Genomic DNA, 57671 nt, shown 5'->3' with positions numbered 1-57671 from the left:
ACTATGGATTTAATTAAGCAAGCAGGTGGTGAGCCAGCTAACTTCTTAGACGTTGGTGGTACTGCTGATGCTGCGCGTGTAGAGGCTGCTTTTAAAATCATCTTAAAAGATCCTAACGTAAAAGCAATTTTAATTAACATCTTTGGAGGTATTGTTCGTTGTGACCGTGTTGCTCAAGGGGTAATCGACGCTTACAAAAACATGGGTAACATCAACGTGCCAATTATTGTGCGTTTACAAGGTACCAATGCAGACATCGCTAAAGAATTAATCGACAACTCTGGTTTAGCAGTATTAAGTGCAACTGAATTCCAGGAAGCTGCAGATAAAGTACAGGAAGTATTAGCATAGGCTTAACATAGCCATAGTATTTGTTAATATTACCGTATAGTTTTAATAAGAGTAGTGTAAATCACTACTCTTTTTTTATGTCTAATTTTGACTCGTAAAACAAAAACAGTCAATATTAAAAGCTGTAAAAACTAAAACTATGAAAACAATTAAAGTATTATTAGTATTAGCAATTTTATTATGTTCAAAAACCATTTTTGCTAATGATAGCAAAATGAATGACCTTCCTAAAACGGAAACCATCACTGTAGAAATACAGAAGATCCTTAAGAACTCTAATTTAGAATTTAATGAAGAGGTTTCTGCTAATGTTTATTTTACTATTAACAATAAAAGCGAAATTGTCGTATTGTCTATTGATTCTGATTCGGATGAATTAGAACAATTTTTGAAGTACAAGCTTAATTATTGCAAAATTCAGGCTGAAGGCATGGCGCCGGGTAGAAAATATTTAATACCGGTTAAGTTGGTTGCCTCTATTTAATTCAATTTTGAAACACATAAAAAAAGCTCTTAATGAAAATTAAGAGCTTTTTTTGTTGTCTTGTTTTTTGGGGGGCATGGGGCCTCGCATATGAATTACCAGACCATTTAAAAAGTTTCTTAATATCTGGTCACCACATTCCATATATTTAGGATGGTCTTCTTTTCTAAAAAAAGCACCAAGTTCACTTTTAGAAATTCTAAAGTCTACCAGACCTAAAATCTTTACAATATCGTCGTCTCTAAGTTTTAAGGCAACTCTCAGTTTTTTTAAAATATCGTTGTTTGTCATATCTGTTATTTGAGTGTCAAAAGTACTATTCCTTTTTGTGAATCAGGCAGTGTTAAGATGTGTTTTCTAGCGTTTTTGTAATTTTTGTAAAGATACTTCAAAAAAAGGTTATAAAATTTTTACCATTATTTGATTTTAATATGTGTCTAAGTTATTGTTAATCAATGGGTTGTTTTTTGGTTTTTATTGTGCTTAGTTGTTTTAATTTATTGAAAATCAACTAGGTAATGATGTTGTTTTTAATGTGTTTGAGATGAAATAATTAAAATTAACGACCAAATGCACGCCTGTTTTCGATAAGCGACAAATTATACAGGATTATAAAATTAAGGTAGTTCGTATCTTTATAGGGTAATTAATTAATCCCTTAACTATATGATTAATAGAGTCGAAAAATTAAGTCTCTTATCTGAAATGATTGCTTTTGCTAAGCATGATAAAGATATTAAAGCCATTGAATATAATTTTTTGCTAGGTGTTGCAAAACAGCTTGAAATTTCTCGAGAGGATTTCGACTATCTCATAGAACACCCTATTAATTATATTCATTTAAAATCGCATAGCGAGCGCATTGTACAATTTCATCGTTTAGTATTATTAATGAATATTGATAATGATCAAAATGATTCTAAGAAAATTGTAAAGCTACATAACTTTGGATTACGCATGGGCTTGAGTCATGAATCCATTTCTAAGGTACTTTATTTAATGGAAAGTTTTCCAAATAAAATTGTACCACCCGATGTACTTATTGATATTTTTAAAACGCAATATAACTAGAAAACAAACTAGATATTTTTGGGATGGAAAAGCTAAAGGTATTATACTTTTAGCTTTTCTAATTTTTCTTGATACCCTTTTATTTCATCACGAAGTTTGGCGGCCACAATAAAGTCCAAAGCCTTAGCAGCTTCTTCCATGAGTTTACGCTTATCTTTAATTTTCTTTTCTAATTCCGGTTTGGTTAGGTACAGACTTTCCGGTTCAGCAGCCTTGGCAGCTTCTAATTCGTAGCTATAGGTGCTCACCGAATTTTTAGCCAGCGCATTATTTAAGTTTTTATTTAATGCTTTAGGCGTGATATTGAATTTAGTATTGTAATTGATTTGTTTCTCTCGTCGGTAGTTCGTTTCATCAATAGTCTGCTGCATGCTATTCGTAATCTTATCAGCATACATGATGGCTTTACCATTAAGATTTCTGGCGGCTCTACCAACCGTTTGAGTTAGTGAACGTGCCGAACGTAAAAAACCTTCCTTATCTGCATCTAAAATGGCTACTAGCGATACTTCAGGTAAATCTAATCCTTCACGAAGTAAATTTACCCCAACAAGTACATCAAATAAACCTTTACGTAAATCCTGCATGATTTCCACGCGTTCTAACGTGTCTACATCACTATGAATATAACGACAACGAATTTGAATACGATCAAGGTATTTAGTTAACTCTTCGGCCATACGTTTGGTTAAAGTCGTTACCAAAGTACGTTCATCTTTTTCAACACGCTGCTGAATTTCTTCAATTAAATCATCAATCTGATTTAAACTCGGGCGCACTTCAATAATCGGATCTAATAATCCCGTAGGTCTGATGATTTGCTCCACGTAAATCCCGTCCGATTTTTTTAATTCGTAATCGGCAGGTGTTGCACTGACATAGATTACCTGATTTTGTATCGCCTCGAATTCTTCAAATTTTAAAGGACGGTTATCCATAGCTGCTGGCAAACGGAAACCGTATTCGACTAAGTTTTCTTTCCTACTACGGTCGCCACCATACATGGCATGCACCTGCGAAATGGTCACGTGACTTTCATCAACAACCATTAAATAATCATCCGGGAAATAATCCAGTAAACAGAAAGGTCTCGTGCCCGGTTGTCTGCCATCCAGATAACGTGAGTAATTCTCAATGCCTGAGCAGTAACCTAATTCGCGAATCATTTCTAAATCGAATTCGGTTCGTTCTTTAAGTCGTTTGGCTTCTAAATGTTTTCCGATGTCCTTAAAATAATCATGTTGTTTTACCAAATCGTCCTGAATGTCTTTAATAGCATTTTGAAGGACGTCTGGTGAGGTTACGAACATATTTGCCGGATAAATATTCAGTCGGTCGTATTTTTCAATCACCTGATTGGTTTGAATATCAAACGCCTCAATGTCTTCAATTTCATCACCAAAAAAGTGAATTCTAAAGGCATAATCAGCATAACTAGGAAACACATCTACCGTATCGCCTTTTATTCTGAAGTTTCCATGGTTAAATTCGGCTTCGGTTCTGGAATATAAACTCTGTACTAATCTATGAAGCAATTTAGTTCTGGAAATTTCCTGATCACGTTCTAATGAAATCACATTCTTTTGAAATTCCACAGGGTTTCCAATACCATACAAACAGGAAACAGAAGCCACAACAAGCACATCTCGTCGTCCTGAAAGGAGGGAAGAAGTCGCACTTAAACGCATCTTCTCGATTTCATCGTTAATCGATAAATCCTTTTCTATATAAACCCCGGAAACTGGAATATAAGCCTCAGGCTGATAGTAGTCGTAATACGAAACAAAATACTCTACGGCATTATTGGGGAAAAACTGCTTAAACTCAGAATAGAGCTGAGCGGCTAAAGTTTTGTTGTGAGCCAAAACCAGTGTAGGGCGCTGTACTTCCTGAATAACGTTGGCAACAGTAAAGGTTTTACCCGAGCCTGTAACACCAAGTAGTGTTTGATATTTTTCATCAGCATTAATTCCGGCTACTAATTGTTTAATAGCTTGTGGCTGATCGCCTGTAGGTCCGAATTCAGATTCAATTTTAAAACGCATGCTACAAAATTACGTAAAATATAACTCTTATCGCTTTAAAGTAAAGTGCCCTGTAAAAGATCTTCCGTCGGTAAGTTCTACTGTAAACCAATAATCATCAGTAGCAAGTAATTCCCCATTAAATGTGCCATCCCAACCATTACCTAACGGATTAAGTTGCTTAATTAATTTTCCATAACGGTTATATATGTAGACCAAACTTGAAGCTTGCGAACTGTTTAATCCTTGAATTTTCCATAAATCATTTTGACCATCCCCATTTGGGGTGAAAAATTTTCTATAGCCAATAACGAAGACATCTATTTCGGCTGTTCCGCAAATATCATCTTTTACATAAAGTTTATAATCTCCGGCGCGAACATTGTTAAACACCGGACTGTCCTGATAAGGAAAAATAACAGAGCTATCTTTTGATTCCAATGCAAATTGATAGGTGCCAGAACCTAAACTTTCAGGATTATTTATGGTAACACTATTGTTTTCTGAGATATCTATTACTGTAATATTGTCTTGAGTAATGGTTGCCAGTTCTGAGGCTTTTACAGAGACGGTTTTGGTTGTTGAACAAAGTGTTGTTGGATTCGTTAAAGCCACCGAGTAATTTCCTGGATTAGAAACATCTAAGGTGGTATTGTTAGATATTTCAGAACCTTCAAATGTCCAGGAATAGTCGAAAACTTCGGAAGGGTTACTTTGAACCGGAGTTAAAGTTACTATAAATGTAGGGTCTGATGTGCAAACAATTTCTTCTTCATTTATGGTAAAATCAGGAATCGGGTTTACAATTAAGTCGATAGTTGTTGAGGCTATACAATTTGAGTTTTCAGGATTTATAACATTTGCAGTTATGGTTTGGGTTCCAGAAACTAAAGGGTTTGGTAATTCTGTTGCATCGGTTATGGTTACTCCATTTTCGTTTATATATGAAAAATAGATGTCCATATTTGTTTGATTGCCAAGTACGGTATCTGAAAAAGAGGAAGTATTAAAACTATGTAGACCATCATTTATATCTGTGCTATCTAAACCATCATCGCAAAATATTTGAGACGAAACTGAATTTGCTATGGGTTGCTCGTCAATAATAAATTCAAGAGTGGTTTCATCAAAGCAAGCCCCGTCAGGATCTTGAGTAATGTTATTGGTAACTCTTATGGTTATCGTCTGGTTTTCGGTTAAAAACGGATTAGGTAACGGACTAGGTAAAGTATTTCCTTGTTCGTCAAAATATGTGATAGTTACTTCGGCAGGATTTTGATTTCCTAAAACAGTGGTTTCAATTTGTGAGGTGTCAAAAGGAAAACTTAAAATAGTGTCAGTCGAATCGTAGTCACATTCTGCATTCAGACTAGCAGGATTTGCTATCGGTAGGCTTTCAACAATCAGTAGGTTTTGAAATTCTTTTAATCCTAAACAATCATTACCTAAGTTGCTTTTTATACGCACCCAGATATTTTGACTGTTTGGCGAATTGGTATTTTGATGTGTATCAATATTTAAAACTTCATTGATCTCTAATTCGGCATTGATCTGGCTTTCGTAAAAATGTGCAGTCACAGAGATGGAAGAAAATAAAGTGTTTTCTATATGGGTTTTTATGCTCGACATATCGAAAGTTGAAATGCCATCCCTATCATCTAAACCGTCATCGCATTGATGTAAAGGTAGAGGGTTATATGTGTCTAAAGCACTACCGGAAGGGTTTACTTGTAATTCTATCGAAACTATTCTGTGGCATCCACTAGGGTTTTCAACGCGGATATAAACAATTTCGTTCGTGAAAGGGACTTTGTTTTGAAAATTCTCCGGTGTAGTGATATTAATGCCTCTGTTTTCAGCTTCATTTTGATCGTTGTAATAGAGGAATATTAAACCTTCAGCTAGATAATCAGGGTTTATTTCTTCTTTAATATGGTTTAAAGTTAAATTAAATGGAGCTATACCGTCGTTAGAAGCATCGTCACATTGTGAGTATTTATCCGGCATATTAACTTCGGGCAATGCATTAATTTCTATTTGAAAACTGGTGTCTGAAAAACAGTCAATAAAATTATTGTTGGTCATTCTAACATATATAGTTTGTCCGCTAGAAATTGTATTTATAAACGTTGTTGGATTCAAAATTTTATTCACATATAAAGCATCGGTAAAATAAGTAAGAGTAAACTCCAAAGCAGACTGACCATTGAGAATTTCGGTATCTCTTTGCGTTATATCTATAATTTTAAAACCATCAATATCTGTCCCAACAGAGGAGTCATCACATTCCTGAATAGGGGTAATGCTTAAGGCATCTAAAGGGAAAGCAGAATTATAGACTTCTAAATTAAAGTTTGAAATGGCAAAGCAATCGGGGTTGTAGTTGTTTTCTACTCTGGCATAAACTGTTCTGTAGCCACTTCCGTAGTTTTCAGGTGTTGTAATTAAAGGGGTACCTGTTTGAGCATCGGTTAAACTTTCATGATAAGTAATGGTAAACTCAGGTGAGTCGTTGATAAGGTTGTTTTGTTGAGTCAAATCGAAAGTTGCGGTTCCATTATTATCGTCATCACATAATTTTAAATTTGGAGCGGTTTGAGCATCAGTAAAGTAATAATATACAGGGTCGGTAAAGAAATTACAACTACTGTTTAATAGATTATCAGCATTATGTGCAAATTTTAACCTGAAATGGTGAAAGCTATTTGAATTTGCTGGAATGGTATAATTTAAATCAGTGGCTGTTTCGTAAGTCAGATCAGTCCAAACATCAGGTGAGGTCGATTCCTGCCATATCATAACAAAGTTACTAGGTATATTAGCAGATAAATTTATGGTCGTATCTGTTGTTCCGCTAAGACAATATGCATCATTATTTATAACATTATTTGTGGCATCGCTAATTTCAATTTGAGGTCCACAAGGGCGCACTTCAATATCATCTATAACTAAATCGTTTCCTTGTTGTCCAGATACATTATTTTTAAGCATAAAATAGATGTTCTCTGTGCCAGAAGGAACGGTAAAAACTAATGTTTTTTGGTGCCATCGGTTGGCACCTATTCCTGTAATTGAACCAGTGTCAGTGTCAACTATATTACCTAACGGGATATCATTAGCATCAGTAAAACCAACAATTAACTTAATGTTAGGATCTATAAAGTAACCAGGTTCGTTAGATTTTGCGAACCAGGCCGATAGTTCGTATTCAATATCATTACAAAGACCATCTATTTTTTGGGCATAAAATACGTTTAAATCTGTTCCCGCATCGCAATAATAAAGATAACCGTTTGTGTTACCAGTGTGGTCTGTAAAACTATTATTCCACCATGCACCACCGGGAGCTGCATCAACAGGATTCTTCATTAAGCCATATTGGTCGTACCCAACGGTGCCATTTCCTCCCACATAGGTGTATAATTGAGCAGGTCTGAAATCAGGATGTACATCTGTATTTGGGTCTTGATTTAAAGATGGTCCTAGTCGAGCTGTTCCAGACCCGAAATCTTCGATAAACACCGGATTACCTAATGAGCAGGTTTGAGATATACCTTTTATAAAAAAACTTAAAAAGCAGAATAGAAAAAGGGTGAATAATTTAGTTTGGTTAGTTGGAGTTTTTGTCATAACTAACAAATATATAAATATTTAGAATTGATTTTTAACGCTTTAAAGAAAAGTGTCCGGTATATTTTGAGCCGTCTTTTAAAACTACACGATACCAGTAATCATCGGTTGGTAAAGGTTGTCCTTGAAGTGTACCGTTCCATCCAGATTGAGACGGGTTAATTTGTTTAATGAGTTTGCCGTAACGGTCAAAGATTTTAATATCTATATCGTTATAAAATTCAGAGGTTACACCAAAAGGTTTCCAATAATCATTAACTCCATCATTGTTGGGAGTAAAGTATTTAGGAAAACCTAAAACAGAAACACGTTTTTGTATCATTCCACAACCATTAATGTCATTTACATACACAGTGTGAATACCTGCTTTAACATTTGTAAAAGTATTACTGTTTTGAAAAGAATTGTTATCTAAAGCAAATTCGTAAATACCTTCACCAGAAACGGTAATGGTTACAGTATTGTTTTCTGAGGCTTGTTTAATATCAATATTTTCAATAGTCGCTATGTTTGAAGGTACTACGTCAATAGTATTGCTTTCTGAACAAGTATTGTTGAAAGTTACAGTAACAGTATAAGTTCCGGTTTCATTAATATTAATAGAAGAGGTGTTTTCAGGAATAAGAGTATTATTTAGATACCAAGTATAAGTTGGTGAATGGTTTACTAGATTGACAATTCCGGAATCTATAGTTATAGTTTCAGGGTAATTGTTCAGGCAATACCCGATATTTTCTGAAGGCAGAAATTGTGGAGATTCTAAAACCAGCAGATCTACAGTAGAGGCGGCGTAACAATCACTGCCGTTTTCTATTTTCACCCAAATGGTTTCCGAATAGGCGTTGGTGTTTTTATATGAATCGGGTAGTGAGTTGGTTTCGGAAAATAAATCGTCTGTCGTTTTATAAAAACTGATTAAGGAGTTCACAGGAACATTAGGTTTAATGTTAGTTCTTAAATCATCAAGATTAAAGGTTGTGAATCCGTCAGGGGTGTCATCGTCACAGGTCTCAAAAGGAGTAATAATAATGTTGTTAGTTGAAATGTCTAAAGTTATTTCTGCTATTGAAAAACATTGATTTTGATTTTCTACGCGAGCATAAATAGTTTGTTGAGGTATCGTACTTTTAAATGTAGTAGGATTTTGTATTTTGTTTTGTTGATTTTCGGCATCGGAAGAGGTTGTGAAGAAATTAGATATTTGTAATGTATTGTCGTTGTTGGTTATCATCTGTTCAGCATCAAACAGATTATAGGTTGTTAATTGATCTAAATCTTCGTCACAGGCAATTAATGTCGTATTTGCAACTATAGGGTTGTCTATGTATTCAATAATGATTTCTCCGTAGGATGTGCAATTATTACCTAAATCTATTTCAATATTGTAAGTTCCTGCTTCAGTTACGGTATAAGAGCTGTTGGTTTCATTATTTAGTTCGATGTTATCTTTAAACCATTTATAGGCAATGCCATTTGATGAACTGGCATCTAAAACTATTGTCTCATTTTCGCAAAGTGGATTACTAGTTGCAATCAACTGGTCTTCTCCTAAATCGGTATTGAGTATAAAACTACCAGCTTCAAGAAATACAGCTGAATCGTAGCGGTAATTTTGTTCGTCTGCAATAACGAGCTTAACATGATAGGTTTCATTAGGTATTGTATTTGCAGTAGCTGTTAATACTGTTGTTTGACCGTTAAAATTAATAGGAGCAGAGGCATCATTCCAACTGCCAAAATATGCTTCGTTTTGAGCGGAACATCCGTTAGGTATTTCGGGATGGACTGTAGTCACTTTTACGGGAGTCTGTGTGTTGGGAATAAGTGCAATATTCGTGTATTGTGAGTCGTTCACATTCCGAATTAAAAAGCCAAATAAATCTGAATACTGACATGTGTTTGCATTGTTTTCCTGATATTCTTCGGAGGCAAATAAATAACGGAAACTTATTTGTGAAGCAATAGAGGTGAATTCAAATTCTATGATAGTGGCATTGATAGTGTTGCTTTCATTTAAAATGTTTTCCAAATCGTTATCGCCATTCCAGTTATTGGCATTATCATCACTTAAAGAGGTGTTTGGCCCCGGAACATTGGAAAGTTTTCCTGTACTTAAAACAATACCACTTTGAAAAGGAAAGGAGGTTCCTGAAGCGTTAAAATACCCGTAGCTTTGGTCTGTATTATTAAAGTTGCCTCCGCTAACATTGGTCACCATCACGTTAGAGATACAGTTGCTGCCTATTAAAATATCTTCAATAAGTTGTTGCGCCGTATAGGTCTGGCTGTCTACCTGTACATTTTGACTAAAACAGAGATTGCAAATTATAAGAAAGCTTAGAAAAATCAGGTATTTCATTATAAATGAACTATACCTGTAAATATAAAAACTTCATTATTAATCTATAAGGCTTTTAACGTTTTAGTGCAAAATGTCCTTTCACTTCAAAAGGATTCCCGTTTTGAACAATTTTAGCAACAAACCAATAATCGTTTGAAGGCATATTTTGTCCATTAAAAGTACCATCCCAGCCAATTGAATTATGTGTAAGGGTTTTTAATAGTTTTCCGTAGCGATCATAGATGTAAACTAAAGTTCCCGGAAGTTGATCGATACCTATAACATGCCAGGTGTCGAAAGTACCATCATTATTTGGTGTAAAGAATTTAGGAATATCGAATACAAATACTTCGGTAATGACATCTTCACAGCCGTTTAAATCGCGTATAGTAACTTGATGAAGTCCGAAGGTGACATTGTTAAATACGTTTGAGGTTTGAGGCTCACCGTTATCTAAAATATACACATAATTACCAATACCGCTTACATCAACGGTAATACTGTTTGGGTCGGCGAAATCGACTTTAGTCGTGAAGTTAATTTCTGCTTCTTCAGATTCAATAAGGCTGAAATCTTTTCTAAAAGAACATCCGTTAAGAGTGGTAACTTCTACCCAATGTGCTCCAATGTCGGCAATGTCTAATTCAATTTCAGGAGTAGTTTCCCCAGTATCCCAAAGGTAAGTGTCTCCTGCATTTCCGGTTTCGGCACTTACGGATTGAGGTAAATCATTAAGACAAAGTGGCTCTACATCTTCAACAGGAATTGTAGGTAACGGATTGACAAAAATGTTAAACTGAGTAATATCGTAACAAGCTGTTAAATTATTTTCAATGCGAGCAAATACAATCTCTCCGTTAACGGCAGCGTGTAAATCTCCTAATGGGTTTTCTTTAGCTATAGCATCGTTAATATCGTTATAATAGGTAATGGTAAATTCTGAAGCACTCTGGCTTCCTAAAATGTTTGCATTGTTATCTGTTAAATTGAATTCTAAAAAGCCATCAAAATCGTCGTCACAATCTTCAAAATCCTGTGGCGTATTGGCAACAGGATTCGGGTTAATTTGCAGTTCGAAGGCCTGTGTGACAAAACATCCTGTAATGCTATTGGCTACTCTGGCATATATGTTAGGATTGCTAGAGGTGTAAGAGTAATTGGTGCTGATTGGGGAAGTACCGCTTTCTGCATCAGTTTGGGTGTTGTGGTAGGTAATTGTAATGTTATTGGTGTTATCGACTAACATGGTATTTACTTGTGATAAATCGTAACTGCTTGTGTCGTTATCACAAAATACAATCGGGTCGATAGTGTTTACTGCCGGAGGCAAGTTTACTTGTAATTCCATAGCAATATAATCATAGCATCCAGTGTCTTCAATTTCAGCCTTTATATAAATGGTCTGACTAGTAGTTAGTGGGTAGTTTGTAATAATTGAACTAGGAATTTCGTTGGTTAACGTCATCGATGTTTCATCAAAAGTTTCGTAATACGAAATTGAAACATCACTGAATCTGACATTCTCAATATTATAATTTGTAGTTGTCAAGTCTATGGTTGTACTGCCATCGTAATCAACATCACAAACAGGGGCGATAGTTGCTGAAATAATATGTGGTGTAGGGAAGGTAATGTATCTAACCACTTCGAGTAAAGCACAAGAGTTTCCTGTGTTTTCAATACGTACATAAAACTGACCTTGTCTATTTTGTGCGTTAAAAGCATAGGTGAATTGGTCTGGAAGAGGTGTGCCTGTATTGTTTATGGCATCGTTTTCATCTAAGAAAAACTGAATGTTTAAATTATCGGTACTGCCTTGCGCTATCTCCTGACGTTTTTCTTCAAAATTAAAAGTATAATCGTTAGCAGTACTTTGACATACAGGAGGGAAATCGGTAAAATCTGTATTATAGGTTGGGTAGTGTGACAATTCTAAAGTAAATGATGAGGTGGCATTACAACTCGGATCTGAGATGTTTTCAACACGTATGTAAATGGTTTGAGCACCATTACTTGGATACGGATTGTTCTTATTGATTAGGGTTGTATAGTTACTGTCTTCAAAATAATAGACTTCTTTGCCGGTTTGACCGTTTAATATCTCAGCATCTTTATTTGCGAAGATAAAATCGGCAGAAGTAATACTTTGGTCAACACATATCTGGTACGGAGAAATGGTTGGGATGACCGGAAGAGTGTTGATTATGATATTGAATGATTGAATTGAAGGACAAGTCGTGGTTGCTGAAGCATCGGTAACACGAACATATATTGTTTGAGAATTAGCATCGTAACTCGAAGAATTGGTTATAGGTGCTATGTTTGCTTCAGCATTGGCAAGCGATGTGTGAAAACTAATGTTTAAGCCTGTTGGGTCCGTAACTAATTCGTCTATAGTTTGATCTAAATTCACTATTGAGAATCCATCTTGATCGTTATCACAAATAATGATATTTCCAGGTTGAGAGGTTGCTGGGGCAACAACCACGGCAATATCGAATGAATTTTCGGTATGACAGCCTGTGTTGGTATTGGTAATACGTGCCCACACTGTAGTTTGCTGGTCTACAAAATAAGGGTCTGGAAGTTGAGTTAGATTTTGTATGGCATCATCTTCCGAAGCAAAATAAGAAACTGTAAAATCTGTATTACCGTTTAGAATTTGAGCATCGAAATCATGAAGATATACATCTGCCATACCATCGTTATCATTATCACAATAAGGAACCGGAGCTGGTGGATTGAACAATAGAATAGGATTGACACGCAAAATAATATCTTCCTCTTCAGTGCAACCTGTATCTGTATTTACAATTCTAATTAATAGGGTTGAGGGTTGGGTAGCACTAACATCGTATAAAACATCTTTGTTTATAGCATTATTGTTGTTTAAATCGTTTTGGGTTTCGAAAAATGAAACTTCAATAGGGAAATAAAGAGTTGGAATTTCTCCAATAATATAATTTTCTACCGCATATAAATCAAAACCAATAGTACCGTTACTACCTGCTTCATCACATAAGGCGAACTCATTGGTGTCTGTTCCGGTAAGAAGTAAATTGGTATGAATTTCTAAAAGAATAATGGCATAACACCCTGTTGTACTGTCCTCCAAACGAATGAAAATGGTTTGTTCGTTAGCAATCGTGTTCTGGAAATTGGTTGGATCTGGAATTGGATTCGTTCCCGATTCGGCATCTTCCTGAGAGGTATGGTATGTTGGATTATTGAATCCGTTTGCTCCATTTAAAATTCGGCTTATAACTTCAGTTAAATCAAAATTAGCAAAGCCATCATGATCTGGATCGCAGGCATCAAGATACTGTCGGTTCCTTAAAATTTGTGTATTTCCATTAGTAACATTTAGGGTTAGAGTTGCTGAGGTGTTTGTACATCCAGTTTGCGTATCTTCAACTCGAACATAAAGTGTTTCGTTTGGGTTAGTATTGGTATAAGGTGTAACAACAATATCATAGTCATTAATTGCTCCATCTTGTGAATAGTGATAGCTTACCGATAGGTTTGATGCACCACCCGTTATAATAATATCTTGTTCTCTTAAATCTATTTCGGTACGACTGTCTGGCACGTTATCATTATCACAAATGTCCCAAACATCTGGTTGATTAACATTTGGTAGTGCATTAACAATTAAATCAAATGTTCCGAAGAACAAACAACCATTGTCAGTATCCTCTACGCGTACGTAAATTGATGTCGAATTAGTAGTTATAGGATTTGTAATGTTGCTGGAAGGATTGTTTCTCGCATCATCATCAGAATAATAATACGCAATAGTATAGTTTGTGGGAAGAGTTGATAGGGTATTCTCAACATCTGAATTTTTAGTCGTTAAATCAAAAGTTTCTTGTCCGTCACCATTAGCGTCACATAAAGTGTATGGAGATATGGGGTTCATGGTTAACTCATTGTCAATCGTTACATAAACTTCATCAGTAATAACACAACTTACGCCACTTATGGTAATTTCAACTCTATATAATCCGGTTAAAGATGTGGTTAAAGTAGGATTAGTTTCTCCGGGTATAACGGCGTTATCTCTGTACCAGGCATAGGTAGTTAAGGGATTTTGTATTTCTCCATTAAGGGTAACACTGCTTGAACAGGTATTAATATCATCTCCAAGTTCCAAGTCGCTAAACGTGGTTGATTCGATAAATACAGCAGAATCGTAGCCAGGATCTCCAGCCTGATCGGCGACAATTAACTTTACATGATATTGTACGTTGGGAGTCACATTACTAGCGGCAGTTAAAACCGTTGTGCTTCCGTTAAAGTTTGTGTTCGCTAAATTGTATCCTGCGAAGTATTGTTCGTTAGCGGCATCACAAATCCCTAATATTTCACTATGGATATTGTTTACGGTTACAGGAGTGCTGGTTCCTGGAACAACAGCAATGTTTTCATATGGAGCTGTACTACCACTTTCTCGTATTAAAAAAGCAAAACCATCTGATGAATTACAAGGATAATTGGCATAGTATTCTTCGGAAGCAAAAATGTAATTGAACTGAATCACATCAGAAAGGGCAATAAAGTCAAATTCGATAACCGTAGCATTCACTGTGTTACTTGTTCCTAAAGCAGTTTCAATATCCGGATCGGTGCCCCAGGTTAAATCACCTTCACTTAAATCGTCAGAAATAACCGTGTTTCCCGCAGAAGCCGCATTACCTGTTGATAAAATAATACCCTGGCTTAACGGAAAGTTGGTGTTATTACTCTGGAAACTACCAAAGCTAGGAAAGCCTGTGGCAATGCCATTAAGTGATGTGGTAACATTTGATATTTCAACACAATTACTGGCTAAATTATTTTCTATTAAATCCTGAACTGAAATAGAATTATTCACAGTTATTTGCTGTGAAAAAATAAGATTATATCCGAAAAATATCAGGAATAAGCTAAGGCAGGTATTAAGGCTTTTAGTCACTTGATTTCGTTTGGGTGTGGGTTTAATTAAAACTTGGTTTTAAACCTGTGAAAAGTAGCTAAAATTCAGATGAAACGCAAAGAAAATACGATGAAATGCATTATTATTAGGTTAAATATTAGCGTTTTAAGGTGAAGTGATCTTTGAAAATCCTACCATCCTGAAGCGTTACAAAAAACCAGTAGTCATCGTTAGGAAGTTGTTTGCCATTAAAACTGCCATCCCAGCCACCATTTAAAGGCGTTAATTCTTTTAATAATTTTCCATAGCGATCAAAAATCTGAATTTTTGAATTAGGCTGAAACATGTCTGATGTCCCGTAAACCTGCCAGGTGTCATTAAATCCGTCGTTGTTGGGTGTAAATACTTTAGGGAAACCAATAACAGAAACACTTTGATAAACCATGCCACAATCATTTTTTACATCCTTGATATAAACTTTATAAATACCTGCTCTAATGTTTGTAAATACATTGCTTTCCTGATAGTCGGTTACAAGTATGTTATTGTCATCATATAAAGCAAATTCATAAAGTCCTTCTCCCGAAACAACAGTTGTTATTGTGTTATTCTCTGAAGCGTCTTTAACTAAAATATTGTCTATTGTTGCGATATTAGATGCTTCTACAGTCACAGTTCTTTCCTTGCTACAATCAGCAGCATTGCTAATAACAACCGTATAAATGCCAGGTTGATTAATAGCAATGTCATGAGTGGTTTCCCCTGTTGACCATAAATATGTGTAATTATCGGGATTGTCGTTAACCATACCTGCATCAATTATTATGGTTTGCGGGTAACTATTTAAACAATACAGTCTGTAGTCTTCAGCTTCAACTTCCGGAATTTTATTGACTGAAAGGAAGATTTTATTAATACCGAAGCAACTGTTGTCGTTTTCAATTCTCGAGTAAATAGTTTGATTATATGGTGTTGTATTGTTATAAATTGAATTTAAACGGTTTTGTTCCAATAGGGCATCCTCGTAAGTTTCGTAAAAGGTTATACTCGAGGATAAAATATTATTTGTTGTTTGTAATTCAGTTGTGATATCATTTAGATAAAAAGTATTCAAACCGTCCTCCGAATAGAGTTCATCACATTGAGGTGTTGCCGTAAAGTCTGGAATTTGAGTTAAGCTTACCTCTAGTGTTAGCGTTGAAATATCGAAACAATTTGTGTTTTTATTATAGACTTTGGTATATACAGGTTGTGGGGTTTCAGCATCAAAATTGAAGTCTTCAGGTGTTGTAACTGGGAGAGTAAGAGATGCATCCAAATAGAATTCAACCGCTAGATTTTCATTGTTTCCGGTAAGGTAAGAAGTGGCTTCGTTTAAATTAAATCTGGTAAAACCACCCTGAATACCGTCTTCATCGCACTGGGTTAGTTTATAATCGTAAGCAACGGGATTTTCATTATAAATAACGTTAGCAACACCCTCCAAAGTTTTGTCACATTCGCCTGTATTTGGATCAATAAACACATTATAAACGCCTCCTTCATTTACATCTAAAAAATAATCGGTATTTGAAATTTCTTGACCGTTAAACGACCAGATATAGGTGGCTCCAGGAATTTCGGGCGCTTTTAAAGTATATGTGTCATTTTCACATAGTTCAAGTTCAATAGAGAATGTATCTGAATAGCCAATAATATCAATCTTTTGAGAAAAGAACGAGGTGATGAAAGGTGGTAAGCCTTGGCGCCCATTTCGGCTGATTTGCAGAGCACTATGCGTATAATTGCAGGCTGTGCCTTTATTGTTAGGAGTGTTAATTACAGAAAGATACGGAAGACCGATATTGTAACTTCTATTCATAGTTCTGTAAATTTTACCGTTCGGCCCCAACTGTAAGGCGCCTCTATAGGTTTGGCTGTGGTCTAAAACCACTTCTGAAGCACTAATGTTTGGAGCCGTTAAATCGTATTGCAATAAAGCACCATATTGGTATATAGGGTTGAAGCCTTCTTCTTCGGTAGTTTCGTAATACGAGGTAATATAAAGTAATTCACTACTCGGAGAAAACTCTGCACCGTAAGACACTTGAGGCTTTTGACTGTTTAAAGAAAAATTAATGTTAATTGGAATTTCGTTACTAACGATTCCTGTTGTTTTATCAAAATCATATAAAAAAAGGCCGTATTGTCCATTGGCGCAAACTAGTTTTGTTCCTTCAGGCGATAATTTCAAATACCCTCTTTTATCTTGAATATCTGTTGCGAAAGCGGACTTAACAGGTGTTGTATTTAACCCTGTAGTACTCACTTCATAAGCATAAAAGGTGTCAATAAATTCTGTTCTGTCTGGGGCAAAAGTAATAACCCAAATGGATTGGCTTACACAATCTTTAACCACCGCTGTGACTTTTTCAGAACAGTTAGATAGTAATCTGGAATTTTTAATGGTAACGTTTCCTAGTCCAGAATCTAAAGTCATATCAACAATAGAATAGTTAAATCCGTAGTCGGGATCATTTCTGCCAACCGAGGTGTCTACCGTGAAAATATAATAAATGTCCGGGTTCTCTGGTTGAGGTACTACAATAGCCGATTGTGTACTCGATGAATCTCCATAAAGTCCATAACCATTTGGCATAGCAGTATGGTTTTTATTCCAGACTGTAACACCATCTGTATAGAATAGCAGGTTGCCGTTAGCATCAGAAATAGTCGCGCAACCTTCCGTGGTGCTAAGACGTCCGTTAGTTAGTTCTGAGATTGTTCCGTCACGGTTAAACCGAATACCTGCATTATCACCAAAAAACCAGTTCGAGGCTTCACTTTGACTAAAACTAAAACAGGTATTTAAAAATATTAATAGAGTTGCTATTTTCTTCACCATATCATAACAAATCTATTAAAAGAATGTTATAAGTCTCTCTTTTTTAACAGTCTGTACGATAAAAAGATGAAAAGTGCTGTCCAACCCAAAACTATAGCTATTTCATGCCAATGCACAGCGTAATCATACATAAGTTCACCTTTATCAGGAAACTTAGTTATGGCAATGCGTTGGAACGGTTGGTCTATTAATTTGTACATCGATTTTAAAGGGAAAAAGTTCTGAATACTTTCGGCAATGTCCATATTGAATTGCCAGGTTAATAAACCAAATCCTAACCATTCTAAAATAAAAAGTATAAATAGAAAGGCTAATGCAAATGCCGAACGTTTGGCTAACATGCCGAAGAATAAACATAAACTGAAGAAACCGATAAGTTTTACTAAATACGCTAGCAGAAAACTGGTTTCTCTAATGATGATATTAAATTCGTTATAGCTAGAATAATATAGACCAATACATATTGAAATTAATGCGATTAAAATTGTTGAAACCGCTGAAAAGAAAACAATGGCGTAAAATTTAGAAAGTATAAATTCCTTTTTACTAAGTCCGTCTATCAGGTTTTGCTTTATGGTTTTATTACTGTATTCGTTGCCAATCATACTTACTACTACAATAGCAAAGAAGAATTTAAATTGCGAGGCGAAAAATGTGGTTAAGTGCCAGATTATTGGAAAATTAAAAATTCCTAATTCACCTAGCTCTAAAGTGAAAAAACCGAAAACATTAATTTTTAAAGAGGACAACAGGATAACAAAAAATGGTAGAATGAAGGAAATAAATATTAAAACTTTGCTGGTGCGATTCAGTAATAGTTTTTGTAATTCTAAATTTAATAAACGAAGCATAATACAGGTTTTGGCGGTTAGTTTTTATCGGTTAATTGTAAAAATTGCTCTTCCAGGCTTTCTTTACGTTGTACTAAATGGGTAAGCACAATACCGTTATTAAAAAGGTGTTGGTTAAACGTACCGCTATCCATAGGTTCATTTAAAAATGCTGTAACTAAATTATCTTTAATCTTGATGTTTGAAAAGGATTTATGATTCTCTAAAAGAGAAACTAAAGCCTCCTGATTGTCACATTTCAACTCAAAAAAGCCATGACTAGAAATCATTTCATCTACACGGCCAGAATATAATTTCACGCCTTTTCTAAGCACCACCACGTGTGAACACACTTTTTCTACTTCATCTAATAAATGCGATGCGAGAAGAATGGTTGTGCCTTTTTCGGCAATTTGCTTAATAATTTCGCGTATTTGGTGAATACCTTGAGGATCTAACCCGTTTGTTGGTTCGTCTAGAATTAAAATTTCAGGATCGTTAAGTAGAGCAGAAGCAATGGCCAAACGTTGTTTCATACCTAAAGAATAGGTGCTGAATTTGCTGTGTTTACGCTCTAAAAGCCCTACGATTTCCAGTTTTTCATCAATTTTATCAAAGTTGACTCCTTTAATTTTGCATACCAGACTCAGATTTTGAGTCGCTGTCATATAAGGGTAGAAGTTTGGGCGTTCTATAATAGCGCCAACTTTCTTCAAGGCGTCATGAGTTGAGGTGTTTCCGTCGAACCATTTAAAATCCCCACTGGTTTTGTTAACGACATTTAAAACAATACCAAGGGTTGTAGATTTTCCACTGCCGTTAGGGCCTAAAATGCCGTATACATTGCCTTTATTTATGGTAAATGAGAGGTCTTTTACTGCCGTTAAATGACCAAAATTTTTGGTGAGATTATTAATGGTAAGTATTGGTTCCAAATGTTTTAGTTTTATGCCGCAGCATGGGTTAGTTTAAAAGTATGACGATACAGCCCATATTTTGTTACAGGTTTAAAATAAAATAAGTAAATTAATACCGTGATTTGACAGGAACGAAATGCATATGAACGATTTAATTATTTCAAAAAAGAAACCTTCTTACCCTATTACCGAAAAGCTTGATGCGTATTTAGCAGAATATAACCGAAACATAAAGTTACCTATATTTTATGACGATTTGTTGCGTTTTCAGGGATCTATTGTGGTATATGACAAAGACGATAATGATACCCTTTGGATTCGGGTTTATTACAATGATTATGAACGCGAGGAGATTGAAAATGCTTTGAAAAAAGTTTACACCATTTTGCATTCTGATGGTAATGAAAACACCTTTCCGTTTTTAAGTGTTGATGCGATTGACTACTGTACGTTTGGAAATTCAAAGCCTTTTAGAATTAAGGTTAGAAATATCCTGAATGATAATTTTACGTATTTCTATATTAAAAAGGCTGATGCCTCACGTATTTATGGTTTGGAGTTAGAGCATATGTTATCGCCATATAATTTAAATTTTCTGGTGTATAAAGACACGTTGATTGAAGAACATATAGCCGGAATTCCTGGTGATGAATTCATTAAAAACTTTTTACCCAAATGTGATAAATCTGAAAAGTCGCAGATAGCTAAGGAATTTGTTAAATTTAACGAGCGCTGTATGATTAGACTTTTAGGTGATATGCGTTCGTATAACTATGTTATTGTGCCAACGCACGATTTTGATCATGTTGTGTATAAGATTAGAGCGATAGATTTCGATCAGCAATCTTACGAAGGCAAGTTTAATATTTACCGTCCGCAGTTTTTTAAAGAGAATTTAAAAATGGTTGAGCTGGTTTCTGAGACGTTTCAGAAATTATCAATCGATCAATACAAGATTGAAGAGCGCTCTATATTGGTAAAACGATTAAAAAGTTATCATAATCGCATAGGTTCACTTTTGGAGTGTATGGAAGATGATGTTATTTCTAAAGAAGAAAATATAAAGTTGCTAAAGTCTAAAATATACGATTATACTTTAGATGTGGGCTTTAAAAAGTGTAAATCTATGGGGAATATTCTAAAGAAGTCTCTAGAATATTTAACCCATAATTATGAAAATGTAAATCCGTTAAAATTTAAATAATTTTAACGGATTATTATATTAGTTCCAGTTTTCGTCGAAGTCTAAGCCGTCGTAATCGTCGAAGTCAAATCCGTCTTCGAACTCGTCGTTAAAATCGTCAAAATCATCATCAGCTTCAAAGCTTTTTTCCGGAGCTGTATCTGGAATTTGTCCGTGAACAAACATTAGGTTAGGGTAGTCTACACCTTCAGATTCTTCAACAATTTCGGCTAACTCCACAAAGAATGTCCACATACTTAAAAAGTCGTACACATAAATAAGTTTAGTACGAGATTGATCTACAGTATCATTAATAGAAGTTTCATTCATTAGGCGAGCCGAATTGTCGTCGCTTAAATCGAATAACGAAATTTCTTCACCTTGGTTCCATTCGTCATCACTTAAATAAAATGAAGCCATTTCATTGCCATCAAACCCGAAAGATTGTGTAATGGTATTGTGTAAATCTTCAAGTGTGTCGTCTTCACGAATTTCTAAATCGCGGAATACATCCTCTTCAAGATCGTTATCAAGTATAACTCTAAATCTGTAAATCATTGTAAAAAATTAAAGTGCAAAGGTATGTTTTTTTTCAATTATTTAGTGAACCTATGCAAGGTAAATGTCATCGCGCTTAGCAGGAAAAATGCACCAATTTGATGTGCAATTCCTAACCACAAAGGTACTTGTAAAAGTATAGTAAACACACCTAAAGCAAATTGCACGAAAACTAAAAGAATTAAACTGTTTATACCTTTTTGTTGTAATGCTGTTAAATTGAACTTTTTAGATTTCCACCAAATAAGACCAATTGCAAATACAACCAGGTAAGCGATTGTTCTGTGCACAAATTGAATACCACTCGGGTTTTCAATAAGGTTTTTATAAAACGGCTCTAAAACGTAAGCACTAAAGTGAATAAATTGCCCCTCATTCATTAAAGGCCAGTGATTGTGTAACAATCCCGCTTTTAATCCAGCAACAAAGGCTCCGTAAATTATTTGAAGAACCAATACCAAATACCCAATACCGATTATATTTCGCATAGGTTTATTCGTAGGTTTTCTATCTGGATAAATTAAATCTAAGGCCACCCAAAGCGTTGCCGCAAACGTGATGAAAGCTGTAATTAAATGAGCTGCTAATCTAAAGTGACTCACGTCAGGCATATCCACTAGTCCGCTTTTAACCATATACCAGCCTAAAAAACCTTGAAAACCACCTAGACCAAGAAGGACAATGCACTTTTTAATGGTCGCTTTTGTTAACTGTTTTCTGATTAGAAAATAGATGAATGGAAAAATGAAAACCAAACCTATAATTCGACCAATAAGACGGTGAAACCACTCCCAGAAGTAAATGGATTTAAAATCGTCTATAGTGAAATGGCTATTTAATTTCTGGTACTCTGGGTATTGTTTGTATAATTCAAAAGCTTCATGCCATTCCTGATCTCCAATAGGAGGAATGGTTCCGGTAATTAACTTATAGTTAGAGATTGACAATCCGGAATCGGTTAATCGGGTAATGCCTCCCACAATAACCATAATGAAAATAAGTAAACATCCCGATAGTAACCAGTAAATTACACTTTTATTGTCTTTTGTTTTCATAGCTTTTTGATGCTGAAAGGCCTATTTGTTTATAGCAATAAGACCTAATTTTTCTCCTTTTTGAAGCATCAAATTGTAAGCTGCTTCATATTCGTTAGGAATTTCTCCCTCTAAAATGGCCTCTTTAATAGTCTCTTTTATGATTCCTATTTCTTTTGAAGGTTTTAAGTTGAAAGTTTCCATAATTTCTTCACCTGAAATTGGTGGTTGGAAATTTCGAACATGGTCGCGCTCTTCAACTTCAACAATTTTCTGACGAACAATTTTGAAGTTGTTGTGATACTTCTGAAATTTTTTCGGGTTTTTAGTTGTAATGTCAGCTTCACAAAGCGTCATTAAATCTTCAACAAAATCGCCGGCATCAAAGATTAAACGACGCACAGCAGAATCGGTAACAATATCCTGAGCCAATACAATAGGACGTGAACTCATAAACACCATTTTCTGAACGAATTTCATTTTATCATTCAAAGGCATTTTAAGTCTTTTAAATAAGCGGTAAACCATTTTAGACCCTTCGAATTCATGACCATGGAACGTCCAGCCTACTTTTTTACTGAATTTTTTCGTTGGTGCTTTTCCGATATCGTGTAATAAGGCTGCCCAACGTAACCAAAGATTATCTGTGTTTTCAGCAATATTATCAACCACTTCTAAAGTATGATAGAAATTATCTTTATGACGTTGTCCTTCAACTTCATCAATGCCTTTTAAAGCCATAAGTTCAGGAAGGATGTAAGGTAGTAATCCTGTTTTTTCAAGAAGGAGAAAACCTATTGAAGGTTTATCACTTTCAAGAATTTTATTCAGTTCTACTATTATACGCTCTTTGGTGATTATTTCAATACGATGGCTATTTCTGGTAATCGCGTTTAAAGATTCATCTTCAATTCTAAACCCTAATTGTGTTGCAAACCTGATGGCACGCATCATACGTAATGGATCGTCGCTGTACGTAATATCAGGATCTAAAGGTGTGCGAATGATTTTGTTTTCTAAATCTTGAATGCCACCAAACGGATCTAAAAGATTTCCGAATTCGTCTTCATTTAAATTTAGAGCTAAAGCATTGATTGTGAAATCACGACGATTCTGATCGTCTTCAAGACTGCCGTTTTCTACGGCCGGATTTCTACTGTTTTCGTCGTAAGATTCTTTTCGGGCACCAACAAACTCAATTTCAATATCGTCGTAGCGCAACATGGCGGTGCCGTAGGTTTTAAAAACCTGTACTTTAGGTTTGTTAGGTAAATTTTTTGCAACTTGTTTAGCTAATTTAATACCATCGCCAACAGTAACGACATCAATGTCTTTTGCGCTCCCCCTTTGTAAAATAAAATCACGGACAAAACCACCTATTACGTAGCTGTCGAGATTTAATTCTTTGGCAGATTGAGAAATTACTTTAAATATGTTGTGCTCTAAAGCTTGCTTATGATTCATAATCATCAAATTTCAAAATGCTAATTCTCAAGTATTCCACTTGAAATCTAGAATATGAAAATAGGTGTTTTAAGGTCTAATAATTTTTACGACACCATTGTTACTCAATTTAATAATTGATGAAGGCTTGTCGCATTTTTTTTCGTGGTGCAAATTTACAACATAGTCTACACCTTTTAAAACCTCTTGGCTTATTTCTTTAAATGATTTTGGTGTAGGTTCCCCGCTAATATTTGCCGAGGTAGAAACGATAGCACCGTTTAATCTTCTGGTTAATTGATAACAGAATTCATCATCAGGGATGCGAATGGCAATCGTGCCGTCTTCGGCTATAAGATTCTCAGCTAAATTTTGAGCTTCGTCGTATATAATTGTCGTTGGTTTATCGGTAACTTCAATAATATTTAAGGCAACTAAAGGCACTTGTTTTACGTGTTTTTTTAGCATGCGATCATCGGCAACTAAGCAAATAAGGGCTTTGCTGTCTTCACGTTTTTTAAGTTCGTAAACTTTTTTAACCGCTTCAGGGTTAGTGGCATCGCAGCCAATTCCCCAAACGGTATCGGTAGGGTAAAGAATTAAACCTCCGTTTTTAAGAACTTCAAGGGCTTTATTTATTTCAGCTTGCATCTTATTATTTTTTTAGATTATAAAGGCCAATTTTTATTTTCATTAATTTACTTAATAAAACAAAATTCCCGTGTATTTTGTTTTTAAAACTCAGAAATCTCCACTCTTTAAAAGGGGTAATGTTGTTTTCAATTTTGGTATCCATGGTTTCGCTAAGCACAAAGTCTGATTTAATATCCTTCCATTCTACGTGGTTATATCCGTCAAATTCATTTACTTTATTTTTATCATGTATGATAGATAACCAAAGAGGTTTGTCAGAAATTCGCATCATACGTCGTTCTGTTTTCCAATTGGCATGTGTGCCTTGAAATACCGTTTTGTAATTTTTTTTAGATTCAATCAAACTGATGAAAGGATTGAAAAGATGCATTTTTTCTCCTAGATAAAAGTTAGGAGAAATTTGTAATGAATATCCTTTTATAACATCAATCGCTAAAAAGTCTTGATAATTAAATTTTAACTGAATTTCATTTATGTAATTTTTATGAATACAGTCGTCGTTATCAATTCTCGAAGAAATAATATAATCTACATTTTTGGCATCCTCATCAATGTAATTTATGATTTCAGGAGAAAATTGATCCATGCCGTCAATAAAAAGAGGAATGAAGTGTTTATAAGGCTTAAGTAAATTTAAAATCTGTTCTTTAAATGCAGGTGTGGTAGTAATATCAAAAAAAATAATCCATTTAAAGTTTTTGTTTGTCTGCGCGGCGACACTTGGTAAACAGAAATTTGAAAATAATTCCATTCTGTGCGTCATCCAGGCATCATTCAATAAGGATTCGTTATTTTTGGTTGATTTCCAATTAGGATGTCTTAGATTGAATCTTGTTATAAGGTAATGCTTAAACATTGCGGGTTTATTAAGTTTGGCAAAAATATAGAATTAATTCAAATCCGTTAAATTACTTTGACTAAACCTTTAAAACCTTACATTTGCAAACGATATAAATTTAGTTAAAATGCCAGAGAAATTTATCACTGTAAACGATGTTCAATACCCGAAGAACGAGATTAAAAATCTTATTGAAAGATTTGGAAATGATGGTGAAGTGATAGGGAATCAGGATAGGAATACGATTAAAATATTCCCGTTTCAAGGTGAAGTTTTAAATATTAAGGCATTTAAAATTCCAAATATTTTTAATCAGATAGCATATAAATTTTTCAGAAAAAGTAAAGCGCAACGTTCTTTTGAGTACGCAAATAAGCTAATTAATTTAGAGGTTGGTACACCAAAACCGATTGCTTATTTAGAACAAACTTCGTCACTTTTATTCAAACGAAGCTATTATGTTAGCGAGCATTTAGATTGCGATTTAACATATAGGGAACTAACCACGCAGTTTGATTATCCTGATTACGATACAATTTTAAGAGCATTTACGAGATTTACTTTTGGTTTACATGAAAAGGGAATTCACTTTTTAGATCATTCTCCTGGAAATACACTAATTAGAAAAGAAGGAGATGCGTACGGATTTTATTTGGTGGATTTAAATAGAATGAATTTCGGGGTTTTAGATTTTGAAACCCGAATTAAGAATTTTTCACGTTTGACCATTCATAAAGCGATGGTGGAAGTCATGAGTGACGAATATGCCAAATGTTCGGGTTATGATTACGACAAAGTATTCCTGCTTATGTGGAAAGAAACCGAAGATTTTCAGGAGCGTTTTCACAAGAAAAAACGCTTAATGAAGAAACTTAAGTTCTGGAAGAAAAATTAACGCTTTTGTTTTTCTAACTCTCTTAGTTTGGTGTACTTTAAGAATGTAATGTTGGCCGTTTGTATACAAATTACAAAGCCATTTAAACCATCTAGAAATCCTAATCTTAAAAAATAAGCTTTAAAAAAGGCCCAGGTAGGATTGAATAGTATTTTCAAAATTGACGACTTTTTACCTAAATCGAAATAAGCTTTCGCGGATATACTTGAGAAATGTTCGGTTTTTAAATTGAATTCTGAATATGTTTGGTACGTCCAGTGCAAAATATCACCTTTTAAATAGCCAGTTTTTTCGTTTGCATTATGCATCACAACATTGTCATGCGGATTAATACCTTTCCATTCTGCTTTTCGTCTGTCGAAAACGCGTAACTTTTTATTAGGATACCAGTCGGAATGCTTTATCCATTGTCCACAGAAATTATTAAAGCGGTTACTGTAATATCCGTTTAATATCCAGTTGTTTTTTAATTCCAGAATAGATTTTTGAAGTGTTTCCGATAAAGCTTCATCACCATCTAAAGAAACAATATAATCGCTACTGGCTTGGGTAAGTGCAAAGTTTTTCTGCTCTATATAACCTAAGAATTTTTGTTCAACAAACTTCACATTATATTTCAAGCAAATGGCCTTAGTGTTATCGGTAGAGAAGGAATCTACAACAACTATTTCATCAACCACATTAACTAACGATTGTAAGCATTTTTCAATGTTTCGCTCTTCGTTAAATGTAATAATAACGCCAGATAGTTTAATCATATTCTTTATTTAAGGTTCGTCAAAAATAGTTATTTTTGCGGCAATGAGCATACTAAAAGCATCAGTAATCACAAGTACTTATAACCAGCCCGATTGGTTAGAAAAAGTGCTTTGGGGTTATGAAATTCAGACTGAAAAGAATTTTGAAATCGTAATAGCCGATGATGGTTCAGGGGAATCTACAAAGAATCTTATCCAGCGTTTTATTCAGGATTCAAATCTTAAAATAACACATGTTTGGCAGGAGGATGAGGGTTTTCAGAAGACTAAAATTCTGAATAAAGCCATTTTAAAAACGTCTTCAGATTACCTTATTTTTACTGATGGTGATTGTATTCCGCGAAACGATTTTGTAGAAACTCATTTAGCATTACGCAAACCAAATACGTTTTTATCAGGCGGATATTTTAAACTTCCACAGGACATTTCAGAAGCGATTTCAAAAGAAGATATAGAAAATCAAAATTGTTTCCATTTAAATTGGCTTTTGGAACACGGATTGAAAAAAACATTTAAAACGAACAAGTTAACAGCTTCTGGACGAAAAGCCTGGTTTCTAAATACATTTACACCAACAAAAGCGACCTTCGATGGAATGAATGTTTCAGGTTGGAAACAGGATGTACTCAATGTTAATGGTTTTGACGAACGTATGCAGTATGGAGGCGAAGACAGAGAGATTGGTGAGCGTTTAGTGAATTGTGGAATTAAATTCAGGCAAATAAGATATAGTGCTATTTGTGTACATTTGCATCATGATAGACCTTATAAAAATGAGGAGGCGATAAACCGAAATAAAGCAATTCGAAAAGAGACAAAAACTAAAAAACATAAGACAACAAAGTTTGGAATTACAAAGCATGAATAAAACACCGGAAATATCAATAATCATTAGTACTTATAATTCTGAAGCATGGCTTGAAAAAGTGCTATGGAGTTATGAAGCACAGACTTTTAAAGATTTTGAAATTGTAATTGCTGATGATGGTTCAAAACAACCGACGTTTGATTTAATTGAGCGTATGCAAAAACAAGTGCATTATCCTATTATTCATGTGTGGCATGAGGATAACGGATTTCAAAAATCACAAATATTAAACAAAGCCATTGTAAAATGTAATGCCGATTATATTTTAATGAGTGATGGCGATTGCCTTGCTAGAAAAGATTATGTTCAGGTACATATTAAAAATAAAGAAAAGGGTTACTTCCTGTCAGGCGGGTATTTTATGTTGCCAATGTCTATTTCAGAAAGCATAACTAAAGTAGATATTTTATCTCAGGATTGTTTTAAAATATCCTGGTTAAAATCTAACGGGTTAAAATCTTCATTTAAGAATAATAAGTTAACCGCTTCAGGGATAAAAGAAAGGTTACTAAACAAATTAACACCAACCAATGCAAGTTGGAATGGTCATAACGCTTCAGGTTGGAAATCGGATATCTTAGCTGTTAATGGTTTTGATGAACGTATGCAGTACGGAGGACAAGATCGTGAGTTGGGTGAACGTTTGTTTAATTTAGGTATAAAATCGAAGCAAATTCGATATAGTGCTATTTGTTTGCATTTAGATCATCCACGAGGATACAAAAATCAGGAATCCATTAATAAAAATTTAGCCATTCGAGCTACCACAAAGGAGCAAAAACTTAGCTGGACTAATTACGGAATTAAGAAAGACTAACTTGTCTTTTTTAACGTACATAATAATATGTTCGATGAAGTAAAGTAGTGCTTACTAAAAGCTATGCCGTAAATATTGAGATATGGCTTTAGTTTTAGCTCTGTATTAAGCTTCAAAAGGGAAGTATTATCGAACTTCAATGGAGGTTCATAATAATTAAAACAAATTGAGGAATGGTATTATTAAAACTTGCAGTTATTCGTTTTTCCTGGGTAAAAGTAAAAGCGCTTTTTTTGCATTTTGAATTTTTTATCAGGAGGAAAATTAACAAACAGTTTAAAAATAAAGATGTTTCTTTATTGAAAAATACAGATTTTGTAATAATTGCCAATAATTGTTTTGGAGGTCAGGTTTATAAGAGTTTTGGACTCCCTTATAACACACCTTTTGTAGGGATGTTTTTATATGGTCCCTGTTATTTAAAACTGCTTCAGGATTTTAAAAGGTATATGAATGAAGAATTGGTTTTTGTAGAAGAGTCGGTTTACAAGGATCGAGAAAAAACGTATCCTGTTGCAAAATTGGGAGATATTGAATTACATTTTTCACATTATACCTCAGAAGATGAAGCTTCAGAAAAATGGTGCCGTAGGAAAAACAGAATGATGAAAAATTTCGATTTAGATAATTTTTATTTTATTATTAGTGATAGGGAACGTGTTGATGATAAAATAATTAAAGATTTTCATAAATTACCGTTCAAGAATAAACTTTCCTTTGGAGCAAAAGCTATTGATAGCCTTGGGGCTTTCGAGCATGTTGCTCTTTTTGAGACTTTTAAAAAGAAACAAACTCAGGCTCTTGGAGGAACTAAATTATTTAAAATTTCAGATTTGTACTTTGATTTTGAAAACTGGATTAATGAAAAGCAAATCAAGAGGACTAGATTTCAGTATTAATTAACTTAGTTTATAAGGTAAGTTTGAAACATCCGATAAGATTTTCCAATTAATTATATGTAGATTATTTTCAGAGGGATAATAATTAGGAATTGATTAATAAAAAATAGACAATTGGAGCTAAACCGAAATTCCGGAAACTAGCTTGGGCAATTTAAAGAATTAAAAAATAGGGTTAATGAAATTAAAAGAAATTCCAGTGTCTTTAATAGAGACCTGTAAACTAAGTTTACTTTCTGCTGAAAAGATAAAAACGAAACAAGGAAATGAATTTCCTGTTGTAGTATCATTAACAACTATTCCGTATCGATTATCTAAAGTACACTTGGTTATAAGAAGTGTTTTATCGCAAAGTGTTCGTCCCCGCCATATTGTTTTATGGATTAATGAAGACATGCGGTCTCAAATACCACAATCCTTAAAAAAACTTGAAGGAGATATTTTTCAAATTAGATTAACGAAACTTCATTGCTCACATAAAAAACTTATTCATTCGTTAGAGTTATTTGAAAATTTACCTGTTGTTACTTGTGATGATGATGTTATTTATGATAATAACTGGTTAAAATCACTTGTAGAAACTCATCAAAAATATCCTGATTGTGTCGTTGCGCATCGTGTACGTTGTATAAAATATGATGATGAAGGTATACTTTTACCTTACAAACAATGGGTGTGTGGTGATACTAAAGATGAAAAATCATATTTACCAATCGGATCGGAAGGGATATTATATCCAGCTGGACAATTTTCAGACTTAATTAGAAATGACAAATTATTTTTGGAGTTGGCACCAAAGGCTGATGATTTATGGTTTAAGGCTGTAGCTTTAGTAGAGGGGGTAGGCTGTAAAAAAGTAGAGTCCCCAGTAAAGGATACAATACCTATTATGGGGACTCAAAAAGTTTCTTTAAAGAAAGAAAATGTATCTGAAGATAAAAATACTTCTCAATGGCAAGCCTTAGAGAAGCATTTTAACTTAAAATAGTTTTATACTGCTACATCGTTATCACGAAGTGCATCGTTTAAAGATGTTTTCTTGTCTGTACTTTCTTTACGTTTTCCAATGATTAAAGCACATGGTACTTGGTACTCGCCAGCAGCGAATTTTTTCGTGTAGCTTCCAGGAATAACCACAGAACGAGCAGGAACGCGACCTTTCATTTCAACAGGTTCGTCACCAGTAACGTCAATAATTTTAGTACTCATAGTTAATACCACATTAGCACCTAATACAGCTTCTTTCTCAACGCGTACACCTTCAACAACAATACAACGAGAACCAACGAATACGTTATCTTCGATAATTACCGGGGCAGCTTGTAAAGGTTCTAATACACCACCAATACCAACACCACCAGACAGGTGAACGTTTTTACCAATTTGCGCACAGCTACCAACAGTTGCCCATGTATCAACCATAGTACCTTCGTCTACATAAGCACCAATATTAACGTAACTTGGCATTAAAATAGTACCCGGAGAAATGTATGCACCGTGTCTTGCAACAGCGTGAGGTACTACACGAATACCTTTTTCTGCATAACCAGTTTTTAAAGGAATTTTATCGTGGAATTCTAATGGGCCACATTCAATAGTTTCCATTTTTTGAATAGGGAAGTATAACACTACGGCTTTCTTTACCCATTCGTTTACTTGCCAACCGTTTTCAATAGGTTCTGCTACTCTTAATTCTCCTTTATCTACTAAGTCAACAACTTTTCTAATTGCAGATGTTGTGTTTTCATCTTTTAATAGGTCTCTGTTGTCCCAAGCTTGTTCAATAATTTCTCTTAATTCTGTCATCAGTAATAAAATTTTGCACAAATATAATATGTAATGCTTAAAAAAGAGGGATGAATGATAATTAAAATCGATTCATGACAAGAGAAAATTGATGCCGTTTATCGGAGGTTTTTCATTCGGATTTTTGCCGTTTTGTCTGTTGAATAAAAAATAATTACCGATTAAATGCATTTTGCGTGTTTTTAGTCTGATAAATCAGTCTTTTTATCTGTTTGTCGATGAAAATATGTGGCTCTTCTAATAATCGAAAATACGACGTTATACAACTATTTTTTTGTGTAAAGCCTTTAGTGTCAATATATCTTTGAAGTGTAATTCAACCCAAATCAAGATGAAAACAAATATCTACATACTAATCGTTTTTTTATTTTCAGTTTCTTTTGTTGGTGCTCAAAACACTAATGAAACTTCAAATGTTTCGAATGGTAATAAAGAAGTTGTTACTCCTTCAGTTGATAATACCAACGAGAGTGAAGTGTTATTTATTGATGCTTCAGAGATTAGAGAGGCGGTTGCTAAATCGACAAGTGATATTAGAAAGTATTTCAATAAAACGAGAAATGTAGATAATTTAAGTTTATTATTTCCTAAAATGAATAAAGCTGAAAAAGCATAAAGATAGGGCTCAGTTTTTTGAGTGTTGATATTTTAAGATTAAGTTAAAAAGAGCCACTTTAATAAAGAGGCTCTTTTTTTTATTGAAATAACACATATTTCTTACAGTATGTATTTATAAAATACTATTTTTGTTTAAACCCTGAATTATGGCCCGAATTTTAGCAATCGATTATGGAATTAAACGCACCGGAATTGCAGTTACCGATGAGTTACAAATCATTGCTTCAGGATTAACTACCGTTAATACCAGCGAACTGCTGTCATTTTTAAAAGATTATACCAGTAAAGAAAATGTAGAGTTATTTGTTGTTGGAGAACCCAAACAAATGGATAACACGGCCTCAGAAAGTGAAGTACTAATTGCTCCCTTTTTAGAAAAATTAAATAAACAATTCCCAAATATACCAGTTTATAGAGTTGATGAACGTTTCACATCCAAAATGGCTTTTCAAACCATGATAGATAGTGGACTTAAAAAAAATCAGCGAAAAAATAAAGCACTTATTGATGAGATAAGCGCGACACTAATCCTACAGAGCTATTTGTATTCAAAATGATGAAGGAGTTATGGTTTAATGAAAAATGTTTAAATTTAATATACTAACACTAAACCATTTATTTATGAAACAAATTTACTTTTTATTCTTAATCGCCTTATTTGGCGCTAATCAAATGTATGCTCAACCCTGTCCTGAAGCAGGAGGGGCCATTCAGGACGGAAATACAATTGTATTTTATTATCCTAACAACCCAATTGATTGTGCTTCTATGCCAGCTACACTTACTGTTAGAGACAATATTACTTCTAATACCTCTACATTTTCAAAAGAGGACGGAGCTTGTTCAAACACTGTTGCAACGTATACTTTAAGATCTGGAGGTGCACTTTCAGGTCAGGGTTTTGTTGTCGAGTCAGGTTTTACTAACACTTGTTCTTATTCAGGAGGAACGTTGCCTGTAGAAGCCTTTGAAGCAATGGGTAAAGATTTAAAAGTTTATCCAAGTCCTGTATTTAAAGGAAATGAAATTGAGCTTGCTTTTGGTTTCAGTACTACAGCGAAAATAGAAGTTTTCAATATTACAGGTAAATTAGTGTTAACTGATAGCATTGAAGGCAAAACTTCTAAAATTATTAATATTTCAGGGTTGTCTAACGGATTGTATTTAGTGAAAATTGGAACAGATTATACTTCAATTAGTCGAAAAATTGTGATTTCAAAATAAATATAAATCCCCATATAATTTAAACTCTCTATTATTTAGGGAGTTTTTTTATGCTTTTCTTTAACAGGTTTTATTTTTTAGAATCGTATTTTTGCACAAAATATAACAGATAACAACAAATGATATTACCTATTGTAGCTTATGGCGATCCTGTTTTGAAAAAAGTAGGAGAAGATATAGATCAGAATTACCCGGATTTAAATGTATTAATCGATAATATGTTTGAAACCATGTATAATGCCTATGGTGTAGGTTTAGCAGCGCCACAAATAGGCTTACCAATTCGTTTATTTGTTATCGATGCTACACCTTTTTCTGAAGATGAAGATTTAACAGCTGAAGAACAAGAGGTTTTAAAAGGCTTTAAGCGCGTATTTATTAATGCCACAATTGTAAAGGAAGAAGGTGAAGAGTGGGCATTTAACGAAGGGTGTTTAAGTATTCCAGATGTGCGTGAAGATGTTTATAGAAAACCAAAAGTAACCATCGAATATTTAGATGAAAATTTTCAGGAAAAAACTGAAGTTTTTGACGGATTGATAGCGCGTGTTATTCAGCACGAATACGATCATATTGAAGGCGTATTGTTTACCGATAAATTATCGGTTTTAAAAAAGCGTTTAATAAAAGGCCGTTTGGCAAACATCTCTAAGGGGAAAATAAATGTGGATTACAGAATGCGTTTTCCAGCCCAAAAAAAGAAACGATAATATTTGCAAGACATCAATAAACAGTTGATATTTGCGACTTTCAAAAAATAAGTTATGAGTTTAGATAAAGTACTTTCAATAGCAGGAAAACCGGGGTTATACAATTTAGTAGCTCAAACGCGTGCTGGTTTTGTTGCAGAATCATTAGTAGATAACAAGCGTATATCTGTAGGTATTCAGCAAAACGTTAGTGTATTAAGTGAAATCGCTATTTATACATTAGAGGAAGAAGTGCCTTTAAGACAGGTTTTTGAAAATATTAAAGCTAAAGAAAACGGAGGACAAACATCGGTTTCTCCAAAGGATAGTAAAGATAAATTAGAAGAGTATTTCTTTGAAGTTTTACCAAATTATGATGAAGATCGCGTGTATGCAAGTGATATTAAAAAAGTAATTCAGTGGTATAACTTATTACAAAAGCACGGTCTTTTAGAAAATTTAACTGCTGAAGCTGAAGAAGAAACAGTTTCTACGGAAGAAAAATAGAAATCGAATTTACGATATTGAAAACCTCCAACAATGGAGGTTTTTTTATGCTTAAAATTTAATGCTGAAACGTTAAATTTTAAGTAAAAGTGAATAGCTTCCATTTCTTATTTTTTAGCTTTACAGTTCTAAATTATTTCAGCATTCATGGCTATTTCTAAATCAAAACTTAAAAATATAGTATTTTTTATAGTAATCGGACTTTTAATTATTCCGCAAACGCGTAAACCTATTCAAGTGTTTCTACAAAAAGGTATTGCTATGTTCGGTCCGTCGTTAGAATCGACCGGTGATTTAAAAACTATTTCAGATTATAATTGGTTGTTAAAAGATGAAAATCAGGAAACTTATCATTTTCAATCTGCGAAAGGAAAAGTTGTTCTGATTAATTTTTGGGCAACCTGGTGTCCGCCATGTATTGCCGAAATGCCAAGCATGCAAAAATTGTATGATGATTATAAAGATAAAGTGGAATTTTTATTTGTTACCAGCGACGATTTCACTGAAATCAATACGTTTTTAAAAGATAACAACTATACGTTTAAAGTATATCAACCCGCAAGTCAATACCCTGAATATTTTGATGTAACGACTATTCCTCGAACTTTTTTAATAGATCAGTCGGGACAAATTATTATTGATGAAAGTCGAAGTGCCAACTGGAATAGTGATAAGGTTAGAGGAACAATAGATAATTTATTAAAAGCATCAGAAAATGAATAAAAAGATAGTTGTTTTAGATGGATATACCTTAAATCCCGGGGATTTAAATTGGGAAGGAATTTCTCAGTTTGGAGACCTTGAAGTACATAACCGAACTGCTTTCGATTCAAAAATAATCATTGAAACTATTGGTGATGCTGAAATTGTTTTTACCAATAAAACGCCGCTACCAGTCGATGTGTTAAAACAAGTGCCAAATGTAAAATATATAGGTGTTTTAGCTACTGGATATAATGTTGTAGATGTGATTAAAGCCAATGAATTAGGGATTACAGTAACCAATATTCCATCTTACGGAACAACAGCTGTGGCGCAGTTTACCATGGCGTTACTTTTAGAGTTATGTCATCATGTGGGTGATCATAATCATGCGGTTCAGTCTGGAGAATGGACAAAATCGGTTGATTTTTGTTTTTGGAATTCACCCTTAATTGAATTGGAAGGGAAAACCTTGGGAATTATTGGTTTTGGTAGAATAGGGCAGGCGACAGCTAAAATGGCGCAGGCATTCGGATTGAATATTCTGGCTTATAGTCGAACACCAAAACCAGAGTTTGAGTCTGAAACCTTAAAATTTGTGGAGTTAGATGAATTGTTGGCGAAGTCTGATATTATAAGTTTGCATTGTCCGTTGTTTGAAGAAACAGAGGGTATTATTAATAAAACCAACATTAATAAAATGAAAGACGGTGTAATGGTAATCAATACCTCAAGAGGCGGTTTGGTAGTTGAAGCAGATTTAGCTGAAGCTTTAAATTCAGGGAAAATGGCTGGCGCAGCTATCGATGTAGTTTCAAAGGAGCCTATTGCTGCTGATAACCCCTTGCTAAAAGCTAAAAACTGTATTATAACACCTCATATTGCCTGGGCAACAAAAGCCGCAAGAAACCGATTAATGACAACTGCCATTGATAATTTGGAGTCTTTTCTAAACGGAAATCCCGTTAATGTGGTTAATTAACTTTTCGGTTTTCAAAAAGTTTAATGATGTATAAATTCAGTAGAATTAAAGAAAATGCATAAACGCTATCTTCAACAGGAATAGTAAACATTCTTATGCCCAAATTCTCATGGTCATTATACCAAACCACTTCATTATGGATAAAGCTTCCTGTTAAAATACCGTTCACAATAAAAAAAGGAATGAGCATTACTAAAAACGTTAAAAGGTAGCTTTGTAAAATATCCGGAGATTTAGTTATAATCACAGTTGTTAATATGGTGGCGACACCAAAATTAATGAGTGTGTACCATTTGTCTGTGTTATAAATAGTAACTGCAAAAAACAGGAAAATCAACAGGTAACTAATGAGTTTGGTTGTTCTTTTCTTCAGTTTTAAATTCGGAAAATAGTATAATAAAGCGTAGTGCGTAAACACGCAGGCGTATGGAATACATATAAAAAACAGCCATTCTTCAATTGGAAGTCCGAAAATGGTTTTCCCTAAATAATACGTTGGGTTAAATCCCCAGTATTGGTTAATGGTAAAAAAAACATCCCACGGAATGAACAAAAGCATACCGGCAAGAATACCTAAAAGCAAGCCTTTCCAGTGCTTGTAGAATTTTAATTTGGGATGAAAACTAAACAAAAACGGAACCGAGAGTGAGCCTAAGTTTAGCAGTAAATAGAGGTAGGTCATTCGGTTTATTGTTTGAAATATTTAAACGGAACAAACAGCATTCCGAAGCATTCCCCGTCTTCTTTTCCAATGTGTTTATGATGCATTTTATGAGCTCTTCGAATTCCTTTAGCGTACCAGTTATTCGCATTTCTAAAGATTTTAAAACGCTGATGAATAAAAATATCATGAACCATAAAATAGCAGAATCCGTAAGCAAAAATACCTAAACCAATGGGTAAACCAGGCCAGAAGCTGGTGTATTTCCAAAGTAAAAAGAAGCCAATACTAATAACTGCATAGAAAATGAAAAAGGCATCGTTACGCTCAAACCAGCTATCGTGATCTTTTTTGTGGTGGTCTTGATGTAAACGCCATAAAAAGCCATGCATAATATATTTATGGGTAAACCACGCCATAAATTCCATAAAGCAAAACGTTGCCAAAAAAATAAGTATCCAATATAATATTTGCATGACTTAAAGTTACATTAAATTTAGTTGATATTTAACATAGCTGCGCATGAGCAATTCTATTTTTTTAGGGTTTGAAACGCGTATCCTTGAGTTTTTAATGTGTAAAGCCGGTGTGTTTTGTAGTTTTTTAAGTAATTGTCTGTAATAACGATACGCCATAAACACTCCGAATTTAGCTTCATTAGGTAGCTTTTTTATCCCTTGTAAACCACGTTCAAAATCGTATTCAATGTCTTCAATGATGTGTTGCTTTGAAGCTTCATCAAGCTCATCTAGATTTATATTAGGGAAATAGCTTCGGTTTAAACCTTCCATATCGGCTTTTAAATCTCTTAAAAAATTTACTTTTTGAAACGCGGAACCCAAAGCCATTGCAGATGATTTAAGCTCATCGAACTTTTCCTGGTCGCCTTTAACAAATACCTTTAAGCACATTAAGCCAACCACATCGGCAGAACCATAAATGTAATTTTGATATTCTTCAACCGTATTATAATTGCTTTTGTTTAAATCTAAACGCATACTTTTCATAAAAGCATCAACCATATCTTTTTCCAGATTGTATTTATGGTAGGTATGCTGAAATGCATTTAGAATCGGGTTAAGACTGATTTTATTTTCAATAGCTTCATTTAAATCGTCGTAAAACTTGTTGAATAAAGCTTCTTTGTCATAATCGTGAAACGAATCGACAATTTCATCAGCAAATCTTACAAAACCGTAAATATTGTAAATATCAGCTCGAATCGATTTGTATAACATTTTTGTGGCAAGCGAAAACGATGTGCTGTAAGTTCCAGTAACTAGTTTGCTGCAGCTGTAGGATACCGTGTCGAATAATGCTTTCATGGGTTAATGGTGTTTAATTACTAAATCGGCTACTAATTTTCCTGAAATTAACGAGGGAGGAACGCCTGGTCCAGGTACCGTTAATTGTCCGGTGAAATACAAATTGTTTACTTTTTTACTTTTCAGTTTAGGTCTTAAAAAGGCTGTTTGTAATAGGGTATTTGCCATGCCGTAAGCATTACCTTTATATGAGTTATAATCATTTATAAAATCGTTTATACAGAAACTTTCTTTAAAAATAATATGGTCTTTTACGCTTTGAGAGGTTAAGTCTTCTAGTCGGTTTATGATTTTATTGAAATAGGTTTCTCTCAATTCCGGAGTATCATGCAAACTGGGCGCTAATGGAATTAAAAATATACCGGCTTCCTTGCCTTCAGGAGCTGTGCTTGTGTCTGTTTTGCTTGGAAAACTAGCGTAAAACAGTGGTTTTTCAGGCCATTCTGGATTGTCGTAAATAGCTTTAGCGTGAACATCGAAATCGACATCAAAAAATAAAGTGTGGTGATCTACATTTTCAATTTTTTTATTAAATCCTACATAAAATAACAGTGAAGACGGTGCAAAGGTTTTTTTGTTCCAGTAATTTTCAGAATATTGCCTGTAAGGTTCGTCCAATAACGTTTCTGTGTGATGGTAATCAGCGCCACTCACAATAATATCGGCCGTATATGTTTTTCCTTTTGAAATAATACCTGAAGCTTTTCCGTTACTTACGATGATTTCATCAACAGGGTTTTCTGTTTGAATGGTTACGCCTAGTTCTTCGGCTAAACTTTTTAAAGCCAGAATAACCTGATACATACCTTTTTGCGGATGAAAGGTCCCAAGTCCGAAATCGGCGTAATTCATGAAATTGTAGAAAGATGGTGTGTCGCTTGGTTTGGCACCAAGGAATAACACTGGAAATTCTAGAATTTGAGCCAGTCGTTTGTTTTTAAAAGCCTTGTTTACGTCTTTTTTAATGTTGCTAAAAAATTGGTTAAGTTTTTTGATTGTTTCCGGCGTAACCAATTCTAAAGGAGAAACCCCCGGATTGTAAACCAAATCTTTTATAGCAATGTCATAGTTACTTTTAGCATTCGCAATAAAAGATTTGAGTTTAACCGAACTTCCAGGTTCTTCTTTTTCAAAAGCCTTCGATATTTTATCTAAAGTGTCTTCAATGGTTATAAAATCGTTTTTTCCAAAATAAACACTGTAGGCAGGGTTAAGTTTTTCTAAGGTGTAATAGTCTGATGGTTTTTTACCGAAATCACTAAAAAATCGTTCAAACACATCTGGCATCCAATACCAGGTGGGACCAATATCGAATGTAAACCCATCTTTTTTTAATTGTCTTGCGCGACCTCCAATAGTAGTGTTTTTTTCAAATATTGTAGCGCTATATCCGGCTTTAGCTAGATAACATGATGCAGCTAAAGAGGAGAATCCGGAACCTAAAATTATAATTGTTTTTTTCATTTTTGTTTAACAAATATAATAAAAAGTTAAACAAAATGAATTTATATTACATTTCTTTAACTAAATTTTTTATGCTTTTAAAAACTTTAACCTTTTCGGGTAATTGAGAAGGGTTAAGGTTAATGGTTTTATTTCCAAGTAAATAAAGATAAGATTTGTTTTCATTTAATAATAATTCATTGAAATCTTTAATATAAGTTTCAATTGTATCTTCTTCCGGGAAGATAGTAAAATACGATATAAATGTAATATTGTCGAAAAATTCATATAGTTCGTAAAGGTTAGCAGTTGGTACGCTTGGCCCTAGAAAAATGGTATGATAACCTTTACTTTTTAGTAAGTAATTAACAAAAAGGAGTCCAATATCATGAATTTCATTATCGGGAAGGAAGAGAACAAATGTTCTGGAGTCGGAAGTGTTTTCAAGGTTTACCAACTTCTCTGTACTAAGTAATAACTTCTGCTTAATAAGAACCGAAATAAAATGTTCGTGTACCGGGGTTATGGTATTGGTTTGCCATAGTAACCCAATTTCATTTAGTAGAGGAAGAAATACAGAGTAAAATATGTCTTCAAAAGTAAGTTCTTCTAATAGGTCGTTATACGTTTTGTCAAATAAAGACTGATCGAAGTTAATCATAGCCATCTTAAACGCATTTATGGCAAAACTATCTTTGTTGCTTTCGGCTATTATTTCTTTAACTTTTATGGAGATCTCATCTTCAGCCAGGTCTGCTATTTTTGAAACTTTAAAACCATTATTGTTTAAGTAAGCTATGTTTAATAGTTTTTGAAGGCTGGCCGTATTATAAGTTCTTATGTTGGTATCGGTACGGTTGGGTTCCAATAAATTATAGCGTTTTTCCCAAATTCTAATGGTATGTGCTTTAATCCCTGAGAGGTTTTCAAGATCTTTAATACTGAAATTGACGCGAATTTTGTTCATTTTTTATTGAATTTAGCTAAACAAAAATAATGAATAACTAATTAATAGTGAACCTATTTCTTTAAAATCATGAAAAAATGTTTTTAAGTGCATAGAAATAAACGCTCGTCGAAAAAACAGTTTTAAATGGCATCTTAATTTTAATATTGTAAATGAATAAAAGATAAAGTGAATTTATTCAGCTTTCGCAAATTAAATTTAATATACAAAGACCCAACCAAAATAGGTAAATAATCATCCCAAAATGAAAAAGATAGTAATAGCATCAGTAGTTATTTTAAGTGTATTCCATTTAGCGTTTGCTCAAAAATATCCCTACCAGAATTCAAATATACCTGTTGAAGAACGCTTAACAGATTTGTTAAGTCGCATGAGTCTGGAGGAAAAAGTTCGCCAAATGGATATGTACAAAGGCGAATTTTTTAAAGATGGAGAAGATTTTTCAAAATCCAAAACTAATGAAAAAATTGGAGATTTGGGAGTTGGTGCTATTCATGATATTTATCCGAGGTCGGCTAAAATGATTAATGATCTTCAGAAGAATGTTATTAAAAATAACCGCTGGGGTATTCCGGCACTAATTATGTGTGAAATGTTGCACGGGTATTTAGATGAAGGCAGTACGGCGTTTCCAATGAATATTGGTCTTGGTGCTACCTGGGATACAGAACTAATGGAAAAGGTTGGTGAGGTTATTGGAAGTGAAGCTCGTGCTCACGGAGTGCATTTTGGTTTAGGTCCAGTTTTAGGTATTGGCAGAGAGCCAAGATGGGGACGCGTGGCAGAAACGTTTGGAGAGGATACTTATTTGGCAGGAGAACTGGGATTAGCCATGGTAAAAGGAATTCAAGGCGATACATTAGCTTCAGATCGTTCTATTATTGCAGAACCTAAGCATTTTGCTGTGCATAGTTATCCGCAGGCAGGAGGTAATTCATCACCTGTAATTGTAGGTGAGCGCACAGCGCGGGAAGATTTTTTGCCAACGTTTGAAAAGGTTTATAAGCAAGGAGGTGCTCTTGGAGCTATGTGTGCTTATTCAGAATTAGATGGAATACCTTGTGCAGCTAATCATTGGTTATTGACTGAAGTGTTGAGGAAAGAGTGGAATTTTAAAGGTATTGTAGTTTCAGACTTAGGAGCAATTAAATATATTCAAACCACACATTATGTTGCAGATTCTCCCAAAGAAAGTATCCGTCAGGCAGTTTCTGCAGGTGTAGATATGCATTTCTACGATTTTTCAAATGAGTTCTGGCAGGAAACTATTGCAGAACTTGTTAAGGAAGGCGCATTATCGATGGAAGATATAGATCGTGCAGCAGGTGGTGTGTTAAGGCTTAAATTTTTATTAGGATTATTTGATAACCCTTATACTGAAAAAGGGTTAATTGAAGCACGCTTCCATTCAAAGGAAAATCAGGAAGTTGCTTTGGAAGCAGGAAGAAAATCTATTAGTTTATTAAAAAATCAAGGCAACTTATTGCCATTGAGTAAGGATTTAAAAACGATTGCGGTTATTGGTCCTAATGCTGATGCATCGAGATTGGGAGGGTATTCAGTAAAGAATAAAGTGGCGACTACGGTATTGGAAGGTATTAAATCTGTAATTGGAAAAAACACCGAAGTACTTTATGAAGAAGGGGTGCCGCTTATCGTTAAAGGACAAATCATTCCATCAAAATATTTATTCACTCCTGATGGTAAACAAAATGGATTAAAAGGAGAGTATTTTAATAACAGAAAAGCAGAAGGAGAGCCGGTATTGACTCGCATTGATAATGAATTACAATTCGATTGGCCATGGAATCCGGGAGAAGGGGTTAATGATGATGATTTTTCAATTCGTTGGACAGGGTACATTCAATCCGATACTTCTTTTGATGGTTGGATTGGTTTAAGTTCAGACGATGGTATTCGCATGTGGATTGATGATCAGTTAGTCATTGATAACTGGACCAAGGGAGCTACAAGCATTGTAACAACACCTAAAAATATTGAAGCCGGTAAAAAGTACAAGGTTCGTATAGAAATGTGGGAAGGTGGCTGGGGAGCCAGAGCTCATTTACGCTGGAATTTGGAAAAAATAAATCTGCAGCCAGCCGTTGATATCGCCAAACAAGCCGATGTAGCTATTGTTGTTTTAGGTGAATCAAGAGAATTGGTTGAAGAAAATCGCGATGTTGCTACTTTAGATTTACACGGTATGCAGCAAGAATTAATTGAAGCGATTCAAAAAACAGGAACGCCTGTAGTTTGTGTTCTTTTAAATGGACGCCCGCTTTCAATAAATTGGATTAATGAAAATGTGCCAGCTATTTTAGAAGCTTGGTTTCCTGGAGAAGCAGGAGGTAGAGCTGTGGCTGATGTATTATTTGGTGATTACAATCCGGGAGGAAGGTTGCCGATTTCATTTCCTAAATCTGTAGGTCAGTTGCCAATATATTACAATCAAAAACCTTCAGCGATTCATAGATATGTTAGCGAAAGTGAAAATCCGTTATACACTTTTGGTTATGGGTTGAGTTATACAACTTTTGAGTATTCAAACTTAAAGTTGAGTTCAGATAAAATAGATGTTGATGGTAACATAACTGTATCGGTAGATGTTAAAAATACAGGAGATTATGACGGTGATGAAGTTGTACAGCTATATATTAATGATGTTTACAGTAGTGTGACCACACCTCATAAGACATTAAAAGGGTTTAAAAGAGTTTTTATAAAGCAAGGAGAAACCAAACATTTGGAATTTGAATTAACTTCAGATGAATTGGCTATTTGGAATCGAGATATGAAACGTGTTGTCGAGCCGGGAGCATTTGAAGTTATGGTTGGAGGAAATTCAAAAGATGTTTTAAAGGTTAAGTTTAACGTGGTAGAATAAAATAAGTGCCAAAAAAACTCGAAACAATTTTCGAGTTTTTTTGGCTTGTGTGCGCACGAGAAGACTCGAACTTCCACATTCTAAGCGAATACCAGCCCCTCAAGCTGGCGCGTCTACCAATTCCGCCACGTGCGCTAAATGTATAAACAAAACCGAATATAGAACTCGATGTGTCTGTGAGAAAAACTAAGATGAGTATTAGTTTTTTCTGTTTATTTTTACTCACAAAGTGACTAAAAATAAAAAAAGTTAAGCATATGCTTAACTTTTTTTGTGACCAGACTGGGGCTCGAACCCAGGACCCTAACATTAAAAGTGTTATGCTCTACCAACTGAGCTATCTAGTCTTGCTTAAACACTGAAAGTTAGTGTTTGCGGGTGCAAATATAAAACCTATTTTTAAAAAAACAAGGAGATTTTAGAAGAAATTTTTGTTTTTTTGCACATCGAAAACTTAAGTTTTTAATAATCAATTTATAACCTAATCAATGATTTTAATTTTAGTTGGATATATGGCTTCTGGAAAGTCCACTATAGGTAGGATTTTAGCCGAAAAATTAAACTACGACTTTTTAGATTTAGACGATTACATTGAAGAACAGGAACAAAATTCAATAAAAACTATATTTCAAATTAAGGGAGAAATCTATTTTAGAAAGGTTGAAACTAAATATTTAAGGGAACTTTTAGATAGTGAATCCAATTTGATTTTATCCCTTGGGGGTGGTACTCCGTGTTATAGTAATAATATGGATCTTATTTTAAAAGCCGATAATGTGAAAAGTGTTTATTTAAAAGCTTCCATTCCAACCTTGGTAAACCGTTTAAAAGGAGAAAAGGGAAAACGCCCTTTAGTGGCTCATATAGAAACTGATGAGGAGTTAACTGAATTTATTGGAAAACATTTGTTCGAGCGTTCACCATTTTACAGTCAGGCGAATATTGTGTTGCCAACCGATAATAAAACGACTTCTGAAATAATAGAAGAACTAAATTTGAAGCTACTCTAAAGTAGCTTCAAATTGATTGCCTTCCAATACCACATTAACATGCTCGTGTAATGAAGTAGACAAAGAAATACCTTTAAAATCTGCTTTTACAGGATATTTTTTATGGTTTCTATTTATTAAAACAGCGGTTTTAAAACGCTTAAGCGGAACATCTAAAAAGTGTTTTACACCATAAATTAAAGTGGTGCCTGAGTTTAAAACATCATCAACAAGTACTAAAGATTTGTTTTCATATTCTTCAGTACTTAAAGATGTTTTTATATTATTTTGAGGTTGTTTTTTATCGATACTAACTTTGCATAAAATCACATTAATATCTGAAATATCCTCTAAGATGGCTTTTAACTTTTCTGCAAAAATATACCCATTACGATCGATTCCGGCTAAAATAACTTCGGTTTCATAAACGTTGCTTTCATAAATTTGAAATGCAATACGTCTTATTTTATGATTGATTTCGTCGTGGTTTAATATCACGTTGTTTGTAACGTCCATAATCAATTGGGATTAAATGAGAGGGTAAAATTACTCATTTTCGTTTGTAAAATCATCAATATCGCGTCTATCTTTTTTTGTAGGTCGTCCAACACCTTTTTTTCTGTAATAGTCTTTGGCGAATTTTAATAATTCCTGAGCTTCAAATTGCTCTTTAGGTGTAATATCTGTTCTGTAAATGTCCACCAGTTTAGCACCAACCCGACTTTCAGGAATGTCGTTGACTTTTAATTTATAGTTTATCTGGTCTTTTCTTAATTCAATAACATCTGTTGCATAAACCTCCCTGCTGGGTTTTACAACATCGCCATTTACCTTAACCTGGCCTTTTTTACAAGCCGTTGTGGCAATGCTTCGTGTTTTGTAATATCTCACACACCATAAGTACTTATCAATTCGCATATATTAATTCTAAAAACTACGTTAACCATGTACACAAGATTATATTAAAATTGTATCTTGCGTGCTCAAAAATAAAGAATATTAAGACATTGGTATAATAAAAAGCAATGCTTTTAATTTATAATAAGCCGATGCTTAAGATACCCAAAGAAATAAAAAATATCGTTGCATGAAATTTAAAAATTTAAGTTTGCTGGCCTTGTGTTTGGCTATTGGTTTTGTGTCTTGTAAAAAAGATGATGAATCTGAAGTTACCGTAGTACCTCCTAGAGATCGCACAGAACAACAGGCAGCAGACATGGATTCTTTACAGAAGTATTTACAAAGTCATTATTATAACAAAGCCGAAATTGAGGCTGCTCTACCAAATATAGGTATTAATGATATTAAAATTTTAGAGCTAACAGGAGATGAGACGGTGCCTGATGGTTACGAGTTATTAGAAACTGCTGTTGGAGCTCCAATAGATACTACTTACGCCGATACAGAATACCAGTATTACGTACTTAAAATAAATCAAGGTGGAGGGTATAATTCTCCAACTGTGGCTGATGATATTCAAATTTTATATGAAGGGTTTACTTTAGGAGATGTTGTTTTTGATAGTAAATATTATCCGGATAGTAATCCTCTGGATTTAACAAGTTTAATTCCGGGATGGCGTTTTGTGATTCCTAAGTACAACGTTTCAGAAAGTTTTGCCGATAATGGTGACGGTACTGTAAGTTTTAGTAATTCTGGAGTAGGTGTTATGTTTTTACCATCAGGATTAGCCTATTTCTCAAGCGCTACTGGTAGTATAGCAGCTTATTCGCCTTTAGTGTTTAAATTTGAGTTGTTACAAATGGGACAAAATGACCATGATGGAGATGGTGTGCCAACATATTTAGAAGGTCTTACTGTGAATACAGATGAAGATACCTATGCCGATGCCTATGGGTATTTATATCCGCGTTATGATTATATAGATACTGATGATGATGGAGACGGTGTGCTAACGAAAAACGAAATTACAGTAAGAACAGTTAAAGGAGCTTCTGTTGAAGTCGTTAAATCTGAACCATTAGATGCTGATGAAGTGTTACTAAATTACATAGCAAAAAATAGTGAAGGGGAATTTGTAGGAACCGTAATTAAACTTTACGATACAAACGCTAATGAGATTCCTGATTATTTAGAATCGGATATTAAAATAAATTATAGCCTATAATTGTAGTAGATAAAATAAAAAAAAGCCTCGCATTTGCGGGGCTTTTTTGTTGCTGTCAAACAGATTATATTAATAAAGATAAACTTAAAATTAACTGGTCTGGTCTGGTGTCAATTCTATTGGTGCTAATGCCATTATTGTCTAAGAAAGTGGCTTCGTTTTCGCTAAATCCTCTTTCATAACGTAAGTCAAGCCCAACTTTTTTGAAGTTAACTCCAATACCAAAGTTCAATCCAACCGTTAAATCGTTGTCTACATCGTTAATGGTAATGTTTTCAAATTCAGTGTCTAAAATATACTGAAATGCTGGTCCGGCAAATACGTTTAAAGGGCCAATAACTTTTACACCAACCAATAAAGGCACATCTAGTTTCTGCATTTTAAAACTATCGTCATTATAATCACTTTTAGTGCTGGTATAAACAACTTCAGGTTTAAAGAAAATTTGATTTCCAACTTTACCAAATAAACCAATATGGAGTCCTACATTTCTATCAGGATGTTCATAGTTGTTGCTAATCGATTCAAAATAATCACCGTTAGCGTTGTAGTTTAATCCACCTTTAATACCAAATCCGGGAATAGATTGCGCAAAGGCAGTAATGGACATTGAAGTTAACAGTAATAAAAAAAACAGGCTCTTTTTCATAAATAGTTTTTTTAGGGATTCGTAATTTAATTAAAAACGATATTATATGTTTTATAGTATCATTCTCTATCAATATACGAGCCAAAAGTGCTTAAAAGTTCAAAATCTTTAAAATTAACAGAGAACAGAAAATCATAAAAGCAAGTGAAAAGTACAATGTAAAACTAAAAAAATATGTAGGTTTGCCGTTGGAAGAATAATTAGGTATATGCAATTTGAATTAAAAGCAAAAGATCCGCAAAGTCAGGCAAGAGCGGGAAAAATAACAACCGATCACGGGGTAATTGAAACTCCTATTTTTATGCCTGTAGGTACGGTAGCATCAGTAAAAGGGGTGCATCAGCGAGAGTTAAAAAATGATATCAACCCGGATATTATTTTGGGGAATACGTATCATTTATATTTGCGTCCGCAAACGCCTATTTTAGAAAAAGCAGGCGGATTGCATAAGTTCATGAACTGGGATCGTAATATTTTAACCGACTCTGGCGGATACCAGGTGTACTCATTATCTTCTAACCGAAAAATTAAGGAAGAAGGAGTTAAGTTTAAATCGCATATAGACGGTAGTTATCATACATTCACTCCAGAAAATGTTATGGAAATTCAACGTACCATTGGTGCCGATATTATCATGGCTTTCGATGAATGTACGCCGTATCCTTGTGATTATAACTATGCAAAACGCTCTATGCATATGACACACCGTTGGCTGGATCGTTGCATTAATCATTTAGAAAAAACGCCATTAAAATATGGTTACGATCAGGCCTTTTTTCCAATTGTTCAAGGAAGTACTTATAAAGATTTAAGACGCCAGTCGGCTGAATACATTGCCAATGCAGGAGCTGTGGGTAATGCTATTGGAGGACTTTCGGTAGGAGAGCCAGCAGAAGAAATGTATGCCATGACCGAAGTGGTTACCGAAATTCTTCCGGAAGACAAACCACGTTATTTAATGGGAGTTGGTACGCCAATCAATATTTTGGAAAATATTGCGTTAGGTATAGATATGTTCGACTGCGTGATGCCAACACGTAATGCAAGAAATGGTATGTTATTTACGGCACATGGAACCATAAATATTAAAAATAAAAAGTGGGAAGCCGATTTTTCACCAATCGATGAGATGGGCATCACTTTTGTTGATACCGAATATTCTAAAGCGTATTTACGTCATTTGTTTTCGGTTAACGAATATTTGGGAAAACAAATTGCAACAATCCATAATTTAGGATTTTATTTATGGTTGGTTCGCGAGGCAAGAAAACATATATTAGCAGGAGATTTTAGAACTTGGAAAGACCAAATGGTAAAACAAATGGATAAACGTTTGTAATTAAAAAGGAATTCTAAACATACTAAAGCCCCAAATAAAGACTTAATAAGTTAAGCGTGTGAAAATATTAGATTGGTACATTTTAAAACGTTATTTGTTTACATTTTTTATGATGCTTTTGCTGTTTATACCTATTGGTATAACGGTGCATTTAGCTGAAAAAATTGGAAAAATTTTAGAAAATGAAGTGCCTATCGGAGAAGTGCTTTTATACTTTTTAGATTTTACCATCTATTTTGCCCACTTACTTTTTCCTTTGTTTTTATTCTTGTCTGTAATTTGGTTTACTTCCAAGTTGGCGAATAACACCGAGGTGATTGCTTTTTTAAGTTCCGGAGTGTCTTTTTACAGGTTTTTACGCCCGTATATGATTGGGGCAACTATAGTTGGTATTCTGTCTATAGTATTAGGTTTGTATTTAGCACCTAAGGCTAGTCAAGGATTTAATGACTTTTCATATAAATACTTTAAGAAAGGTAAGAGTGCCTATGAAGGAGCTAATGTAGATTTGTTTAGACAAATCAACGATAACGAAATTATCTACGTTAGTAGTTTCGATGTTAAAAACAAAAATGGAAGCAATTTCACCTTAGAGCATTTTGAAAACAATAAGTTGACCTATAAAATTAGTGCTAATAGTATTCGATATATTGAAGAGGATACCACTTACAGATTAGTGAATTACGTTAAACGTACTATTGGTGAAAACAACGATATTCTTGAAGAAATAGAAAGAAAAAAGGATACCTTATTTCCATTTAAAGTAGATGATTTAACACCTGAAATTTATGCAGCCGAGGTAAAGCCCTATGGCGAATTAAAACGATTTATAGCAAAAGAAGAGGCCAGAGGGTCTTCTAATGTCGGGCGTTTTAAACTTGTATTGTATAAAAAATGGAGTTTACCAGTATCTGTGTTTATATTAACTATTATAGCAGTGGCTGTGTCTTCTATGAAACGCCGAGGAGGAATGGGAGTTAATCTGGCAATTGGTATTTGTATTGCTATGGTTTTTGTCTTTTTCGATAAGATTTTCGGAGTTATGGCAGAGCAGTCCGATTTCTCACCAATAGTCGCGGCGTGGTTTCCTAATGTGGTGTTTGGCGTGTTGTCTATTTTCCTTTTGCAAAAGGCAAAACGTTAAAGACTTTTAGTTATTTGAACATAATAATTCATGCTTAAGTACTAAAACTTTCGTAGTTTCTTAGATAATCATTAATTTTGCAGTGTAATTAACAAGAACCAATAATTCATGTTTTTTCTTAGTTTAAAATGAAAAAATATGTAGGTTTGTAGGCTAAAATAAATAAACAGCCATAATAAAAAATTCTTATGGAATATTTAGAATTTGAACTCCCTATAAAAGAATTAGAAGAGCAACTTCAAAAATGTAGAATCATTGGAGAAGAAAGCGAAGTAGATGTTACAGAAACCTGTAAGAACATCGAAAGTAAATTAAAGGAAACTCAAAAAGACATCTATAAAAACTTAACACCATGGCAGCGTGTTCAGTTATCACGTCACCCAAACAGACCATATACTTTAGATTATATTAGAGCTATTTGTGGAGATACATTTTTAGAACTTCATGGAGACAGAAGCTTTAAAGATGATAAAGCGATGATTGGTGGTTTAGGTAAAATTGGTGATCAAAGTTTTATGTTCATTGGTCAGCAAAAAGGTTATAATACCAAAACCCGTCAATATAGAAATTTCGGTATGGCTAATCCTGAGGGTTACCGTAAAGCACTTCGTTTAATGAAGTCTGCTGAAAAATTCGGAATTCCTGTTGTTACGTTATTAGATACACCTGGTGCTTATCCTGGTTTAGAAGCAGAAGAGCGTGGGCAAGGAGAAGCGATTGCCAGAAACATTTTAGAAATGACTCGCTTAAAAGTGCCAGTAATTACTATTGTAATTGGTGAAGGTGCTTCAGGTGGAGCATTAGGTATTGGTGTTGGAGACGTTGTTTTAATGTTAGAGAACACTTGGTATTCTGTAATTTCTCCTGAGTCTTGTTCATCAATCTTATGGCATAGCTGGGAATATAAAGAACAAGCAGCTGAAGCTTTAAAATTAACAGCTAGCGATATGAAAAAATTAAAGCTGGTTGATGAAATTATCAAGGAACCTCTAGGAGGTGCTCACAGAGATAGAGAAAAGACTTTTACAACTGTTAGTAATACTATCGTTAAGTTTTATGAAGAGCTTAAAAACTTATCACCAGATGAATTAGTTTCTAAGCGTATGGATAAATATTCTAACATGGGTGTATTCAAAGATTAAACCTTGTAGAGCCTACATAAATAAAAATCTGAAGTGTTAAACTTCAGATTTTTTTTGTGGTTATTGACAATTTTTGTAAGTTATTAACAGTTAGATTGTTAACTATTGGTTAATAATCAGAATCGATTTTCTGTCCGATAAAAGATTCATTTTAGTTACATTCGTAGACATGAAACAACCCGACCAAATTAAAGGATATAGAGTAGACAAGAGCACCCTAATCAACCTTGAAAAAGGAAAGATACCTCCTCAAGCTATTGATTTAGAGGAAGTTGTGTTAGGTGCAATGATGATTGATAAAAAAGGGGTTGATGAAGTAATTGATATTTTGAGTTCTGAAGCTTTCTACAAAGAATCGCATCAACATATCTTTTCGGCTATCTTTCAGCTATTTGAAAATAGTGAACCTATCGACTTATTAACCGTTTCGACGCAGTTAAAGAAAAACGGAAAGTTAGAACAGGCCGGTGGAGATTTCTATTTAATTTCTTTAACTCAAAAAGTGTCTTCTTCGGCGCATATTGAGTTTCACGCACGTATTATTTTACAGAAATTTATTCAGCGTAGTCTAATTAAAATTTCAAACGAAATTATTGAAGACTCTTACGATGAAACGAAGGACGTTTTCGATTTGTTAGATAATGCTGAGGCTAAATTATACGAGGTTACTCAAGGAAATATTAAAAAATCGAGTGAATCTGCTCAGGATTTAGTAATTCAGGCGAAGAAGAAAATCGAAGAGATTTCTAATAAGGAAGGTTTGAGTGGTATTCCTACAGGATTTACCAAACTTGATAAATTAACTTCAGGTTGGCAACCATCCGATTTAATTATCGTTGCGGCACGTCCGGGTATGGGTAAAACAGCGTTAACCCTATCTATGGCTCGAAATATTGCTGTCGACCAGAATATTCCTGTAGCCTTTTTCTCATTAGAGATGGCATCGGTACAGTTAATCACCCGTCTTATTTCTAGTGAAACAGGATTATCTTCTGAAAAATTAAGAACCGGTAAGTTAGAAAAGCACGAGTGGGAGCAATTAAACGTAAAAGTAAAAGACCTAGAAAAAGCACCGCTTTATATTGATGATACACCATCCTTATCGATTTTCGATTTAAGAGCTAAGGCGCGTCGTTTATCATCACAACATGGTATTAAGTTGATTATGATTGATTACTTGCAGTTAATGACGGGAGGAAGCGCCCATGCTGGTAACCGTGAGCAGGAGATTTCCATGATTTCCCGAAACTTAAAAGCTTTGGCAAAGGAATTAATGGTACCGGTAATTGCACTGTCGCAGTTATCGCGTGCGGTTGAAACACGTGGAGGCAGTAAACGACCGTTACTTTCAGATTTACGTGAATCTGGAGCGATTGAGCAGGATGCCGATATTGTAAGTTTCATTTATCGTCCGGAATATTATAAAATTGATGAGTGGGATGATGAAGAGCGCTCTCCAACCGAAGGTCAGGCCGAGTTTATTATCGCAAAACACCGTAATGGTGGGTTGGAAAACATCCGATTGAAATTCTTAGGACACTTAGGTAAGTTCGACAACTTAGATGATTTTGATTCACCGTTCGAGTTCCATTCAAAAATGAATGATGGAGGAGGAGAAGATCCTTTTAGCTCTAATAACTTTACAGCAAGTCCAGATCAGGCTTTTGGTAGTTCATTTAACGATGATAACGACGACGAAGTACCGTTTTAACATCTAATCTTTTAGTTAAAACAAGTGTTCCAATAATATTTTAAGTATCTTTAAGTTTGAATAAATCGAAGATAAATGCGCAACATTGACTGTGTGTATTTATCTTCGAATTTAAATTTTAACTGACTTTTGAAGAAGATACTATTTGCACTCCTTTTTATTTGTATGGGTTTAAAAACCTATGCATCCTATATTCTTATTCCAATGGATTCTGAAGGCCAGAAAAATCATTTAAAGGCTTACGGATTAACCTATTGGATTCTTTCTAAAGAACAAAAAGTAAAATGGTTACTTAATTATCGTGGTGGTTCTTTTTTATTGCCCGATACAGAAGCTATTCAACGTGAATGCCAGATTCGAGGGATTTCTTTTGAAATTTTATCCGACGCTAAAACTGAAAGTATTCTGGAGGAAATTAGTAGCCCTAGTCAGAATATGGAAGCGGTGGTTTTAGAAAAAGCTCCCAAAGTAGCGGTTTACACACCAAAGGGTAAATTACCTTGGGATGATGCGGTAACCATGGTATTGCAATATGCCGAGATTCCCTATGAAACCATTTATGATGAAGAAGTATTGAATGATGGACTTTTAATGTTTGATTGGCTACACTTGCATCATGAAGATTTTACGGGTCAATATGGGAAATTCTATGGCGCTTATAAAGCGGCTTCGTGGTATATTGAAGAAAAGAAGGAAGCAGAAGCTTTAGCTGAAAAATTGGGATTTAATAAAGTTTCAGATGAAAAACTTGCCGTAGCTTTAAAGATTAGAGATTATGTTATTGGCGGAGGATTTATGTTTGCCATGTGCAGCGCAACAGATAGTTTTGATATTGCTTTAGCGGCGGAAGGTATTGATATTTGTGAGCCAATGTTCGATGGCGATGCCAGCGATCCGGCTTATCAGAATAAAATAGATTATTCTAGAACCTTTGCCTTTACAGATTTTACTTTAGAGCGTAATCCGAATGTGTATGAGTTCTCGTCAATTGATATGACTAGAAAACGTGTGATTCATAAATCTACCGATTACTTTTCTTTAATGGAATTTTCAGCAAAATGGGACCCCATTCCAACCATGTTATGTCAAAATCATACAGTATTGGTTAAAGGTTTTATGGGACAAACCACTTCATTTACTCGAGATGAAATAAAATCTAATGTTTTGGTTATGGGTGAAACGAAGAGCAATGGAGAAGCCAAATACATTCACGGAATAAAAGGAAAAGGGTTTTTTACCTTCTATGGAGGGCACGATCCGGAAGATTATCAGCACCGGGTAGGTGATGCAAAGACTGAACTGGATTTACATCCTAATTCGCCAGGCTACAGATTAATCTTAAATAATATTTTATTTCCTGCAGCCCGTAAGAAAAAGCAAAAAACCTAATTATATGGATTTCTGGTTGGTTATTTTGGTTAGCCTGGTTGGACTTTGCTTTCTAATATTTAATACTTTGACATTTTTTATTAATAGAAATAATATACCCGATATATCTAAGCTATTTGTTTGGTATTTGGTTGTGCTTTCTTTAGTTGAAATTAGTTGTAATTTAATTGGTGTTATAAAACCAAATGCTAATTTTTTTGTGTCCCATTTTTATTTTGGATTTCAATTCATCTTTTTGTCGTTGTTGTATTATAAATTACTTCAACATAGATTTATCAAGATACTAATCCTAATAATAGGTATAATTCAAATGCTTTATATTACGAGTATATATATGGGAGATATTAAGCTTTTTTGGAATTTCAACACTTATGAAATTGTTTCTACTTCTACTATTTTAATGGTCTATGCCTTATATTTTATATTCAGTAATTTTGAAATAGAGCATCATTATTTTAATTTCTCCATTGGATTAATACTTTATTTATGTTGCAGTATTACCATATTTTTGTCAGACAATTTAGATTTGGTTTTATTAGAAAAGCCATTTATAGATATCTGGATTTTTAATTCCTTATTCTATATCCTTTTTCAATATTTTATTTTTAGGGAATTCAGGTTTTTTAAGCGAAACCCTATTCTTCATAAATAATGACACGCTCAAAAGTGTAGATGTAACCATCGGCAGCTTCGCCATTCATTGTTATATTCTGATCGATAACCATTTCGTTTTCGCTATTGTCAATAATGAGGTTTCCAAATTCGGTGTCATTTATAAAAAGAAATTGATTTAAATCCTGATTAGTGACACTAAAACTGTAAATACCACTATCAAAACCATCTTCAATTGTATCGTTTTCGTTGGAATTGGTAATGGTTAGTGAGCCATATTCTTCGTCGAATTCCCAAACAATCTCATTTAATTCAAAATTATTATCTACTCCAGAAAGTCCGCCAAATACGTTCGTTAAATGCCATTCGACTGCTATAATTTCAGGCAAATTCGAATCTGAATTTGAGTCACTGTTTAAACTACAACTAGATAGTGTTAAGATTGCTAATAGGAAGGTGTAAATGTAATGTTTCATGTTTCTTTTTCATTTTATATACTAGATGTTGTTTAACGTATTTGGTTGCGTCTTTATGATTAAAAAGTGCCTTTTTTTTGAAATTAAACTTTAATTTAGAGCTTTATTTAATGATTAGCAGATGAAAGTTTTTCAAAAGGAAATACGTTTAAAATCTTATCCTCGTGGATTTCATTTAATAACAGATACTGTTTTAGATGCAATTCCAGAAATAAATGAGATTAAGGGAGGGCAGCTTCAGGTTTTTATAAAACATACGTCTGCCAGTTTAACGATTAATGAAAATGCCGATTATACGGTAAGAGGTGATTTTGAAAGACATTTTAATGTCATGGTTCCGGAAAATGCACCTTACTATAAACATACCTACGAAGGGGCTGATGATATGCCTGCCCATATTAAAGCATCCCTGTTAGGAGCGTCTGTACAAATACCGTTAACTAATGGGAAATTAAATTTAGGTATATGGCAGGGAATTTATTTATGTGAACACAGAGATTATGGTGGTGAGCGCCGATTGGTAATTACAGCCTTTGGGATATAAAAAAATCCGATTCGTAAGAATCGGATTTTTATTAAGCGAATTAATATGTTTTACAATAGGCGGAACGCCTTATTTTACTTTCTCTATTACAGCTTTAAAAGCCTCTGGGTTATTCATAGCTAAATCTGCTAAAACCTTACGGTTTAATTCGATTTCATTAGCTTTTAATTTCCCCATAAATTGAGAATAAGATAAACCATGTAAACGGGCTCCAGCGTTAATACGCGTAATCCATAATGCACGGAATGTTCTCTTTTTATTTCTACGGTCTCTGTACGAGTATTGCATCGCTTTATCAACCGCGTTTTTAGCTACTGTCCAAACGTTTTTACGACGTCCGAAGTAACCTTTAGCTTGTTTTAGAACCTTTTTTCTTCTGGCTCTTTTTGCTACAGAATTTACTGATCTTGGCATAATTTTAAATGTTTTTTTGTAGTAGGCGGCAGAAATACTCTACTCTTTTATTTTTGCCTAACTCCAGGGTTTATAATTTATTTAATAACCGGTTAAAACCGTATTACTTTAAACGTAACATTGTTTTAACATTGTTCTCATCCGCTTTATCTACTAAAGTGTCATGAGTTAAAGCTAACTTACGCTTTTTAGACTTCTTAGTTAAGATGTGACTTTTAAAAGCGTGTTTTCTTTTAATCTTACCAGTACCAGTTAACTTGAAACGTTTTTTGGCACTAGATTTAGTTTTCATTTTAGGCATCTTCTTTTCCTAGGTTTTAATTATTTCGCTTAATTATTTTAGAACTAAAATTGCTTTTAGTGTCTTTTTATATCAATGTTATTGTCCTAATTATTTTTTAGGAGCAATAAACATGGTCATACGTTTACCTTCTAATTTAGGCATTTGTTCTACCTTACCAAATTCTTCAAGGTCTTGCGCTAAACGAAGCAATAAAATTTGACCTTGCTCTTTGAAGATGATAGAACGTCCTTTAAAGAATACAAAAGCTTTTAACTTAGCGCCTTCTTTTAAGAACTTTTCCGCATGCTTTCTTTTAAACTCGTAATCATGATCGTCTGTTTGCGGACCAAAACGAATTTCTTTGATAACTACCTTAGTAGCCTTAGCTTTAATAGCTTTATCACGTTTTTTTTGCTCGTAAAGGAACTTTTTATAGTCCATGACTTTACAAACAGGAGGGTCTGCATTTGGAGAAATCTCTACTAAATCGAACTCTTGTTCTTCCGCTATTTTTAAAGCGTCTCTGGTAGAGTAAATTCCAACTTCAACGTTTTCACCAACAAGGCGAACGTTAGGCACGGTAATTCTAGAGTTAATTCTGTGTTTTTCCTCTTGAGCAACCCTTGGCTTGGGCTGTGATTTTTTTCTAATTGCTATGGCTCTTAAATTTTTAGTTAAACTTTGTTTTAAAATGGTTTTAGCGTTTTGCTAATCTCATCATTTATTATTTTAGAGAAGTCTTCTACTGAAATCATCCCTAAATCTGATCCACCATGCTGACGCACAGTGATTTTGTTTTCTTTCTCTTCTTGCTCCCCAATAATAATCATATACGGGTGTTTTTGCATTTCGGCTTCCCGAATCTTTTTCCCGATAGTTTCATTCCTGTGGTCTACAAGGGCGCGAATTTCGTTATTTTCTAGCAAATTTAAAACTTTTTCGGCGTATTTTTCATATTTCTCGCTAATTGACAGGATAATAGCCTGAGTTGGCATTAACCATAGCGGGAAATTTCCAGCCGTATGTTCTAGTAAAATCGCGATAAAACGCTCCATACTACCAAAAGGGGCACGGTGAATCATGACCGGACGGTGTAATTCATTATCACTGCCTTTATAGGTTAAGTTGAAACGCTCAGGTAAGTTGTAATCTACCTGAATTGTTCCTAACTGCCATTGGCGACCAAGGGCATCTTTTACCATAAAGTCAAGCTTAGGTCCGTAGAAGGCAGCTTCACCGGTTTCGATAACGTAGTTAAGACTTTTGTCTTGGGCAGCGTTAATAATAGCTTGTTCTGCTTTTTCCCAGTTTTCAACACTACCTATGTATTTGTCGGGATTTTCAGGATCCCTTACAGATACTTGTGCAGTAAAGTTTTCAAAACCTAACGATCCGAATACATAAAGTACTAAGTCGATAACATTTTTAAACTCGGCGTCTAACTGGTCTGGCGTACAGAATAAGTGAGCATCATCCTGAGTAAATCCACGAACACGTGTTAAACCATGTAATTCTCCACTTTGTTCGTAACGATATACTGTACCGAATTCTGCATAACGTTTCGGTAAATCTTTATAAGACCACTGGCTGTTGTTGTAAATCTCACAGTGGTGAGGACAGTTCATTGGTTTTAATAAAAATTCTTC

Annotated in this window: 53 protein-coding genes and 2 tRNA genes (2 of these 55 only partly in view); 25 read left to right on the top strand and 30 right to left on the bottom strand. The window is 34.3% G+C overall.

Annotation, left to right across the window (positions count from 1 at the left end; all coding sequences use genetic code 11):
* Positions 1-351: the final stretch of an ADP-forming succinate--CoA ligase subunit beta gene (gene sucC / locus R1X58_RS00440; RefSeq protein ID WP_240571068.1), read on the top strand. It extends 840 nt beyond the left edge of the window; 351 of the gene's 1191 nt are visible here — the last part of the coding sequence; its start codon lies beyond the left edge, outside the window; the stop codon is at positions 349-351.
* 139 nt (positions 352-490) lie between these two features.
* Complete coding sequence (locus R1X58_RS00435; RefSeq protein ID WP_240571065.1) at positions 491-835, top strand: hypothetical protein; 345 nt, start codon at positions 491-493, stop codon at positions 833-835.
* A 39-nt stretch (positions 836-874) separates the two neighbouring features.
* Here R1X58_RS00435 and R1X58_RS00430 read toward each other — a convergent pair whose 3' ends face one another.
* Positions 875-1126 carry a DUF1456 family protein gene (locus R1X58_RS00430; RefSeq protein WP_240571064.1) on the bottom strand — a complete coding sequence of 84 codons (252 nt, stop codon included), beginning with the start codon at positions 1124-1126 and terminating at the stop codon, positions 875-877.
* Between the two features lie 375 nt (positions 1127-1501).
* Here R1X58_RS00430 and R1X58_RS00425 point away from each other — a divergent pair, with 375 nt between their 5' ends.
* Positions 1502-1906, top strand: coding sequence for a TerB family tellurite resistance protein (locus tag R1X58_RS00425; protein WP_240571061.1), 405 nt, complete (start codon positions 1502-1504; stop codon positions 1904-1906).
* Positions 1907-1947: 41 nt separating this feature from the next.
* On the opposite strand, the gene uvrB is transcribed toward R1X58_RS00425, so the two are convergent.
* From uvrB to R1X58_RS00390, 7 genes are all read right to left on the bottom strand, one after another.
* A complete protein-coding gene (uvrB, locus tag R1X58_RS00420; protein ID WP_240571059.1) occupies positions 1948-3951 on the bottom strand; it encodes an excinuclease ABC subunit UvrB in 2004 nt (667 codons plus the stop codon).
* Between the two features lie 27 nt (positions 3952-3978).
* Complete coding sequence (locus R1X58_RS00415; RefSeq protein ID WP_240571056.1) at positions 3979-7560, bottom strand: T9SS type B sorting domain-containing protein; 3582 nt, start codon at positions 7558-7560, stop codon at positions 3979-3981.
* Between the two features lie 34 nt (positions 7561-7594).
* A complete protein-coding gene (locus R1X58_RS00410; RefSeq protein WP_240571054.1) occupies positions 7595-9919 on the bottom strand; it encodes a T9SS type B sorting domain-containing protein in 2325 nt (774 codons plus the stop codon).
* A gap of 55 nt (positions 9920-9974) precedes the next feature.
* On the bottom strand, positions 9975-14774 hold the full coding sequence (locus R1X58_RS00405) for a T9SS type B sorting domain-containing protein (RefSeq protein WP_240571049.1): 4800 nt from the start codon (positions 14772-14774) through the stop codon (positions 9975-9977).
* Positions 14775-14973: 199 nt separating this feature from the next.
* Complete coding sequence (locus tag R1X58_RS00400; RefSeq protein WP_240571046.1) at positions 14974-17700, bottom strand: T9SS type B sorting domain-containing protein; 2727 nt, start codon at positions 17698-17700, stop codon at positions 14974-14976.
* 26 nt (positions 17701-17726) lie between these two features.
* Positions 17727-18551, bottom strand: coding sequence for an ABC transporter permease (locus R1X58_RS00395; protein ID WP_240571034.1), 825 nt, complete (start codon positions 18549-18551; stop codon positions 17727-17729).
* Positions 18552-18568: 17 nt separating this feature from the next.
* Positions 18569-19465 carry an ABC transporter ATP-binding protein gene (locus R1X58_RS00390; RefSeq protein ID WP_240571030.1) on the bottom strand — a complete coding sequence of 299 codons (897 nt, stop codon included), beginning with the start codon at positions 19463-19465 and terminating at the stop codon, positions 18569-18571.
* Between the two features lie 124 nt (positions 19466-19589).
* On the opposite strand from R1X58_RS00390, the gene R1X58_RS00385 reads away from it, so the two are divergent.
* The gene (locus tag R1X58_RS00385) at positions 19590-20651 is read left to right on the top strand and encodes a hypothetical protein (RefSeq protein WP_240571027.1); all 1062 of its coding nucleotides are present in this window, start codon (positions 19590-19592) and stop codon (positions 20649-20651) included.
* Between the two features lie 18 nt (positions 20652-20669).
* Here the strand turns inward: R1X58_RS00385 and R1X58_RS00380 are convergent, their stop codons facing one another.
* The 5 genes from R1X58_RS00380 to R1X58_RS00360 form a co-directional block, all read right to left on the bottom strand.
* Positions 20670-21188, bottom strand: coding sequence for a plasmid pRiA4b ORF-3 family protein (locus R1X58_RS00380; protein ID WP_240571024.1), 519 nt, complete (start codon positions 21186-21188; stop codon positions 20670-20672).
* A 38-nt stretch (positions 21189-21226) separates the two neighbouring features.
* Positions 21227-22243, bottom strand: coding sequence for a COX15/CtaA family protein (locus R1X58_RS00375; RefSeq protein ID WP_240571021.1), 1017 nt, complete (start codon positions 22241-22243; stop codon positions 21227-21229).
* Positions 22244-22264: 21 nt separating this feature from the next.
* Positions 22265-23686 (bottom strand): CCA tRNA nucleotidyltransferase, encoded by a 1422-nt coding sequence (locus R1X58_RS00370; protein WP_240571018.1) that lies wholly within the window; start codon positions 23684-23686, stop codon positions 22265-22267.
* A gap of 69 nt (positions 23687-23755) precedes the next feature.
* Positions 23756-24316, bottom strand: a complete 561-nt coding sequence (locus R1X58_RS00365; RefSeq protein ID WP_240571015.1) for an L-threonylcarbamoyladenylate synthase — start codon at positions 24314-24316, stop codon at positions 23756-23758.
* Positions 24317-24320: 4 nt separating this feature from the next.
* Positions 24321-25175 carry a glycosyltransferase gene (locus tag R1X58_RS00360; RefSeq protein ID WP_240571013.1) on the bottom strand — a complete coding sequence of 285 codons (855 nt, stop codon included), beginning with the start codon at positions 25173-25175 and terminating at the stop codon, positions 24321-24323.
* Between the two features lie 109 nt (positions 25176-25284).
* On the opposite strand from R1X58_RS00360, the gene R1X58_RS00355 reads away from it, so the two are divergent.
* Entirely contained in the window at positions 25285-26052 is a 768-nt protein-coding gene (locus R1X58_RS00355; protein ID WP_240571011.1) for a lipopolysaccharide kinase InaA family protein, read from the top strand.
* Here R1X58_RS00355 and R1X58_RS00350 read toward each other — a convergent pair.
* Complete coding sequence (locus tag R1X58_RS00350) at positions 26049-26810, bottom strand: glycosyltransferase family 2 protein (RefSeq protein ID WP_240571009.1); 762 nt, start codon at positions 26808-26810, stop codon at positions 26049-26051. The genes R1X58_RS00355 and R1X58_RS00350 overlap by 4 nt on opposite strands.
* Positions 26811-26853: 43 nt before the next feature.
* Here R1X58_RS00350 and R1X58_RS00345 point away from each other — a divergent pair, with 43 nt between their 5' ends.
* From R1X58_RS00345 to R1X58_RS00330, 4 genes are all read left to right on the top strand, one after another.
* Entirely contained in the window at positions 26854-27678 is an 825-nt protein-coding gene (locus R1X58_RS00345; protein WP_240571007.1) for a glycosyltransferase family 2 protein, read from the top strand.
* Entirely contained in the window at positions 27671-28495 is an 825-nt protein-coding gene (locus tag R1X58_RS00340; RefSeq protein WP_240571005.1) for a glycosyltransferase family 2 protein, read from the top strand. Before R1X58_RS00345 ends, R1X58_RS00340 begins: the two co-directional genes overlap by 8 nt.
* Before the next feature lie 173 nt (positions 28496-28668).
* Complete coding sequence (locus R1X58_RS00335; protein WP_240571003.1) at positions 28669-29394, top strand: DUF1919 domain-containing protein; 726 nt, start codon at positions 28669-28671, stop codon at positions 29392-29394.
* A 178-nt stretch (positions 29395-29572) separates the two neighbouring features.
* Positions 29573-30382 carry a glycosyl transferase gene (locus tag R1X58_RS00330; RefSeq protein ID WP_240571001.1) on the top strand — a complete coding sequence of 270 codons (810 nt, stop codon included), beginning with the start codon at positions 29573-29575 and terminating at the stop codon, positions 30380-30382.
* Between the two features lie 2 nt (positions 30383-30384).
* On the opposite strand, the gene R1X58_RS00325 is transcribed toward R1X58_RS00330, so the two are convergent.
* Positions 30385-31200: a 2,3,4,5-tetrahydropyridine-2,6-dicarboxylate N-succinyltransferase gene (locus R1X58_RS00325; RefSeq protein WP_240570999.1), complete on the bottom strand. Its 816-nt coding sequence runs from the start codon at positions 31198-31200 to the stop codon at positions 30385-30387.
* 331 nt (positions 31201-31531) lie between these two features.
* On the opposite strand from R1X58_RS00325, the gene R1X58_RS00320 reads away from it, so the two are divergent.
* The 7 genes from R1X58_RS00320 (at position 31532) to R1X58_RS00290 (ending at position 35922) form a co-directional block, all read left to right on the top strand.
* On the top strand, positions 31532-31816 hold the full coding sequence (locus R1X58_RS00320; RefSeq protein WP_240570997.1) for a hypothetical protein: 285 nt from the start codon (positions 31532-31534) through the stop codon (positions 31814-31816).
* A gap of 148 nt (positions 31817-31964) precedes the next feature.
* Positions 31965-32375, top strand: coding sequence for a Holliday junction resolvase RuvX (gene ruvX / locus R1X58_RS00315; protein WP_240570995.1), 411 nt, complete (start codon positions 31965-31967; stop codon positions 32373-32375).
* Between the two features lie 64 nt (positions 32376-32439).
* Positions 32440-33042, top strand: a complete 603-nt coding sequence (locus R1X58_RS00310; RefSeq protein WP_240570992.1) for a T9SS type A sorting domain-containing protein — start codon at positions 32440-32442, stop codon at positions 33040-33042.
* A gap of 119 nt (positions 33043-33161) precedes the next feature.
* Positions 33162-33752: a peptide deformylase gene (gene def, locus R1X58_RS00305; RefSeq protein ID WP_240570990.1), complete on the top strand. Its 591-nt coding sequence runs from the start codon at positions 33162-33164 to the stop codon at positions 33750-33752.
* Between the two features lie 54 nt (positions 33753-33806).
* Positions 33807-34238, top strand: a complete 432-nt coding sequence (locus R1X58_RS00300) for a DUF5606 family protein (RefSeq protein ID WP_240570988.1) — start codon at positions 33807-33809, stop codon at positions 34236-34238.
* A gap of 147 nt (positions 34239-34385) precedes the next feature.
* Positions 34386-34961, top strand: coding sequence for a TlpA family protein disulfide reductase (locus R1X58_RS00295; RefSeq protein ID WP_240570986.1), 576 nt, complete (start codon positions 34386-34388; stop codon positions 34959-34961).
* A complete protein-coding gene (locus R1X58_RS00290; RefSeq protein WP_240570984.1) occupies positions 34954-35922 on the top strand; it encodes a D-2-hydroxyacid dehydrogenase in 969 nt (322 codons plus the stop codon). The genes R1X58_RS00295 and R1X58_RS00290 overlap by 8 nt, the downstream gene beginning before the upstream one ends.
* On the opposite strand, the gene R1X58_RS00285 is transcribed toward R1X58_RS00290, so the two are convergent.
* The 5 genes from R1X58_RS00285 to R1X58_RS00265 are packed head-to-tail and all read right to left on the bottom strand — an operon-like array spanning position 35915 to position 40318.
* Positions 35915-36604, bottom strand: a complete 690-nt coding sequence (locus R1X58_RS00285; protein WP_240570982.1) for a lycopene cyclase domain-containing protein — start codon at positions 36602-36604, stop codon at positions 35915-35917. The two genes, R1X58_RS00290 and R1X58_RS00285, sit on opposite strands and share 8 nt — an antisense overlap.
* 5 nt (positions 36605-36609) lie before the next feature.
* On the bottom strand, positions 36610-37059 hold the full coding sequence (locus R1X58_RS00280) for a sterol desaturase family protein (RefSeq protein ID WP_240570979.1): 450 nt from the start codon (positions 37057-37059) through the stop codon (positions 36610-36612).
* Positions 37060-37068: 9 nt separating this feature from the next.
* Positions 37069-37908: a phytoene/squalene synthase family protein gene (locus tag R1X58_RS00275; protein WP_240570975.1), complete on the bottom strand. Its 840-nt coding sequence runs from the start codon at positions 37906-37908 to the stop codon at positions 37069-37071.
* A gap of 3 nt (positions 37909-37911) precedes the next feature.
* On the bottom strand, positions 37912-39372 hold the full coding sequence (locus tag R1X58_RS00270; RefSeq protein WP_240570972.1) for a phytoene desaturase family protein: 1461 nt from the start codon (positions 39370-39372) through the stop codon (positions 37912-37914).
* Positions 39373-39418: 46 nt separating this feature from the next.
* Complete coding sequence (locus tag R1X58_RS00265; RefSeq protein WP_240570970.1) at positions 39419-40318, bottom strand: MerR family transcriptional regulator; 900 nt, start codon at positions 40316-40318, stop codon at positions 39419-39421.
* 244 nt (positions 40319-40562) lie between these two features.
* Here R1X58_RS00265 and R1X58_RS00260 point away from each other — a divergent pair, with 244 nt between their 5' ends.
* A complete protein-coding gene (locus R1X58_RS00260) occupies positions 40563-43205 on the top strand; it encodes a glycoside hydrolase family 3 protein (protein ID WP_240570968.1) in 2643 nt (880 codons plus the stop codon).
* 50 nt (positions 43206-43255) lie between these two features.
* On the opposite strand, the gene R1X58_RS00255 is transcribed toward R1X58_RS00260, so the two are convergent.
* Together R1X58_RS00255 and R1X58_RS00250 are read right to left on the bottom strand one after the other, a co-directional pair.
* Positions 43256-43340 (bottom strand) — tRNA-Leu (locus R1X58_RS00255).
* Between the two features lie 139 nt (positions 43341-43479).
* Positions 43480-43552 (bottom strand) — tRNA-Lys (locus R1X58_RS00250).
* Positions 43553-43693: 141 nt separating this feature from the next.
* Between R1X58_RS00250 and R1X58_RS00245 the strand changes: the two genes are divergently transcribed.
* Positions 43694-44215, top strand: a complete 522-nt coding sequence (locus tag R1X58_RS00245) for a shikimate kinase (protein ID WP_240570966.1) — start codon at positions 43694-43696, stop codon at positions 44213-44215.
* Here R1X58_RS00245 and R1X58_RS00240 read toward each other — a convergent pair.
* The gene (locus R1X58_RS00240; protein WP_240570964.1) at positions 44207-44710 is read right to left on the bottom strand and encodes a phosphoribosyltransferase family protein; all 504 of its coding nucleotides are present in this window, start codon (positions 44708-44710) and stop codon (positions 44207-44209) included. The genes R1X58_RS00245 and R1X58_RS00240 overlap by 9 nt on opposite strands.
* A 30-nt stretch (positions 44711-44740) precedes the next feature.
* Positions 44741-45112, bottom strand: coding sequence for an RNA-binding S4 domain-containing protein (locus R1X58_RS00235; RefSeq protein WP_240570962.1), 372 nt, complete (start codon positions 45110-45112; stop codon positions 44741-44743).
* 169 nt (positions 45113-45281) lie between these two features.
* Between R1X58_RS00235 and R1X58_RS00230 the strand changes: the two genes are divergently transcribed.
* Positions 45282-46322, top strand: coding sequence for an FKBP-type peptidyl-prolyl cis-trans isomerase (locus R1X58_RS00230; protein WP_240570961.1), 1041 nt, complete (start codon positions 45282-45284; stop codon positions 46320-46322).
* Positions 46323-46386: 64 nt separating this feature from the next.
* Here the strand turns inward: R1X58_RS00230 and R1X58_RS00225 are convergent, their stop codons facing one another.
* The gene (locus R1X58_RS00225) at positions 46387-46971 is read right to left on the bottom strand and encodes an outer membrane beta-barrel protein (RefSeq protein ID WP_240570960.1); all 585 of its coding nucleotides are present in this window, start codon (positions 46969-46971) and stop codon (positions 46387-46389) included.
* A gap of 208 nt (positions 46972-47179) precedes the next feature.
* On the opposite strand from R1X58_RS00225, the gene tgt reads away from it, so the two are divergent.
* The 5 genes from tgt to R1X58_RS00200 all read left to right on the top strand — a co-directional run bounded on the left by tgt (position 47180) and on the right by R1X58_RS00200 (position 53696).
* Positions 47180-48310, top strand: coding sequence for a tRNA guanosine(34) transglycosylase Tgt (gene tgt / locus R1X58_RS00220; protein WP_240570959.1), 1131 nt, complete (start codon positions 47180-47182; stop codon positions 48308-48310).
* A 58-nt stretch (positions 48311-48368) separates the two neighbouring features.
* The gene (locus R1X58_RS00215; RefSeq protein WP_258225764.1) at positions 48369-49454 is read left to right on the top strand and encodes an LptF/LptG family permease; all 1086 of its coding nucleotides are present in this window, start codon (positions 48369-48371) and stop codon (positions 49452-49454) included.
* A 188-nt stretch (positions 49455-49642) separates the two neighbouring features.
* Positions 49643-50596, top strand: a complete 954-nt coding sequence (locus R1X58_RS00210; RefSeq protein ID WP_240570958.1) for an acetyl-CoA carboxylase carboxyltransferase subunit alpha — start codon at positions 49643-49645, stop codon at positions 50594-50596.
* Between the two features lie 169 nt (positions 50597-50765).
* Positions 50766-52307 (top strand): replicative DNA helicase, encoded by a 1542-nt coding sequence (gene dnaB / locus R1X58_RS00205; protein ID WP_240570956.1) that lies wholly within the window; start codon positions 50766-50768, stop codon positions 52305-52307.
* A 204-nt stretch (positions 52308-52511) separates the two neighbouring features.
* A complete protein-coding gene (locus R1X58_RS00200) occupies positions 52512-53696 on the top strand; it encodes an asparagine synthetase B (protein WP_306468584.1) in 1185 nt (394 codons plus the stop codon).
* Positions 53697-54331: 635 nt separating this feature from the next.
* On the opposite strand, the gene R1X58_RS00195 is transcribed toward R1X58_RS00200, so the two are convergent.
* Positions 54332-54784 carry a hypothetical protein gene (locus tag R1X58_RS00195; protein WP_240570953.1) on the bottom strand — a complete coding sequence of 151 codons (453 nt, stop codon included), beginning with the start codon at positions 54782-54784 and terminating at the stop codon, positions 54332-54334.
* Between the two features lie 121 nt (positions 54785-54905).
* Here R1X58_RS00195 and R1X58_RS00190 point away from each other — a divergent pair, with 121 nt between their 5' ends.
* Positions 54906-55328: a secondary thiamine-phosphate synthase enzyme YjbQ gene (locus R1X58_RS00190; RefSeq protein WP_240570951.1), complete on the top strand. Its 423-nt coding sequence runs from the start codon at positions 54906-54908 to the stop codon at positions 55326-55328.
* A gap of 69 nt (positions 55329-55397) precedes the next feature.
* Here R1X58_RS00190 and rplT read toward each other — a convergent pair whose 3' ends face one another.
* From rplT to thrS, 4 genes are all read right to left on the bottom strand, one after another.
* Entirely contained in the window at positions 55398-55742 is a 345-nt protein-coding gene (gene rplT / locus R1X58_RS00185; RefSeq protein ID WP_240570949.1) for a 50S ribosomal protein L20, read from the bottom strand.
* A 103-nt stretch (positions 55743-55845) separates the two neighbouring features.
* Positions 55846-56043 (bottom strand): 50S ribosomal protein L35, encoded by a 198-nt coding sequence (gene rpmI, locus R1X58_RS00180; protein ID WP_027138918.1) that lies wholly within the window; start codon positions 56041-56043, stop codon positions 55846-55848.
* A 90-nt stretch (positions 56044-56133) separates the two neighbouring features.
* Positions 56134-56682 (bottom strand): translation initiation factor IF-3, encoded by a 549-nt coding sequence (gene infC / locus R1X58_RS00175; RefSeq protein ID WP_375141543.1) that lies wholly within the window; start codon positions 56680-56682, stop codon positions 56134-56136.
* Positions 56683-56711: 29 nt separating this feature from the next.
* Positions 56712-57671 carry the 3' portion of a threonine--tRNA ligase gene (gene thrS, locus R1X58_RS00170; protein ID WP_240570948.1) on the bottom strand. The gene runs 975 nt beyond the window's last position, so 960 of the gene's 1935 nt are visible here — the last part of the coding sequence; its start codon lies beyond the right edge, outside the window — the gene reads right to left on this strand; the stop codon is at positions 56712-56714.

The sequence above is a fragment of the Aestuariibaculum lutulentum genome (assembly GCF_032926325.1).
In the GTDB taxonomy this organism is placed as follows: Bacteria; Bacteroidota; Bacteroidia; order Flavobacteriales; family Flavobacteriaceae; genus Aestuariibaculum; species Aestuariibaculum lutulentum.
Note: the sequence above shows the minus strand (reverse complement) of the source record. Positions and strands in the feature narration are given on the sequence as shown.

Excerpts from the sequence above, each read along its gene's own strand:
- R1X58_RS00435 (WP_240571065.1), top strand. The coding sequence starts at position 491 with ATGAAAACAATTAAAGTATTATTAGTATTAGCAATTTTATTATGTTCA.
- R1X58_RS00430 (WP_240571064.1), bottom strand. The coding sequence starts at position 1,126 with ATGACAAACAACGATATTTTAAAAAAACTGAGAGTTGCCTTAAAACTT.
- R1X58_RS00425 (WP_240571061.1), top strand. The coding sequence starts at position 1,502 with ATGATTAATAGAGTCGAAAAATTAAGTCTCTTATCTGAAATGATTGCT.
- uvrB (WP_240571059.1), bottom strand. The coding sequence starts at position 3,951 with ATGCGTTTTAAAATTGAATCTGAATTCGGACCTACAGGCGATCAGCCA.
- R1X58_RS00415 (WP_240571056.1), bottom strand. The coding sequence starts at position 7,560 with ATGACAAAAACTCCAACTAACCAAACTAAATTATTCACCCTTTTTCTA.
- R1X58_RS00410 (WP_240571054.1), bottom strand. The coding sequence starts at position 9,919 with ATGAAATACCTGATTTTTCTAAGCTTTCTTATAATTTGCAATCTCTGT.
- R1X58_RS00400 (WP_240571046.1), bottom strand. The coding sequence starts at position 17,700 with ATGGTGAAGAAAATAGCAACTCTATTAATATTTTTAAATACCTGTTTT.
- R1X58_RS00395 (WP_240571034.1), bottom strand. The coding sequence starts at position 18,551 with ATGCTTCGTTTATTAAATTTAGAATTACAAAAACTATTACTGAATCGC.
- R1X58_RS00385 (WP_240571027.1), top strand. The coding sequence starts at position 19,590 with ATGAACGATTTAATTATTTCAAAAAAGAAACCTTCTTACCCTATTACC.
- R1X58_RS00380 (WP_240571024.1), bottom strand. The coding sequence starts at position 21,188 with ATGATTTACAGATTTAGAGTTATACTTGATAACGATCTTGAAGAGGAT.
- R1X58_RS00375 (WP_240571021.1), bottom strand. The coding sequence starts at position 22,243 with ATGAAAACAAAAGACAATAAAAGTGTAATTTACTGGTTACTATCGGGA.
- R1X58_RS00370 (WP_240571018.1), bottom strand. The coding sequence starts at position 23,686 with ATGAATCATAAGCAAGCTTTAGAGCACAACATATTTAAAGTAATTTCT.
- R1X58_RS00365 (WP_240571015.1), bottom strand. The coding sequence starts at position 24,316 with ATGCAAGCTGAAATAAATAAAGCCCTTGAAGTTCTTAAAAACGGAGGT.
- R1X58_RS00360 (WP_240571013.1), bottom strand. The coding sequence starts at position 25,175 with ATGTTTAAGCATTACCTTATAACAAGATTCAATCTAAGACATCCTAAT.
- R1X58_RS00355 (WP_240571011.1), top strand. The coding sequence starts at position 25,285 with ATGCCAGAGAAATTTATCACTGTAAACGATGTTCAATACCCGAAGAAC.
- R1X58_RS00350 (WP_240571009.1), bottom strand. The coding sequence starts at position 26,810 with ATGATTAAACTATCTGGCGTTATTATTACATTTAACGAAGAGCGAAAC.
- R1X58_RS00345 (WP_240571007.1), top strand. The coding sequence starts at position 26,854 with ATGAGCATACTAAAAGCATCAGTAATCACAAGTACTTATAACCAGCCC.
- R1X58_RS00340 (WP_240571005.1), top strand. The coding sequence starts at position 27,671 with ATGAATAAAACACCGGAAATATCAATAATCATTAGTACTTATAATTCT.
- R1X58_RS00335 (WP_240571003.1), top strand. The coding sequence starts at position 28,669 with ATGGTATTATTAAAACTTGCAGTTATTCGTTTTTCCTGGGTAAAAGTA.
- R1X58_RS00330 (WP_240571001.1), top strand. The coding sequence starts at position 29,573 with ATGAAATTAAAAGAAATTCCAGTGTCTTTAATAGAGACCTGTAAACTA.
- R1X58_RS00325 (WP_240570999.1), bottom strand. The coding sequence starts at position 31,200 with ATGACAGAATTAAGAGAAATTATTGAACAAGCTTGGGACAACAGAGAC.
- R1X58_RS00320 (WP_240570997.1), top strand. The coding sequence starts at position 31,532 with ATGAAAACAAATATCTACATACTAATCGTTTTTTTATTTTCAGTTTCT.
- ruvX (WP_240570995.1), top strand. The coding sequence starts at position 31,965 with ATGGCCCGAATTTTAGCAATCGATTATGGAATTAAACGCACCGGAATT.
- R1X58_RS00310 (WP_240570992.1), top strand. The coding sequence starts at position 32,440 with ATGAAACAAATTTACTTTTTATTCTTAATCGCCTTATTTGGCGCTAAT.
- def (WP_240570990.1), top strand. The coding sequence starts at position 33,162 with ATGATATTACCTATTGTAGCTTATGGCGATCCTGTTTTGAAAAAAGTA.
- R1X58_RS00300 (WP_240570988.1), top strand. The coding sequence starts at position 33,807 with ATGAGTTTAGATAAAGTACTTTCAATAGCAGGAAAACCGGGGTTATAC.
- R1X58_RS00295 (WP_240570986.1), top strand. The coding sequence starts at position 34,386 with ATGGCTATTTCTAAATCAAAACTTAAAAATATAGTATTTTTTATAGTA.
- R1X58_RS00290 (WP_240570984.1), top strand. The coding sequence starts at position 34,954 with ATGAATAAAAAGATAGTTGTTTTAGATGGATATACCTTAAATCCCGGG.
- R1X58_RS00285 (WP_240570982.1), bottom strand. The coding sequence starts at position 36,604 with ATGACCTACCTCTATTTACTGCTAAACTTAGGCTCACTCTCGGTTCCG.
- R1X58_RS00280 (WP_240570979.1), bottom strand. The coding sequence starts at position 37,059 with ATGCAAATATTATATTGGATACTTATTTTTTTGGCAACGTTTTGCTTT.
- R1X58_RS00275 (WP_240570975.1), bottom strand. The coding sequence starts at position 37,908 with ATGAAAGCATTATTCGACACGGTATCCTACAGCTGCAGCAAACTAGTT.
- R1X58_RS00270 (WP_240570972.1), bottom strand. The coding sequence starts at position 39,372 with ATGAAAAAAACAATTATAATTTTAGGTTCCGGATTCTCCTCTTTAGCT.
- R1X58_RS00265 (WP_240570970.1), bottom strand. The coding sequence starts at position 40,318 with ATGAACAAAATTCGCGTCAATTTCAGTATTAAAGATCTTGAAAACCTC.
- R1X58_RS00260 (WP_240570968.1), top strand. The coding sequence starts at position 40,563 with ATGAAAAAGATAGTAATAGCATCAGTAGTTATTTTAAGTGTATTCCAT.
- R1X58_RS00245 (WP_240570966.1), top strand. The coding sequence starts at position 43,694 with ATGATTTTAATTTTAGTTGGATATATGGCTTCTGGAAAGTCCACTATA.
- R1X58_RS00240 (WP_240570964.1), bottom strand. The coding sequence starts at position 44,710 with ATGGACGTTACAAACAACGTGATATTAAACCACGACGAAATCAATCAT.
- R1X58_RS00235 (WP_240570962.1), bottom strand. The coding sequence starts at position 45,112 with ATGCGAATTGATAAGTACTTATGGTGTGTGAGATATTACAAAACACGA.
- R1X58_RS00230 (WP_240570961.1), top strand. The coding sequence starts at position 45,282 with ATGAAATTTAAAAATTTAAGTTTGCTGGCCTTGTGTTTGGCTATTGGT.
- R1X58_RS00225 (WP_240570960.1), bottom strand. The coding sequence starts at position 46,971 with ATGAAAAAGAGCCTGTTTTTTTTATTACTGTTAACTTCAATGTCCATT.
- tgt (WP_240570959.1), top strand. The coding sequence starts at position 47,180 with ATGCAATTTGAATTAAAAGCAAAAGATCCGCAAAGTCAGGCAAGAGCG.
- R1X58_RS00210 (WP_240570958.1), top strand. The coding sequence starts at position 49,643 with ATGGAATATTTAGAATTTGAACTCCCTATAAAAGAATTAGAAGAGCAA.
- dnaB (WP_240570956.1), top strand. The coding sequence starts at position 50,766 with ATGAAACAACCCGACCAAATTAAAGGATATAGAGTAGACAAGAGCACC.
- R1X58_RS00200 (WP_306468584.1), top strand. The coding sequence starts at position 52,512 with ATGGATTCTGAAGGCCAGAAAAATCATTTAAAGGCTTACGGATTAACC.
- R1X58_RS00195 (WP_240570953.1), bottom strand. The coding sequence starts at position 54,784 with ATGAAACATTACATTTACACCTTCCTATTAGCAATCTTAACACTATCT.
- R1X58_RS00190 (WP_240570951.1), top strand. The coding sequence starts at position 54,906 with ATGAAAGTTTTTCAAAAGGAAATACGTTTAAAATCTTATCCTCGTGGA.
- rplT (WP_240570949.1), bottom strand. The coding sequence starts at position 55,742 with ATGCCAAGATCAGTAAATTCTGTAGCAAAAAGAGCCAGAAGAAAAAAG.
- rpmI (WP_027138918.1), bottom strand. The coding sequence starts at position 56,043 with ATGCCTAAAATGAAAACTAAATCTAGTGCCAAAAAACGTTTCAAGTTA.